Source organism: Vibrio sp. R10-SG3-ISO10 (assembly GCF_059834185.1).
This window is the reverse complement of the sequence record NZ_JCBDHG010000016.1, coordinates 1-57,671: the sequence shown is the minus strand read 5'-3', so window position 1 is coordinate 57,671 and position 57,671 is coordinate 1. Positions and strand designations below refer to the sequence as shown.

At 45.3% G+C, this 57,671-nt stretch carries 49 protein-coding genes, 5 tRNA genes, 1 rRNA gene and 1 pseudogene (1 of these 56 running past the window's edge); 34 read left to right on the top strand and 22 right to left on the bottom strand.

All coding sequences use genetic code 11. From position 1 onward, the window contains the following. Positions 1–743 carry the 3' portion of a ketol-acid reductoisomerase gene (gene ilvC, locus AC6R16_RS07840; RefSeq protein ID WP_004745409.1) on the top strand. It extends 742 nt beyond the left edge of the window, so 743 of the gene's 1,485 nt are visible here — the last part of the coding sequence; the start codon falls outside the window, past its left edge; its stop codon occupies positions 741–743. 498 nt (positions 744–1,241) lie between these two features. On the opposite strand, the gene ubiK is transcribed toward ilvC, so the two are convergent. The 4 genes from ubiK to AC6R16_RS07820 form a co-directional block, all read right to left on the bottom strand. Further along, positions 1,242–1,493 (bottom strand): ubiquinone biosynthesis accessory factor UbiK, encoded by a 252-nt coding sequence (ubiK, locus tag AC6R16_RS07835; protein WP_004745538.1) that lies wholly within the window; start codon positions 1,491–1,493, stop codon positions 1,242–1,244. A gap of 190 nt (positions 1,494–1,683) precedes the next feature. Next, complete coding sequence (locus AC6R16_RS07830) at positions 1,684–4,806, bottom strand: multidrug efflux RND transporter permease subunit (protein ID WP_004745537.1); 3,123 nt, start codon at positions 4,804–4,806, stop codon at positions 1,684–1,686. Positions 4,807–4,817: 11 nt separating this feature from the next. After that, a complete protein-coding gene (locus tag AC6R16_RS07825) occupies positions 4,818–5,924 on the bottom strand; it encodes an efflux RND transporter periplasmic adaptor subunit (protein ID WP_004745536.1) in 1,107 nt (368 codons plus the stop codon). Between the two features lie 18 nt (positions 5,925–5,942). Further along, positions 5,943–6,560, bottom strand: coding sequence for a TetR/AcrR family transcriptional regulator (locus AC6R16_RS07820; RefSeq protein WP_004745535.1), 618 nt, complete (start codon positions 6,558–6,560; stop codon positions 5,943–5,945). A 178-nt stretch (positions 6,561–6,738) separates the two neighbouring features. Between AC6R16_RS07820 and rep the strand changes: the two genes are divergently transcribed. Next, on the top strand, positions 6,739–8,757 hold the full coding sequence (gene rep, locus AC6R16_RS07815) for a DNA helicase Rep (RefSeq protein WP_500639339.1): 2,019 nt from the start codon (positions 6,739–6,741) through the stop codon (positions 8,755–8,757). Positions 8,758–8,822: 65 nt separating this feature from the next. Here rep and AC6R16_RS07810 read toward each other — a convergent pair whose 3' ends face one another. Then, the gene (locus AC6R16_RS07810; RefSeq protein ID WP_004745533.1) at positions 8,823–9,236 is read right to left on the bottom strand and encodes a c-type cytochrome; all 414 of its coding nucleotides are present in this window, start codon (positions 9,234–9,236) and stop codon (positions 8,823–8,825) included. 307 nt (positions 9,237–9,543) lie between these two features. Between AC6R16_RS07810 and AC6R16_RS07805 the strand changes: the two genes are divergently transcribed. The 10 genes and pseudogenes from AC6R16_RS07805 (at position 9,544) to AC6R16_RS07760 (ending at position 17,602) form a co-directional block, all read left to right on the top strand. Further along, positions 9,544–9,620: transfer RNA gene (locus AC6R16_RS07805), tRNA-Arg, on the top strand. 34 nt (positions 9,621–9,654) lie between these two features. Then, positions 9,655–9,730: transfer RNA gene (locus AC6R16_RS07800), tRNA-His, on the top strand. 56 nt (positions 9,731–9,786) lie between these two features. Continuing rightward, a tRNA-Pro gene (locus tag AC6R16_RS07795) sits at positions 9,787–9,863 on the top strand. Between the two features lie 46 nt (positions 9,864–9,909). Next, positions 9,910–9,985, top strand: a tRNA-His gene (locus AC6R16_RS07790). Between the two features lie 54 nt (positions 9,986–10,039). After that, positions 10,040–10,116: transfer RNA gene (locus AC6R16_RS07785), tRNA-Pro, on the top strand. Positions 10,117–10,998: 882 nt separating this feature from the next. Continuing rightward, positions 10,999–12,714 (top strand): dipeptide ABC transporter ATP-binding protein, encoded by a 1,716-nt coding sequence (locus AC6R16_RS07780; RefSeq protein WP_500674046.1) that lies wholly within the window; start codon positions 10,999–11,001, stop codon positions 12,712–12,714. Positions 12,715–12,944: 230 nt separating this feature from the next. Next, positions 12,945–14,423 (top strand): annotated as a pseudogene (locus AC6R16_RS07775) (ABC transporter substrate-binding protein); the annotation flags it as partial. 165 nt (positions 14,424–14,588) lie between these two features. After that, on the top strand, positions 14,589–15,566 hold the full coding sequence (locus tag AC6R16_RS07770; RefSeq protein WP_004745530.1) for an ABC transporter permease: 978 nt from the start codon (positions 14,589–14,591) through the stop codon (positions 15,564–15,566). A 2-nt stretch (positions 15,567–15,568) separates the two neighbouring features. Continuing rightward, complete coding sequence (locus tag AC6R16_RS07765; protein WP_500639342.1) at positions 15,569–16,507, top strand: ABC transporter permease; 939 nt, start codon at positions 15,569–15,571, stop codon at positions 16,505–16,507. 171 nt (positions 16,508–16,678) lie between these two features. Continuing rightward, positions 16,679–17,602, top strand: a complete 924-nt coding sequence (locus tag AC6R16_RS07760) for an SPOR domain-containing protein (RefSeq protein ID WP_500674045.1) — start codon at positions 16,679–16,681, stop codon at positions 17,600–17,602. Between the two features lie 23 nt (positions 17,603–17,625). Here the strand turns inward: AC6R16_RS07760 and AC6R16_RS07755 are convergent, their stop codons facing one another. After that, positions 17,626–18,384 carry a chromosome partitioning protein ParA gene (locus tag AC6R16_RS07755; protein WP_500674044.1) on the bottom strand — a complete coding sequence of 253 codons (759 nt, stop codon included), beginning with the start codon at positions 18,382–18,384 and terminating at the stop codon, positions 17,626–17,628. Positions 18,385–18,488: 104 nt separating this feature from the next. Here AC6R16_RS07755 and AC6R16_RS07750 point away from each other — a divergent pair, with 104 nt between their 5' ends. After that, positions 18,489–19,385 (top strand): response regulator, encoded by an 897-nt coding sequence (locus AC6R16_RS07750; RefSeq protein ID WP_371720530.1) that lies wholly within the window; start codon positions 18,489–18,491, stop codon positions 19,383–19,385. Between the two features lie 34 nt (positions 19,386–19,419). Here AC6R16_RS07750 and AC6R16_RS07745 read toward each other — a convergent pair whose 3' ends face one another. Next, positions 19,420–20,337, bottom strand: coding sequence for a LysR family transcriptional regulator (locus tag AC6R16_RS07745; protein ID WP_500674043.1), 918 nt, complete (start codon positions 20,335–20,337; stop codon positions 19,420–19,422). A 342-nt stretch (positions 20,338–20,679) separates the two neighbouring features. Between AC6R16_RS07745 and AC6R16_RS07740 the strand changes: the two genes are divergently transcribed. From AC6R16_RS07740 to AC6R16_RS07705, 8 genes are read left to right on the top strand one after another with little or no spacing between them, the layout of a single operon-like run. Beyond that, positions 20,680–21,279 (top strand): hypothetical protein, encoded by a 600-nt coding sequence (locus tag AC6R16_RS07740; RefSeq protein WP_500674042.1) that lies wholly within the window; start codon positions 20,680–20,682, stop codon positions 21,277–21,279. Positions 21,280–21,290: 11 nt separating this feature from the next. After that, the gene (locus tag AC6R16_RS07735) at positions 21,291–22,067 is read left to right on the top strand and encodes an AfsA-related hotdog domain-containing protein (protein WP_500674041.1); all 777 of its coding nucleotides are present in this window, start codon (positions 21,291–21,293) and stop codon (positions 22,065–22,067) included. Next, the gene (locus tag AC6R16_RS07730) at positions 22,060–22,893 is read left to right on the top strand and encodes a hypothetical protein (protein WP_284192923.1); all 834 of its coding nucleotides are present in this window, start codon (positions 22,060–22,062) and stop codon (positions 22,891–22,893) included. Before AC6R16_RS07735 ends, AC6R16_RS07730 begins: the two co-directional genes overlap by 8 nt. A 1-nt stretch (position 22,894) precedes the next feature. Beyond that, positions 22,895–23,119 (top strand): 2-hydroxymuconate tautomerase, encoded by a 225-nt coding sequence (gene thmT, locus AC6R16_RS07725; RefSeq protein ID WP_237486522.1) that lies wholly within the window; start codon positions 22,895–22,897, stop codon positions 23,117–23,119. Between the two features lie 2 nt (positions 23,120–23,121). Continuing rightward, entirely contained in the window at positions 23,122–23,772 is a 651-nt protein-coding gene (locus tag AC6R16_RS07720; protein ID WP_500674040.1) for an HAD family hydrolase, read from the top strand. A gap of 18 nt (positions 23,773–23,790) precedes the next feature. After that, positions 23,791–24,996 (top strand): MFS transporter, encoded by a 1,206-nt coding sequence (locus AC6R16_RS07715; RefSeq protein ID WP_500674039.1) that lies wholly within the window; start codon positions 23,791–23,793, stop codon positions 24,994–24,996. Beyond that, positions 24,997–25,410, top strand: coding sequence for a carboxymuconolactone decarboxylase family protein (locus AC6R16_RS07710; protein WP_272281943.1), 414 nt, complete (start codon positions 24,997–24,999; stop codon positions 25,408–25,410). It abuts the gene before it with no gap. After that, the gene (locus tag AC6R16_RS07705) at positions 25,410–26,585 is read left to right on the top strand and encodes an acetyl-CoA C-acetyltransferase (protein WP_500674038.1); all 1,176 of its coding nucleotides are present in this window, start codon (positions 25,410–25,412) and stop codon (positions 26,583–26,585) included. Before AC6R16_RS07710 ends, AC6R16_RS07705 begins: the two co-directional genes overlap by 1 nt. A gap of 32 nt (positions 26,586–26,617) precedes the next feature. Here AC6R16_RS07705 and AC6R16_RS07700 read toward each other — a convergent pair whose 3' ends face one another. From AC6R16_RS07700 to AC6R16_RS07685, 4 genes are all read right to left on the bottom strand, one after another. After that, the gene (locus tag AC6R16_RS07700; RefSeq protein WP_500674037.1) at positions 26,618–27,613 is read right to left on the bottom strand and encodes an aldo/keto reductase; all 996 of its coding nucleotides are present in this window, start codon (positions 27,611–27,613) and stop codon (positions 26,618–26,620) included. Positions 27,614–27,785: 172 nt separating this feature from the next. After that, positions 27,786–29,141, bottom strand: coding sequence for a glutathione-disulfide reductase (gorA, locus tag AC6R16_RS07695; RefSeq protein ID WP_004745525.1), 1,356 nt, complete (start codon positions 29,139–29,141; stop codon positions 27,786–27,788). A 220-nt stretch (positions 29,142–29,361) separates the two neighbouring features. After that, positions 29,362–30,060: a glutathione S-transferase family protein gene (locus AC6R16_RS07690; protein ID WP_004745524.1), complete on the bottom strand. Its 699-nt coding sequence runs from the start codon at positions 30,058–30,060 to the stop codon at positions 29,362–29,364. Between the two features lie 154 nt (positions 30,061–30,214). Then, complete coding sequence (locus AC6R16_RS07685) at positions 30,215–31,054, bottom strand: 23S rRNA (adenine(2030)-N(6))-methyltransferase RlmJ (protein WP_500674036.1); 840 nt, start codon at positions 31,052–31,054, stop codon at positions 30,215–30,217. Positions 31,055–31,271: 217 nt separating this feature from the next. On the opposite strand from AC6R16_RS07685, the gene prlC reads away from it, so the two are divergent. Together prlC and AC6R16_RS07675 are read left to right on the top strand one after the other, a co-directional pair. Continuing rightward, entirely contained in the window at positions 31,272–33,314 is a 2,043-nt protein-coding gene (prlC, locus tag AC6R16_RS07680; protein ID WP_500674035.1) for an oligopeptidase A, read from the top strand. Between the two features lie 95 nt (positions 33,315–33,409). Further along, positions 33,410–33,622 carry a hypothetical protein gene (locus AC6R16_RS07675; RefSeq protein ID WP_171325845.1) on the top strand — a complete coding sequence of 71 codons (213 nt, stop codon included), beginning with the start codon at positions 33,410–33,412 and terminating at the stop codon, positions 33,620–33,622. Here AC6R16_RS07675 and AC6R16_RS07670 read toward each other — a convergent pair. The 4 genes from AC6R16_RS07670 to AC6R16_RS07655 all read right to left on the bottom strand — a co-directional run bounded on the left by AC6R16_RS07670 (position 33,619) and on the right by AC6R16_RS07655 (position 36,045). After that, complete coding sequence (locus tag AC6R16_RS07670) at positions 33,619–34,071, bottom strand: DoxX family protein (RefSeq protein ID WP_500674034.1); 453 nt, start codon at positions 34,069–34,071, stop codon at positions 33,619–33,621. The two genes, AC6R16_RS07675 and AC6R16_RS07670, sit on opposite strands and share 4 nt — an antisense overlap. 4 nt (positions 34,072–34,075) lie before the next feature. Further along, positions 34,076–34,858 carry an HvfC/BufC N-terminal domain-containing protein gene (locus tag AC6R16_RS07665; protein WP_500674033.1) on the bottom strand — a complete coding sequence of 261 codons (783 nt, stop codon included), beginning with the start codon at positions 34,856–34,858 and terminating at the stop codon, positions 34,076–34,078. After that, positions 34,855–35,712 carry an MNIO family bufferin maturase gene (bufB, locus tag AC6R16_RS07660; RefSeq protein ID WP_500674032.1) on the bottom strand — a complete coding sequence of 286 codons (858 nt, stop codon included), beginning with the start codon at positions 35,710–35,712 and terminating at the stop codon, positions 34,855–34,857. The genes AC6R16_RS07665 and bufB overlap by 4 nt, the downstream gene beginning before the upstream one ends. A gap of 72 nt (positions 35,713–35,784) precedes the next feature. Continuing rightward, the gene (locus AC6R16_RS07655) at positions 35,785–36,045 is read right to left on the bottom strand and encodes a BufA1 family periplasmic bufferin-type metallophore (protein ID WP_004745517.1); all 261 of its coding nucleotides are present in this window, start codon (positions 36,043–36,045) and stop codon (positions 35,785–35,787) included. A 326-nt stretch (positions 36,046–36,371) separates the two neighbouring features. On the opposite strand from AC6R16_RS07655, the gene uvrD reads away from it, so the two are divergent. Continuing rightward, positions 36,372–38,543, top strand: coding sequence for a DNA helicase II (gene uvrD / locus AC6R16_RS07650; protein WP_004745516.1), 2,172 nt, complete (start codon positions 36,372–36,374; stop codon positions 38,541–38,543). Positions 38,544–38,617: 74 nt separating this feature from the next. On the opposite strand, the gene tpx is transcribed toward uvrD, so the two are convergent. The 5 genes from tpx to rarD all read right to left on the bottom strand — a co-directional run bounded on the left by tpx (position 38,618) and on the right by rarD (position 44,455). Beyond that, entirely contained in the window at positions 38,618–39,115 is a 498-nt protein-coding gene (tpx, locus tag AC6R16_RS07645; protein ID WP_500674031.1) for a thiol peroxidase, read from the bottom strand. A 957-nt stretch (positions 39,116–40,072) separates the two neighbouring features. After that, positions 40,073–41,821 (bottom strand): gamma-glutamyltransferase, encoded by a 1,749-nt coding sequence (gene ggt / locus AC6R16_RS07640; protein WP_494506078.1) that lies wholly within the window; start codon positions 41,819–41,821, stop codon positions 40,073–40,075. 107 nt (positions 41,822–41,928) lie between these two features. Next, positions 41,929–42,600, bottom strand: a complete 672-nt coding sequence (locus AC6R16_RS07635; protein ID WP_500674030.1) for a LysE family translocator — start codon at positions 42,598–42,600, stop codon at positions 41,929–41,931. 73 nt (positions 42,601–42,673) lie between these two features. Further along, on the bottom strand, positions 42,674–43,468 hold the full coding sequence (locus AC6R16_RS07630) for an AraC family transcriptional regulator (protein ID WP_500639361.1): 795 nt from the start codon (positions 43,466–43,468) through the stop codon (positions 42,674–42,676). Between the two features lie 72 nt (positions 43,469–43,540). Further along, positions 43,541–44,455 carry an EamA family transporter RarD gene (rarD, locus tag AC6R16_RS07625; RefSeq protein ID WP_500674029.1) on the bottom strand — a complete coding sequence of 305 codons (915 nt, stop codon included), beginning with the start codon at positions 44,453–44,455 and terminating at the stop codon, positions 43,541–43,543. Positions 44,456–44,617: 162 nt separating this feature from the next. Between rarD and recQ the strand changes: the two genes are divergently transcribed. The 3 genes from recQ to AC6R16_RS07610 all read left to right on the top strand — a co-directional run bounded on the left by recQ (position 44,618) and on the right by AC6R16_RS07610 (position 47,642). Further along, entirely contained in the window at positions 44,618–46,456 is a 1,839-nt protein-coding gene (gene recQ, locus AC6R16_RS07620; protein WP_500639363.1) for an ATP-dependent DNA helicase RecQ, read from the top strand. Further along, entirely contained in the window at positions 46,449–46,769 is a 321-nt protein-coding gene (locus AC6R16_RS07615; RefSeq protein ID WP_500674028.1) for a DUF3630 family protein, read from the top strand. Before recQ ends, AC6R16_RS07615 begins: the two co-directional genes overlap by 8 nt. A gap of 201 nt (positions 46,770–46,970) precedes the next feature. Further along, positions 46,971–47,642 carry a 7-cyano-7-deazaguanine/7-aminomethyl-7-deazaguanine transporter gene (locus AC6R16_RS07610; RefSeq protein ID WP_004745505.1) on the top strand — a complete coding sequence of 224 codons (672 nt, stop codon included), beginning with the start codon at positions 46,971–46,973 and terminating at the stop codon, positions 47,640–47,642. An 82-nt stretch (positions 47,643–47,724) separates the two neighbouring features. Here AC6R16_RS07610 and gppA read toward each other — a convergent pair whose 3' ends face one another. Together gppA and rhlB are read right to left on the bottom strand one after the other, a co-directional pair. Further along, positions 47,725–49,215 (bottom strand): guanosine-5'-triphosphate,3'-diphosphate diphosphatase, encoded by a 1,491-nt coding sequence (gene gppA, locus AC6R16_RS07605; protein ID WP_500674027.1) that lies wholly within the window; start codon positions 49,213–49,215, stop codon positions 47,725–47,727. Positions 49,216–49,222: 7 nt separating this feature from the next. Beyond that, positions 49,223–50,524: an ATP-dependent RNA helicase RhlB gene (gene rhlB, locus AC6R16_RS07600; protein ID WP_500674026.1), complete on the bottom strand. Its 1,302-nt coding sequence runs from the start codon at positions 50,522–50,524 to the stop codon at positions 49,223–49,225. A 112-nt stretch (positions 50,525–50,636) separates the two neighbouring features. Here rhlB and trxA point away from each other — a divergent pair, with 112 nt between their 5' ends. From trxA to AC6R16_RS07565, 7 genes are all read left to right on the top strand, one after another. Further along, complete coding sequence (gene trxA, locus AC6R16_RS07595) at positions 50,637–50,963, top strand: thioredoxin TrxA (protein ID WP_004745500.1); 327 nt, start codon at positions 50,637–50,639, stop codon at positions 50,961–50,963. Between the two features lie 200 nt (positions 50,964–51,163). After that, complete coding sequence (gene rho / locus AC6R16_RS07590; RefSeq protein WP_004745495.1) at positions 51,164–52,423, top strand: transcription termination factor Rho; 1,260 nt, start codon at positions 51,164–51,166, stop codon at positions 52,421–52,423. A gap of 104 nt (positions 52,424–52,527) precedes the next feature. After that, positions 52,528–53,523, top strand: coding sequence for a hypothetical protein (locus AC6R16_RS07585; RefSeq protein ID WP_500674025.1), 996 nt, complete (start codon positions 52,528–52,530; stop codon positions 53,521–53,523). 92 nt (positions 53,524–53,615) lie between these two features. Next, positions 53,616–55,472: a 4-hydroxy-3-polyprenylbenzoate decarboxylase gene (gene ubiD, locus AC6R16_RS07580; protein ID WP_500674024.1), complete on the top strand. Its 1,857-nt coding sequence runs from the start codon at positions 53,616–53,618 to the stop codon at positions 55,470–55,472. Next, complete coding sequence (locus tag AC6R16_RS07575; protein WP_171383442.1) at positions 55,469–55,738, top strand: 2Fe-2S iron-sulfur cluster-binding protein; 270 nt, start codon at positions 55,469–55,471, stop codon at positions 55,736–55,738. The genes ubiD and AC6R16_RS07575 overlap by 4 nt, the downstream gene beginning before the upstream one ends. Before the next feature lie 13 nt (positions 55,739–55,751). Beyond that, positions 55,752–56,465, top strand: a complete 714-nt coding sequence (gene fre / locus AC6R16_RS07570; RefSeq protein WP_239851278.1) for an NAD(P)H-flavin reductase — start codon at positions 55,752–55,754, stop codon at positions 56,463–56,465. 495 nt (positions 56,466–56,960) lie between these two features. Then, a 16S ribosomal RNA gene (locus tag AC6R16_RS07565) occupies positions 56,961–57,671 on the top strand; the annotation flags it as partial.

Below are 57,671 nucleotides of genomic sequence, written 5' to 3'. Positions count from 1 at the left end.
GCTACGCAGGTAAACTTCTGCAGTACGGTTGGGAAACCATCACGGAAGCACTGAAGTTCGGTGGCATCACTCACATGATGGACCGTCTATCTAACCCAGCGAAAATCAAAGCATTTGAGCTTTCTGAAGAGCTAAAAGAGCTAATGCGCCCGCTTTACAACAAGCACATGGATGACATCATCACGGGTGAGTTCTCAAGCACTATGATGGCTGACTGGGCTAACGATGACGCAAACCTACTAGGCTGGCGTGAAGAGACGGGCGAAACCGCATTTGAAAACTACCCAGCAGGCGATATCGAGATCTCTGAGCAAGAGTACTTCGACAACGGTATTCTACTAGTAGCAATGGTTCGTGCTGGTGTTGAGCTAGCATTCGAAGCGATGACAGCATCAGGCATCATCGATGAGTCGGCGTACTATGAATCTCTACACGAGCTACCACTAATCGCAAACACAGTAGCACGTAAGCGCCTATACGAAATGAACGTAGTAATCTCTGATACAGCTGAATACGGTAACTACCTATTCGCGAACGTAGCAACACCACTACTACGTGAGAAGTTCATGCCATCAGTAGGTACTGACGTAATCGGTAAAGGTCTAGGCGAGACGTCTAACCAAGTAGATAACGCAACGCTAATCGCTGTGAACGATACTATTCGTAACCACCCAGTTGAGTACATCGGTGAAGAGCTACGTGGTTATATGACTGATATGAAGAACATCGCGGTAGGCGGCTAATCTTCTTCGCTAAGGAGCTTAATTTCTTTGTCGGTAATACTCATTTGCTCGCGCAAACTCCGTGTTACCTCCGCGAACTTAAGCTCTTAGCTGTGAATATTAAATTACTGCGAAATTCACTAACCTAGGTTAGTAAAGAACTCCAGGCAGACTGGGGTGATAAATACAAAATAAAACACAACATCTAATTAAAAGGCTTGGTCTCCGTTGACCAAGCCTTTTTGTTTTGCGCTTAGCGTTTGGAACGGACTTCGCCCTGCGAGATGGAAGAACGCTTCGCTCCGAGAACGGACTCCGTCCTTCGAGAGGTTCTTGTGGAGGAACGGTCGAAAATTGTTGGTTACGTTTGTTTGCTAAAAAGCTTGATTGACCATAAAAAGAAGGGTTGACGCAAAACGCCAACCCTACAAAACTTTCTCGCTTCTCGCTTCTCGCTTCTCGCTTCTCGCTTCTCGCTTCTCGCTTCTCGCTTCTCGCTTCTCGCTTCTCGCTTCTCGCTTACTTATCCGCAAGCTTCTCTTCTAAATCCGCGAGCTTCTTTTCCATCTCTGTTAGCTTTTGACGAGTGCGCAGAAGAACTTGAGTCTGAACATCAAACTCTTCGCGGCTTACGACGTCTAGCTTATTTAGTTGGCCTTGGATTACTTGGCGAACTTTTTGGTCAACGTCTGCACCTAGCTCTTTTACTGGCGCAGGCATCGAATCGTGAATTTGTTTAGCGATTTGCTCTAGTTTCTTTGGGTCAAACATGGTGACTAAAACTCCTTTCAATTTGTGCTCATTCTATGTAATTGATACGTGAAAGTCGCTACTTCGATATTAAAAATTCGAAGCTGTTATACCATTTAGAATAAATAGTTGATTAGCTACTAAGCCGGGTAGGCACTCAAGTTACAGGTATAAAAAAAGGCCACCGAAGTGGCCTTAGAGGAGTGACAGGTTACTTGTTCTCTGCTAGTTCACGTTGAGCGGCTTTCGCTTCATCAACACGTGCTAGCTTTTCCAAGTCTTTGTCTTCAACAAACACTGGTAGAGGCTTATGTTTTTCAGCTAGGTAGCTGTAAATCACAGGCAGTACGAATAGCGTAAAGATAGTACCAATCGCTAGACCAGCAACGATTACGATACCGATACTAAAGCGCTGAGCTGCACCTGCACCTGTTGCGTACATTAGCGGGATAAGACCAGCAATCATCGCTGCTGTTGTCATCAGGATAGGGCGTAGACGAACTTTCGCTGCTTCCATTACCGCTTCTGTCTTGCTCAGTTTGTTGTGTAGCTGCTCTTCTTTTGCTACCTCACAGATCAAGATACCGTGCTTGGTGATAAGACCAACCAGAGTAATCAGACCTACCTGAGAGTAGATGTTCATGGTAGCTGCACCCCAAGCTAGAGCAATCAAGGCACCACAGATCGCCAGTGGTACAGAAACCATGATAACCAATGGATCTTTCAGTGATTCAAACTGGATTGCCAGTACTAAGAAGATGATCGCTAGTGCCAAACCGAACGTCGCGTATAGTGCGCTACCTTCCGTTACGTACTGACGAGCTTCACCCATATAGTCATGGTTGTAGCCAGCTGGCAGCTTAGTTGAAGCTATGTCTTCAAACCATGCAATTGCATCACCCATAGCCGCACCAGGAGCAGGAACCGCACCAATAGTGGCTGAGTTGAGCTGGTTGAAGTGAGGCAGTGAACGAGGCTCTGCGACAACATCAATCGTAATCAAGCTACCTAGAGGTACCGCTTTGCCATCAGCCGCTTTAACGTAGAAGTTGTTCATCGACTCTGGGTTTAGGCGCCACTTACGCTCTACCTGAGGGATAACTTCGTACGAACGGCCGTTAAGGTCGATGCGGTTTACATAGCCATCGGACATCATCGCACTTAGCGTAATACCGATATCTTGCATGGTTACGCCGTAAGCACCCGCTTTATCTTTGTCGATGCTGATTTTCATCGTCGCTGAGTCGTAATTCAGGTCGATCTCTGAGTATACGAACAGTGGGTTAGTTTGAACTTCTGCAAGAATATCTGTGGTTACTGCGAATAGGCTTTCAAACGCATTCGGCGTTGTAACAACAAACTGAATCGGTAGGCCTGAACCTGCACCTGGTAGTTCTGGCATCTGGAATGCTGTTACAGCCATTCCAGGTACGTTCGATACCAATCCACCCACTCGGTTTGCCACTTCAGACTGACTGGCTTCACGCTCACTCCAAGGCACCATAGAGGCAATACCAAATGCTTGGTTTGAGTTTGGTACACCAGTAAACACCTGGGCAAACGCAACTTCTGGCTGGTCAGACAGAATCTTGTTGACGTCATTCATGGTGTTTTGCATGAAGTCCAAGTTCGCGTTTGATGGTGCGGTACCCATCAACATCACTACGCCTTTATCTTCCGATGGTGCCAGTTCACTTGGGATGAACTTAAACAGCATTGGTAGACTGGCAAATACGATGATAGCGAAAGCAATCACCACAGGGCGATGCTGCATAACTGCGCCAAGCATTTTCGCATAGCGGTTAGTCATTCCATCAAGCACACTATGTACTTTCTGTTCGAACTTGCTTGGCTCTTCATTAGCCTTAAGCATTTTCGAACACATCATAGGTGAAAGGGTCAGTGCTACAATACCGGATACAAATACCGAACCTGCGAGGGTTAAGGCGAACTCTTTAAATAGAGCACCTGTGATGCCACCCATCAAGGCAATTGGCGCATATACCGCACCCAGAGTAAGGGTCATTGCAATAACAGGAATTGCAATCTCACGAGTACCGATAATCGCCGCGCGGAATGGTGATTCACCCAGCTTGATGTGACGGTCGACGTTTTCCAGTACAACGATCGCATCATCTACTACCAGACCGATGGCGAGTACCATTGCCAGTAGCGTCATCAGGTTCCATGAGAAGCCCATCGCTTGCATTACCATTGCCACACCAATCAGAGACAGTGGGATAGTAACGATAGGGATTATTACCGCACGGAATGAACCTAGGAACAGGGTAATAACCACTAGTACGATCAGTGCTGCTTCAACAATCGTTTTGATTACTTCGTTAATCGACTCGTTGATCGCAATCGTTGAGTCATACATCACGTTCATTTTGATGGTACTTGGCAGGTTACGCTCTAGTTGAGGTAGCAAATCAAGTACATCGGCTGCGATGTTGATTGGGTTGGCACTTGGCGCTGCGTTAATCGCCGCAACGACTGCCTCTTGTCCGTTAGCACTTGCACGGTAAACATCGTGGCTCTTCTCAAGCGATACTTTGGCAATATCACTTAGACGAGTAACGTTACCTTCGTCAGTACTCACAACTAGGTTAGAGAGCTCTTCTACGTTAGATACCTGAGTATCTGCGCTACCGTTGTAAAGTACGAACTCACCAATTGCCTGACCAGTTGCTGACTGGTAGTTGTTGGCATTAAGCACATTCATTACGTCGGTTGCGGTCAAGCCTAGCGCCGCCATCTTGGCAGGATCTAGCCAAATACGCAGTGCGTATTTCATACCACCGTAGAGGTCAACCTTAGACACACCGTTAACAGTGAATAGCTGCGGGTTGATTACACGCTCTAGGTAATCGGTAATTTGACTTGATGATAGCTCGTCACTGGTGAAACCAATGTAGAGTACCGCCGTTGTTGAACCTGTCGACATGGTTACGGTTGGGTCTTCTGCTTCTTTTGGAAGTTGAGAGCGAACCGAGTTAGTCTTCGCCAGAATGTCAGACAGCGCCGCATTCGGGTCGGTATTGAGCTTCATGTTGACGGTAATGGTGGATTTACCCAGTACCGAAGACGAAGTCATATAGTCTATGTTGTCTGCCTGAGCGACCGCTTGCTCCAGTGGCTGAGTAATAAAGCCTTGGATCAAATCGGCACTCGCGCCGTAGTAACTGGTATCTACGGTGACAACTGTGTTTGTCATTTCAGGGTATTCGCGAACCTGCATCTTGAACACCGCTTGGAGACCAAGCAGGGCGATCAAGAAACTGATCGATACCGCTAAAACTGGACGTTTAATAAAAACATCAGTAAAGCGCATGAGGCCTCCAATTACAGCATTGGTGTTTCAGCTGGTGGAGTAGTTGCATCGCTTTCTACTACACGAACTTTCGCGTCGTTACTTAGACGAACCTGACCGGAAGTCACCACAACATCACCCGCTTTCACACCTTCTAGGATGTGGGCGATATCTTTAGTGCGTTCACCTACTTTAACCACTTGTTGCTTAACGCGCTTCTCGCCGTTCTCTTCGCTAATGATGTACACGTTGTCACCGTATAGCGTGAAAGTAATGGCGGTTTGAGGTAGCGTTACTTGGTTTTCTAGTTTAGGCAGAATGATATTTGCACGTGCGAACATACCACTACGTAGCTTACCGTCACTGTTCGGGATATCCGCTTGTACCTGAATCAGACCACTTTGAATGTTTACCGCAGGCTCGATCGCTGAGATAGAACCCTTAAATGGTTTCTCTGGGTAAGCATCAACAAAGATATCGACTTCCTGATCAAGAGAGATGCGTGAGATATCCGTTTGTGGCACTGTGAAGCGTAGGCGCATAACGCTCGTATCTTCTAGACGAACAATATCGGTACCCGATTGCAGGTACTGACCTAAGTAAACGTTACGAATACCAACCACACCCGCAAATGGTGCTTTGATTTCACGGCGATCGATTGATGCTTTTAGGCTTTCAATATCCGCTTTAAGCGAGAAGTAGTTTGCTTCCGCTTCATCATACGCTTCTTTAGAAATAGAGCCTTTCTTGTACAGACCTTGGTAGCGTTTGTATTTAGCTTCGGCTGCCGGTAGCTTAGCTTGCGAGCTCTTAAGGTTGGCTTTCTCTACATCAGAGTCAAGCAAAACCAATGGCTGGCCTTCTTCAACTTGAGTGCCTGATTCAAAAGCAATTTTGTCGATCACACCGCTAGTTTCGTTAGCAATGGTCACACCTTGGTTTGGCTCGATGAAGCCGATCGCTTCAATCACAGGTACCCAGTCAACAGGGTTTACTTCGGTTACCGTGACAGGAAACTCTGGCTCAGGACGATTCGCCATGTATTCAGCGATCTTCTGTTGTTTGAATAGATTGAAACCTATCACACTGCCGAACAGCAGTATCGCGATAAGTAACATAAAGAAAGTCCACTTTTTCATTCTGATTAGAACTCCAAATTAGTGTTTTATAATCGCATCCCAACTTGCTTCGATCGCTGCGTCAATGGCGTCTTGGTCAAGTTGGTAATATCCGAGAGATTGCTTACGTGCCAGAGTGACACTGACTTCTAAACTAAGTGCAGCCAACACTGGGTTTTCTAGGGGCTTAAATACCCCTTGTTCTCGCCCTTCAGTGAAGAGTTGATCCACTTTGCTAAACATCTTGCGTTCGATCTCTTTGGTTTCATGGCTTCGGACGCAGGGCAAAGAGTCGTACTGAGCACGATTCTTTAAGTTGCCGATGTTTGACCCCGAGAGATCGAAAATGTTTAACCACATTTTGCGAAATCGTTCTTTTAACGGCATAAATTCTTCAACACCATCCTGAATGGCTTCAGCATTGCGTTGGATGACCGCTAATCGAACCTGTTGCAGTAAATCTTCTTTATCAGAGAAGTAGCGATATATCGTTCCTGCTGCGACCCCAGCTTCCTTGGCCAACTTATGCATCGAGAGACCTTGAAAGCCTGATTCTGCAATCAGTTTTTCTGCGGCATCTATGATTTGTTGTCTTTTATCTACCATAAAATGAGAACCAGACAGTGACATATAGTGGGTTGATGAATGAACGTTCATTCATTATAGCCTAAGAAGTCATCAAATATGCAACAAACTATCGAATGATTTATGAAAAAAGTTGTTATTCACACTTGTTGAGAAACATTTAGCCGATGTTGTCTTGGCTATAAACATAGCAATCTGTCTGTTGCACTATTATTATATGCGCCACATTTTTCCTACCGCTGAGATGATCATGAAGCTGAACCCCAATCAAGATGAAGCAGTTAAATACGTATCTGGCCCTTGTTTGGTGCTTGCTGGAGCAGGGTCGGGTAAAACGCGTGTTATTACCAACAAAATTGCTTATCTGGTTCAGCAGTGCGGTTATAAAGCGCGCAATATCGCGGCGGTGACTTTTACCAATAAGGCGGCGCGTGAAATGAAAGAGCGCGTTGGCCAGACATTAGGTAAAAATGAATCAAAGGGGTTAATGGTCTCAACCTTCCATACTTTGGGCCTCAATATCATTAAGCGTGAATACAAATCATTAGGTCTAAAATCCGGATTTTCACTGTTTGATGATCAAGACCAAATGGCGCTACTTAAAGAGCTGACAGAAAAACAGCTCGATGGTGATAAAGATCTACTGCGTCAGTTGCTTAGCACGATTTCTAACTGGAAAAACGACATGCTTACGCCTGAGCAAGCCAAGGCGCAGGCGAAGGGCGAGCAGCAACAGTTGTTTGCCTTCTGTTTTGAGATGTACCAGAAGCAGATGAAAGCCTATAACGCTCTCGACTTCGATGATTTGATCTCATTACCTGTTCTTCTACTGCGTACCAATGAGGAAGTTCGTCAGCGTTGGCAAAATCGAATTCGCTACTTGTTGGTCGATGAATACCAAGATACCAATACCAGTCAATACGATCTGGTTAAACTGATTGTCGGCGAACGAGGCCGATTAACCGTAGTAGGGGATGATGATCAGTCAATCTACTCTTGGCGTGGAGCGAAGCCACAAAACTTGGTGTTGCTGGGTGAGGATTACCCAAATCTGCGCTTGATAAAGCTTGAGCAAAACTACCGCTCAACCAGTCGCATCTTGCGCGCTGCCAATATCCTTATCGCGAATAACCCACACGTGTATGAGAAGTCCCTGTTCTCAGAAATTCCTGATGGTGAAAAGCTCAAAGTTCTGCTGGCAAAAAATGAAGAGCATGAAGCTGAGCGAGTTACTGGTGAGCTTATTGCGCACAAATTCCTTAATCGCACGGAATATAAAGATTATGCGGTTTTGTATCGTGGTAACCACCAATCGCGCTTGATTGAAAAGTCTTTAATGCAAAACCGGGTGCCATATAAGTTATCTGGGGGCACCTCGTTCTTTGCTCGCGCTGAGATCAAAGACATCATGGCGTATTTGCGTGTCTTGGTTAACCCAGATGATGACAACGCATTTCTGCGTATTGTTAACACACCAAGACGTGAAATTGGCCCAGTAACATTAGAAAAACTCGGCAGTTACGCCAATATGCGTGGCAAAAGCCTATTTGAAGCCAGTTTTGAGCTAGGCTTGGAGCAGTCATTGAGTGGACGTGGGTTAGAGAATTTGCGTCGCTTCACTGCTTGGCTAGTTAAAATTGCCGACCAAGCAGAGCGTGGTGATACCGTTGAAGCGGTGCGCTCGTTAGTACGAGATATCAATTATGAAGATTGGTTATACGAAACATCATCAAGCCCTAAAGCTGCCGAAATGCGCATGAAGAATGTGTCCGATCTTTACTCTTGGATAGTGGCTGACCTTGAAGGGGATAACTATGACCAAGAAGAGAAGAGTATCAAAGAGGTGGTTCAGCGCCTGACATTACGTGACATGATGGAGCGAGGCGAAGAGGACGAAGATAGCGACGCGGTTCAACTAATGACGCTACATGCCTCTAAAGGTCTAGAGTTCCCCTACGTTTATCTGATAGGAACAGAAGAAGGAATCTTGCCGCATCAAACCAGTATTGATGAAGAGAACGTTGAGGAAGAGCGCCGCTTAATGTACGTAGGAATCACACGTGCGCAGCGAGAACTGACCTTCACTATGTGTAAAGAGCGTCGTCAGTTTGGTGAGTTAATTAAGCCGACACAAAGTCGTTTTCTCGACGAGTTACCATTTGATGATGTGGAATGGGAGCAGGTTAAGAAGCCAGTGACGCAGGAAGAACGTATGGCGAAAGGCCAAGCACATATTGCCAACATAAGATCGATGTTCAATAAGAAATAGTGTTGTGGCAGATACTAAAAAGGCTTGGTGAAAACCAAGCCTTTTCTCTATATATAGAGGGAGCTTTATAGACCAGCAATCATATGTTCGATAGCTGCGACGATTTCATCGTCAGAACAATCCATACATGAGCCTTTCGCTGGCATTGCATTGAAGCCGTTGATAGCGTGATCTTTCAGCACGTCATTACCCTGAGCAATACGCGGTGCCCAGTCGCCAGCATCGCCTGTTTTAGGCGCGCCGCTAACACCAGACGCGTGACACGCAATACAGAAAGTACCGTAAACAGTTGCACCATCGCGAGGGCCAGTTGGCTCAGCTTTAACTGGCTCTGCTCCTGCTAGGTAAACATCACCAACAGGTTTAATACGTTCTGCAATTGCATCATATTCTTCTTGGCTTACATTTGCTGCAAAAGTGGCGCTAGAAAAAGTGATCGCAGCGACCAAAGCGGTTAACATTTTTCGAGACATATCCATTAAACTCACTTTACATTCCTGAAGGTAAGTTCGTGCTTACCCATTATTAGAGTGTGGCTTGATCAACAGTCAGACCTTGCCAGAAAGCATGCTTGGCTGTTAAATCAATGTAAATAATGGGTGATTATATCCTGTTAAGTTGTTGCAATAAACAACAAGTTACCCGCTTTCAGGGGTGTATCTAATGGGAAATAGGGGTTTATCACACTTTAATTGCCGAAAAAGGCACCAAACGATAAAAAAAGTTGAAAAAGTACTAGACGGCATAGTGTGATATACGTATTATTCCACTCCGCCGATAGGGCATGCGCCCGTAGCTCAGTTGGATAGAGCGTTGGCCTCCGGAGCCAAAGGTCGAAGGTTCGAATCCTTTCGGGCGTGCCATTCGCCTAAAGGTATATCGGTAAAAATTTCAGTGGTGGCTATAGCTCAGTTGGTAGAGCCCTGGATTGTGATTCCAGTTGTCGCGGGTTCAAGTCCCGTTAGCCACCCCATTATTTAAGGTAACCTAGGTTTCCTGTTCGGATGAATGTCGGAACGAAACATAAGTCGGTGAATAGCGCAGCTTGGTAGCGCATCTGGTTTGGGACCAGAGGGTCGGGGGTTCGAATCCCTCTTCACCGACCACTATTTAGTTTAACGCGAATAGCGGTAAACAAAGGCAAAGCCAGTGGTGGCTATAGCTCAGTTGGTAGAGCCCTGGATTGTGATTCCAGTTGTCGCGGGTTCAAGTCCCGTTAGCCACCCCATTTATTTAGGTAACTTAGGTTTCCTGTTCTGAGAAGTCAGAACAAAACACAAGTCGGTGAATAGCGCAGCTTGGTAGCGCATCTGGTTTGGGACCAGAGGGTCGGGGGTTCGAATCCCTCTTCACCGACCACTATTAGAAAGCCTCGTCAGAAATGACGAGGCTTTTTACTTTCTGGTGTTTGGAAATTGATTCGAACCCAAAGTAGGGTTCGCCTGATGTTCAAAGAATGGCTCTTCACCGAATCACTATTGAAGCCCTAGTCGAAAGACTAGGGCTTTTTTGCATTTTGGAACGGGCTTCGCCCTATAGAACGCTGCGCTTCTGGAAAACGGGATCGGGCTTCGCCCTGCGAGATACATATTGTCATGAGATCTCCAATCCTTCTTGTTCCTCGCTCTTGAGGATGACAAAATAATTTAATGAACAAGAGTTGTCACTTGGTTCTAATTCTGAAAGCTTTCTCCAGTTCTCCAGTTCTCCAGTTCTCCAGTTCTCCAGTTCTCCAGTTCTTTAGCACCCCTCATACTTAAGCATTAACTAGCCTTAGTAAGGTAATAAAAATCGTAGATAATAGGTTTGATTTATCCTACTTCAACCTTGTTTTAATTTTGATTTAATTTAAAAATCTGGCTTAAAAACCTGATAAATGAAAAATATTCGGATTTATGTTTTAAATTTGTTAATGCTGGTTGGAGTGTTTTTGTTGAATGGTTATTCGTTTGGGTGTTATAACTAAATGCCATTTAAAATAACCAAAAGTTAAGTATTTTCTGCTCTGTGGCCCATTTTTTGCGCAGGTATGACCAATCGAAGATATAGCTCTATTGCATATTTATTTTGCTATGCTGCTTGGTTTTTGTTCGAACTCGACTTTTTATCCTATCTTTGTTGCTTTTCTGTGAATTTTTTGCCAAATTGATGACCTTGTAATTTACCAGAATGATATTCTGGTACGAATGGATTCACTTTTCAGACAGGGCAGAAAGCTGCCGAAGCAGTAGAGGTCTGGTAATGTCACTTTTAGAAGTTAAAAATCTTCGAATAGAGTACCCTTCGCGTCATGGCGTTCATGCCGCAGTTAAATCACTCTCCTTCAATATTGAACGCGGAGAGATCGTCGGCGTTGTTGGCGAATCTGGTGCCGGTAAGTCGACCGTTGGTAATGCGGTCATTGATTTGCTGAGCCCACCTGGTCGTATCGCTAGTGGCGATGTTTACTTAGACGGTGAGCAGATCTCTGGTTTATCCCCAGAACAGATGCGCAGCGTTCGAGGTTCTAAAATTGGATTCATCTTCCAAGATCCAATGACTTCTCTAAACCCACTTTTTACCGTTGAGCAGCAACTGAAAGAAACCATTCATGCCAATATGAAGGTTTCTGATGAGCAGGCGTATCAGCGTGCGCTCTCATTAATGCAGCAAGTTGGTATTCCTCAACCAGAGAACCGCTTAAAGCAGTACCCACACCAGTTTTCTGGTGGTATGCGTCAACGTGTGGTTATCGCGATTGCTTTGGCGGGTGAGCCTGATCTGATTATTGCCGATGAACCGACGACTGCATTGGACGTATCTATCCAAGACCAGATTCTGAGTTTGATCCGCGAGTTGTGTATCAAGAACAATGTTGGTTGTATGTTGGTTACCCATGATATGGGAGTAGTTTCCAACGTAACGGATCGCGTTGCGGTGATGTATCGTGGTGATTTGGTTGAGTTTGGGCCAACGGCGAAAGTACTCGGTGATCCTGATCATTCCTACACACGCAGTCTGATTTCAGCGGTACCCCGCTCTGATATGAAGCTTGATCGCTTCCCGTTGGTTAGCTACATCGAAGAAGCGCACGAGATGGAGCCGCTCGATGTTAAAAGCCACTGGCTAGGTCAAAGCCAAGACCATCGTGATTACACAGGTTCGTTGCTCAATGTTGAGAATGTTAACTTACGCTTTGTGACCAAAGATTCTCTGTTCGAAAGTCGTCGTGAGTATGTTCAAGCTTCTAACAATGTCAGCTTTGAAGTCTTTGAGGGTGAAACTTTCGGTCTTGTGGGTGAGTCGGGCTCTGGTAAGTCGACTATTGCACGAGTGATCGCAGGCTTGTATGCGCCGAACTCGGGCAAGGTAACCTTTGAAGGGATCGACCTAACGTCTTTGAAATCAGAGAAAGAACGTCGCCCACTGCGCCGCCAAATGCAGATGGTGTTCCAAAACCCTTACACTTCAATGAATCCGCGTATGAAGATTTTTGACATCATCGCGGAACCTATCCGATTCCATAAGTTGACCAATAGCGAAACTGAAACACGTCAGATCGTCAACGATCTACTTGATCACGTTGGTCTGGGCAAAATGGCAGGGGTGAAATATCCACATGAGTTTTCAGGTGGTCAGCGCCAGCGTATTTCGATTGCACGTGCACTCGCAACACGTCCGCGTCTGCTGATTTGTGATGAGCCGACCTCAGCATTGGATGTGTCGGTACAAGCGCAAATTCTTAACCTGCTGAAAGATTTACAAGATGAGTTAAATCTAACCATGCTGTTTATTAGTCACGATTTACCCGTTATTCGTCAGATGTGTGACCGAGTGGGAGTGATGCAGATGGGGACGCTACTGGAAGTGGCGCCTACCGAGCAGTTATTTAGATCTCCTCAGCACGAATACAGTAAACAACTGATTTCTTTAATGCCTGAATTTACGGGCTTAAGAGAAGAAGTAAAAACGGCGTAAGTCGTGGTTCTTTCCCGTTTTGACGGGCAATAAACAGAAGCAAACACAAACAACTAGGGATAGACAATCCCGCATAAGGAGTTATGCAGATGAGTATGAAAACCAAGATTGCAATCGCAGTAGCAGTCGTGGCTGTTGGTGGTATATACCTTTCTATGCAATCAAAGAAAGAGACAGAGGTAGCACCTGAAGTCGCTAAGGTTGCACAACCAGTTGAACAAGAAGTAGCGATTACTGTTGCTTATGATGCTGACCCAGTGTCACTTGACCCGCATGAGCAGCTATCTGGCGGTACTCTGCAAATGTCACACATGGTCTTTGACCCGCTAATTCGTTTCAATCAGAAGATGGAGTTTGAGCCTCGTCTAGCGGAATCTTGGGAACGTATTGATGGCGAAACAATGCAATTCAACATTCGCCAAGGTGTCAAGTTCCACTCAGGTAACACGCTTACTGCAGATGATGTGGTTTGGACATTTGACCGTCTAAAGAAATCTCCTGACTTTAAAGGTATCTTTGGCCCAATCGTTTCGATTTCTAAAGTTGGCGAATACAAAGTCGAAGTGAAAACTGACGGCGTTTACCCACTAGTAGAAAACGTCATGACTTATCTATTCCCTATGGATAGCAAGTTCTACTCAGGTAAAACAGCAGACGGTAAAGATAAAGCTGAGCTAGTTAAGCACGGTAACTCTTTCGCATCAACTAACGTGTCTGGTACTGGTCCTTTCACTATCACTCAGCGTGAGCAAGGTGTAAAAGTCACCTTTGAACGTTTTGATGATTACTGGGGTAATAATTCTGGTGGTAACGTTGATAAGCTAACACTAGTGCCAATCAAAGAAGATGCCACTCGTGTCGCAGCACTTCTATCTGGTGATGTAGATATGATTGCGCCAGTAGCACCAAACGACTACAGCCGTATTAAGAAAGCAGACAGTGTCGACCTTTACACTATGCCTGGTACGCGTGTTATTACGTTCCAAATGAACCAAAACAGTAACCCAGCACTGAAGGATGTACGTGTTCGTCAAGCGATTACCTACGCTGTCAACAACGAAGGTATCACTAAGCAAGTTATGAAGGGTGCAGCCACTGCAGCAGGTCAACAGAGCCCAGTTGGTTTCGTTGGTTATAACGAAAGCTTGAAACCACGTTTCGATCTTGAGAAAGCGAAACAGTTGATGAAAGAAGCAGGTTATGAGAACGGTTTCTCATTGACTATGATGGCACCAAACAACCGTTACGTGAACGATGACAAGATCGCTCAGTCAACAGCGGCGATGCTGTCTAAGATTGGTATTAAGGTTGATCTTAAGACAATGCCTAAAGCTCAATACTGGCCTGAATTTGATAAGTGTGCAGCAGACATGTTAATGATCGGCTGGCACCCAGATACAGAAGATTCAGGTAACTTCACTGAGTTCCTTGCAATGACGCGTAACGCTGAAACCGGTAAAGGCCAGTATAACTGTGGTCATTACTCAAACGCTGAAGTTGATAAGTTGATCGAAGAGACCAATAAGATGACTGATCTAGCTAAGCGTAGTGAAGCACTTAAGAAAGTTGAAGAGATTCTATACAACGAAGCGGCATTCGTACCTCTACACTGGCAAGATCCATCATGGGCAGCAAAAGGTAACGTTGAGATTGGTCCAATCATCAACGGTATGAACTTCCCATACTTTGGTGACCTAGTGGTTAAGTAATCATTAGCGAATCAGACCAAGTACTCAATGAAATGGGTGCTTGGTCGACTTTTGGTGCTTAGCTTTGTTTCAGTCGGGTTAAGTACCATTTTTAAGACTGAAAGTTGCAACCAATTTTGCTTGGTTTTGCAGACTGAAATCTATGGAAAGTTAAAGGGGCAAGGAATGTTTTCGTTTCTGGTCAAGCGCCTGTTTCAGGCACTGATAGTGATGTTTGTGATCAGTCTAGTGGCGTTTGCCATTCAGGATAACCTCGGCGACCCATTGCGTGAGCTTGTTGGTCAGTCGGTTTCCGAATCAGAGCGCCAAGCTTTGCGTGACGAACTAGGTTTGAATGATCCCTTCATTACAAAATACACTCGCTTTGTAGGTAATGCGCTACAAGGTGATCTTGGTACTTCTTACTTCTTCAAGCGCCCTGCGGTTGAAGTGATTCTGGATAAATTGGTGGCAACGCTAGAACTGGTATTCGGCGCTACGCTCATCATTGTATTCTGTTCAATCCCTCTTGGTGTCTATTCCGCCATTCACCCAAAAAGTATATTTACCAAAATTGTCATGGCTGGCAGTAGTATCGGCATTTCGATTCCGGTGTTCTTAACCGCAATCATGCTGATGTATGTGTTCTCAATTGAGTTGGGCTGGCTACCATCTTATGGACGTGGTGAAACGGCCAATTTACTTGGTTGGGAATCGGGTTACTTTACTCTCGATGGCCTAGCGCACTTGGTTCTACCTTGTATTGCTCTTGCTTCCATCATGTTACCGCTCTTTATTCGTCTCGTACGTTCTGAAATGCTAGAGGTGCTGAGCTCTGAATACATCAAGTTCGGCAAAGCGAAAGGTCTGGCTCTAAATAAAATTTACTACCAGCACGCATTGAAAAACACCATGCTTCCTGTGCTGACGGTTGGTGGTGTTCAAATTGGTACCATGGTTGCCTATACCATTCTAACCGAAACTGTTTTCCAGTGGCCTGGAACGGGATTCCTTTTCCTTGAAGCAATCAACCGTGTAGATACGCCGTTAATCACCGCTTACGTTATTTTCGTTGGCCTGATTTTCGTTGTCACCAACACCATTGTTGACTTGCTATACGGCATCATCAACCCGACCGTAAATCTAACAGGTAAAGGAGCTTAATCATGAGTCAAACTGCAGCAGCTCCTTCACGTTGGGAGCGATTTAAACAATCGGATTTCTTGTATTACTTCAAGCGCGATAAAGTGGCGATGGCCAGCTTTACCGTATTTATGCTGTTTTTGGTGATGGCTCTGGCCGCACCAATTATTTCACCGACTGACCCATATGATCTTTCGTCGATTGATATTATGGATTCAGAGCTTCCTCCGGCATGGATGGAAGATGGTGATGAGAACTTTCTATTAGGGACCGATGAGCAAGGTCGAGATATCCTGTCGACGATTCTTTACGGTTCACGTTTATCTCTAACCATTGGTTTCTTAGCGGTAGGTCTACAGCTAGTGCTAGGAATCGTGATTGGTCTTTCGGCGGGTTACTTCGGCGGCCGTATTGATAGCTTCTTGATGCGTTTCGCGGATGTTCAGTTATCGTTCTCTACCATGATGGTGGCGATCATTGTCTCGGCAATCTTTAAGGCGAGTTTTGGCAGTGATTTCTACAGTCAATATGCGGTCGTCATGTTGGTTGTGATCATTGGTGTCGCCGAATGGCCGCAGTATGCACGTACAATTCGTGCTTCAGTGTTGGCAGAGAAGAAGAAAGAGTACGTAGAGGCAGCACGTGTGATGGGCTTTAAAGCGCCACGAATTATGTTCCGCCATATCCTACCGAACTGTTTATCGCCAATCTTGGTTATTTCAACGGTACAGGTGGCAAATGCCATCATGTCAGAAGCGGCACTTTCTTTCCTAGGTTTGGGCCTACCGGTAGACCAACCTTCTCTAGGTGCACTGATCAGCATTGGATTTAACTACATTTTCTCCGGTGCGTGGTGGATTACTGCATTCCCGGGTATCGTACTGGTGACTTTGGTTTTGGTTATCAACCTGCTTGGTGACTGGTTACGTGATGTATTTAACCCAAAAATCTACAAAGGGTGATCCAAGCCTAAGATTTGATTATAAAAACCTATCTACACTGAGAGCCGTAATTAATTACGGCTCTTTTTTTGCATTCTCATTTTCAGGGCAGTGAATCGTCAATAAAGTCACTATAGTGATCCACGTAGATGGATAAACTCGAAGTTAAATTTAAAGAGTATGGATATCAATATGGCCTCAAAGCCAAAACAAACTTTTTTAAAGTGTTGGAGTCTTGTTGCAGTACTGGCCTTGCCCGCTTTGTCAGCCCCAACGCTTGCTGAAGAATTTTTATGCGATGCAACGCAGGCATCTACCAATGAATTGCCGTTGCTAGATAAGTCGTGCCCGATTGGTAAAGGGTTATGGGGTAAATCTCAGCCACGTGGCCAAGAGTCAACATTTTGGATTCAGTGTGGTGTGTTTAGTAAGCCACTACCTCTTGTAAAGGCTAAAAAGCTTTACCAGCATATTTCAACGGATGTATGGGCAAAGCCAGAAGCCAAAGCTTATCGTTGTCTGATTGGCCCATATAAAGATTTCGCTCAAGCAAATGCGGAGCTGGCGAAAGTGAAAAGTGAGCCCGGCTACAAGGAAGCGTTTGTCCGAGAAGTGGTGAAAGGGGCTCCTGTAAAGCAAGCGATGGTTAAGTCACAGCCTAAACCTAAGTCAAAGCCGGCTGCAAAGTCGCAGCAATCGACCACTGTGATTCCTGCACCAGTGAAAGCTAAGCCGGAGCCTACTGCCATTAAACCTATGGCTCAAGAGCCCAACAAGCGTCAATCTGACGTGTCAATTCGCTTAACAGCGATGGTATCTGGCATCGAGTACAAAGTGCCATATACCATGTTTAGTGACGACCAGTTCTACATGGAACACGAATTACCATGGAACAGGCTCGATTACGAAGGCGCTTATAAAACCTGTTATCGTTTAGGTATGCGTTTAGCAACCACTAAGGAGTGGCAAGCACTGCTGGATTCTAACGTGATGCAGAAAGACAAATGGCCAATGCACTTACCTTATTGGGGATCAGAGAAGTCAGGACTATTTACCAGTGGTAAAACCAATAAGCTAAAAGGCACCTCACTGTTGAATGTTATGTGTGTGAAATAATCAAAAAAATCAGTAGCCTAGTGCTACTGATTTTTTTTCTCTGCTTCTTGCAACAGCTCCAAATACTTCTTCTCAACAAAGTCTTTTTCTTTAGCCATATGGTGTAATTGCTGCTTAGAGGCTTCGAGCTCAGCTGTTATACCGGCTATGTCGTCTTGTGAGTTAGCTTGCTGTTTGTATTCTTCAAGCTGATCGAGCAGTTGTTGCTTCTCTTGTTTGAACTCTTTGGCTAAGTTGGCTGTTCCACCAGATTCACTGATTTGTATGTACTCTTGCTCAAGTTGTTCAAACTGTTTTTCTAACTGCTCTTTTTCTAACTGTAAGCTTTCGACCGTATCAGTCTGCTTGAGTAAACGGCTTTTGGCGTTTCTTAAGCCTTTAACGCTTTTGTCTAAATCTCCTTTTAGTTTTTTGATTAGGCGATGGGACTTATTGAGTTTTTGATTCAGCTCGTCAATCGACTCTTTTTCTTGCGCGCTGAGTTCTCCTTTCGCTGCTTTAATTTGTGATACCTGACTTTCCAGAGCTTGCTGAATAAGAATTAGGTCATTGAGTGTATCGCCATTTTCAGCAGAGTAGTTGAGTGCCTTATCGACAGACTGTTGACACAGCTCGTAGGTGTTTCTATCCATATCACGGCCACTAACGACCTGGCGGGCAAACTGACGGAACTCGCGCAAAATCAAAAGTAGTATGACAAACCACACCAAAAGTATCAGTAGTCCAAAGTCGACTGCGAGGGCAATTAGGTTTTCTAGGGTTAATCTCGGTAATAAATCCATCTATCAAATACGTAAGTTGGGACATTCATCGACTGTAAGTTTAGTTGTCAGTGGAAAATATGCCTATAATTTAGACAGTTCAGTATCGGAGGTGATGGCGACCTGTGAAAATTTTGATTGTGGATGACAGTAAGGCGACATTGGAGATTGTCAGGCGGGGCTTAGAGAGCTTTGGTTATTGTCGTTTATCGATCGAGAAAACCTGCAGTGCGACACAAGCATTAGAACTGGCAAAAGAATGGCATCCAGATATCGTGCTAACTGACTGGTATATGCCTGATATGACAGGGCTAACACTCACTGAAGAGCTCATGAAGCTCGGAGTTGGGATAAAAGTGGGTATGATTACGACTGTCGACGATAAGAGCCAAATCAAACAAGCTCAAGCTGCCGGTGCTAGCTTTGTGCTTACTAAGCCTTTCGAAGACAGTGAGCTACACCGCTATTTACTACCACTAGTGCAAGGTGTTGAAGAAAGTAAGAAAACGCTCGATTCGATCACTGAAGTGCAAAAAGAGTTAGCTCTGCCTAAGTTGTCGCAACTTGAGAAACTACTGCAAAGGGAGATCGGCGATAGCTTAACGCTCAATAATATTGCCCCACAACTGTTCGATGAGAGCAAGATTCCGTGCCTTTTAGCCGTGTATGAAGACACGGCCACCCAGCGCCCCCGTGCTGTTGCGATGCTTGACCTTCATGCTATTTGTGTGTTTGCTCAGGCTAGTTCGTCTATTTCTCAAGGGGATATTCAGCAAGTGATTCAGAGCAAGCTCGCGAGCAAGGGGGTATTAGATGCTTGCCACCAAGTTCTCGACCGCTCAGCTTTGGCATTTTTGGATAGTCAAACTCGTAAGAGCTTACGTCTAAAAAACATCAGCTTTGTTCCTAGTGCGTTTGATAAGTTGAAAACCTTATACGACAAAGACGCGGATAAGCGGGTTGATTTTACTTGTCAGCTTAATGATTCATTGCAAGGAAAAGTCACCTTAGTGGGTTTCTGATTGAGGCATGGCGGATATCGGGAAAGTACCAGTGCTATAGGGGTGACTTTAGGCTCTCGATAGCCTCGAAGATGTGCGGTCGTCGGTCGTTGTTTTTAATCGCAGCATAGACGTCGATATTTAGATGCTTGCTATGACTGTCAGTCAGCTCTTTATAGCACAAGCCTTCATTGTAAAAAGTACACATGGAGCGAGGCATCAATGCGATAGCGTTGCCTTTGGCAACTTTGGAGAGCATTACAATAGTGTCATCGGGCTCTTTGATTCTTTTGAGAGGGAAGGGGAGCTTTTCAAACAGCTTTTCGCACTTTTCGTAAAAAGCAGGGTTGGCACTCCAAGGAAACCAAAACAAAGGTAATTCAGAGACATCTTCAAGTGATACTTGCTGTTGTGTTGCTGCTTTATGTGAAGAAGGCATCGCGAGTAACAGGGGCTCGCGGTATATCCAATGAAAGGAAATATCTTCTTCTACGCGTGTATTTTGTTCTCCAATGAGAGCGATATCCAATGAACTCTTCTGTAAGCTTTGAATCAGCTGACTTGAATTCATATTGTGAACGTCTGCACTTTCAATTCCAACGAGAGCGTTTAAAGCTCCTGCGATTGGAGAGATATTCTCGAAGTTAAGGGTATTGGTCGCTCCAACTCGAATCTTATCAACATTTCTCGCATTCAGTGCCTTTAGCCCACTAATTAGGCATAAGATTTTCTCTGCTTCAATAAGGAGATCGTTGCCCGATTTAGTTAGGTGCACACCATGAGTGTTACGAGTGAATAATTCATAACCCAGTAAATCTTCTAAGCACCTTATCTGTCTAGTCAGTGGTGGTTGAGTCATATTTATACGCTCAGCCGCCTTGCGGAAGTTAAGTTCTTGTGCCACAGCTAAAAAACACTGAAGTTGTTTTACGGTTGGCAAACTACTGTTGGTTAAAATGGATCTAATACTCATACAGAACTTATGGATAAAAATAACGGTAATAACATTAAAGTAATTTATTTATTCAGGTTGTGAATAAATTGCATTATAAAGGTTGATATTTATAAATAACAAGATAAATGTGGCTGTTTTTTGGATAGTGACTAAATATTACAAAATTTGAACGACCTCTTATTGAGGCTTGTATTTATATGTACATTACTCATTAGCACTAATGATGAAATTGAATTTAGTAGTGATTCATAAATAGTCTATAAAATTGATGTTGATTCAAAAATTAAATTACATAATTAGTAATTCCACAATTATCAATAGCTGCTAGTTTTGTTGCTCCTTAATTAAATGGAGTTAAACATGTCTACAAACTACCTTTTGGTCTCTCGATACCCAGTAAAAAATATTGATAATGAAACTATTGATAGCATTAAATTTAATGATGATGCTAGATATTTTATTAGCGAAGATGGAAGCAATGAGATCTTGGAATTAAAGGCAGTAAATAAAATTGAAGATATTTCAAGTTCAGAAAAACATCTAATAGATGTATTTACTGTTAATAAAGATTACTTATCTGGCGATATAAGGCGTGAACTTCTTCGATTCGTAGAGGCACCTATCGCTAGTGAGTCAGAGTTGCCAAATACGGAGTTTGTGCAACTGCGACATGTCGAAGTGCCTGCAGATCGTTACGATGACTATCTTGAGTGGCGTGATAGAACAATATTTAACGTTGTTCGAGATAATGCCGACAAGATTAATAGCTTTGAAGCCTATCATTCTCTAATTAGTGGACAGCCAGGTGTTATGTTTGTTTCTTCATTCAATGGAAGTGTTGATGAATACATGCAACCATTTAATGATGAAAACTATAAAGAGATTATTAGACAAGCTGGTGATGATTATATTACTGGTGGGGATGAAGGATTATATACGCGTCTGTATAGAGCAATATAAGAGCAAGTGATATGGAAGTTAATAAAATTGTAGTCGTTGGCGATAAATATTCAGAGTATGCCAATGGAAAAAAAGCTTTAACTATTTCTCAATTAGAACTATTAGCAAAGCTACCTGACAATCTATTTCCTGATGAGCATGAGTTGATTGCAGGGCAAGGTGTTTGTAAGCACAAAGCCAAGAAAGTTATTGATGATATTGGCAATAATCAAAGATTGAAGAGCAAGCTCAAAACTTGCTCAGTAGAAAAGCTAGTTTCTGAGCACAAAAATCGACATACCCATAAATGGGACGAGCGAAACATCCTAATTGGACAGGCAGAAAAGGTTGACCATAAGTTGGATATGTACGCACTGCCTCTCGTCATTGATGATAACTGTGAACTGATGGGAGACCATCAGACCGGGCAGCATGTGCAAGGGATGTTGTTGGTAGAGGCTTGCCGCCAAGCTTTTATTGCGGTGACTGAAGAGTTTGTTTACCAAAAGCAAAGTGACAAGTATTACGTCATCAACAGTATGTCGATTGATTTTGCAAATTTCCTATTCCCTCTGCCTGCAATCGTACATTTTGAGTTTGTTGAAAAGGATGTAAATGAGCGCCGTGGAAGATTCAAAGCTCGTATGAGTGTGATGCAGAATCAAACCGTGTGCGCCAGTATGGACGTCTCTTTTGCTGTCTACTCTGCTAAATCAATACTGGCCAAAGAGGGGGAGCTCGCTGAATCCGCTACTGAGGCGGTTGTGAGCTCTAACGACCATTTTAATATGGAGCAAGACTGTGCGTAGAAGTTACCAGCTATCGGCTACGACGCAAGGTCCGCTCTATCCTCCCGCAGAAGTGATGGATGCAGAAGGCAACTTTGTTGTTGTTGGGCAAATCCCAAGTGATAGTGGTGTTTCTTGGTCTGGCGCAATTGTCGCGCCAGAAACTCCTGTGCCTGAATTTGGCGAGATCAAACCGTATCGCATTGTGACTCAAATAGAACAACTTTCTGATCAGCAGATGAAGGATATCACCTTGTTCACACTGCCTCTGCCTTTGCCTTCGAATAACTATCCGATGATTTTTGCTCCAGAGCAGAGGCCGGACGCCAATCGCGAGGTGAGAGCCAGCATTCCTCTTCATCAAGGATACATTGAGGACTATCGCCATGAAGACGGTAAGCGGCATATACCACCGATCAACTTATTCGATTGGTTGCAAGCCAAAGGAGAGTTGGTAGTTAGCTTGAAGAATGACAAGCAGTTGGCTCGTTTTGATTTTCAATTTAGCAACCTAGTTCCGAATAGCCTCTACACCGTGATGAGTCTAAGAGAAAAGGATCTTTGCCCCGAATCTCCGACTCGACCAGGTCCTTTAGGTATTCCGAATGTTTTTGTTACTGACGCTTTAGGCAGTGCTCAGTTTTGGGCTGAGTTGCCTGATCCTTTTCCGGCCCATGAATTAGAAGGCAACCGAGTAATAAATGTTGTCGTCTTATATATGAGCTCTCGGCAAAGTTATGGCGGAGCGATTGGCCTACATGGTCTCGGTGGAGATATTCACGCCCAGCTTAAGCTTAAACAACGATCGTTTGATGAATTTGTGACTACGAATAATAGGGAAGATTAATATGCCTTTTATCCATATTACTACTTGGAAAATGAACAACGAAGAGCAAGTGAAAGGGATGCTCGAAGACATCACACATGCCGTGCATAAGAATACTGGCGCCCCTTTAGATAAGATCTCTGTTGCTGTGACAGAAGTTGCTCCGAACCGCTGGGCCGATGCTGGAGTAGTAGGTAGTGAGCCTGACTTTCCAGTGAAGAGTCGTCGCTTAAACTACGAGGAGTGATTATGACTACAGTCGCGGCATTTTTTGATGTGGATGAAACTCTAATTCACACCAAGAGCATGTTTGATTTCTATGAATTTTGGTGTGAGAAAATCGGACAAGGTGAGCAGTTTAAGAGTTACAACGCAAAGCTCAATGCAGATAGAGCTGCGGGTATTGTAAGAGAACAGTTGAACAGAGAGTACTATCAACAGTTTGAAGGACAACAGTACCAAGAACTTGAGAGTGTTGGTCAAGAGTGGTTTCAAAGTCGTTGCGATGATTCTTTCTTTCTCGAACCTTCCGTCGCTGCATTAAAAGAGCACCAACGAGCGGGCCATCAAGTGGTATTCGTCTCCGGCTCTATGGGTCCGATCTTGGCGCCCATTGCCCAATTTCTCAATGTAGAGCACATCCTATGTACCTCTCTGATCTTAGATCAAAAAGGGACGCTAACCGGTCAAATCGGTAAACCGCAGACTATAGGGATAGGTAAAAAAGTTGCTATGTCTGATTTTTGCCAAAGGCATCATATCGACCTCAATCACTGCTACGCATACGGAGACGATATCTCTGATCTTGATATGCTTGAAGCAACAGGCAATCCGATTTGCGTAGGAGAAAACCCTCACCTTCTTCGTCATGCCAAACAGCATAGATGGAAAACTCTTTAAAAACATATGGAATGAAGAATGAGTATTAGTGAAAGTTCTCAGAAGATGACGCTTCGAATCTGGTTAGCGTTGTTTGTATTAGCTTTGTCGACGTTTAACATCGTCACGACCGAATTGGCTCCGATTGGCTTACTTACACCAATGGCCAATGCCTTAGCAACCTCTGAATCATATGTTGGTATGACCGTATCTTTATATGCTTGGGTTGGTGCTTTGAGTGCACTTGTGGCTTCAGTTTTTCTTGGTGCGGTCGGCAAAAAAAATCTCTTAATTGCTTTGAGCATAGTACTGGCTGTTTCCAATGGTCTTGCTGCTAGTGCTGAAACCTTTGAAAACTTAATGTTAGCCCGAGTGATTGGGGCCGTTGCCCACGGTGCATTTTGGTCAATAATTGGTGTCAGTGCTGCGTCGATTGTTCCGTCTAACTATATCGGTCTAGCTACCTCGATCGTATTTGGTGGAGTATCCGTTGCCAGTGTGTTTGGGGTGCCTATTTCAAATTACATCGGTATGCATATAGGTTGGCGCTCCGCATTTATGGTTATGTCAGGGCTTAGCGTGCTGTCGCTTGTTGGGATTGCTAGCTTAGTCCCACAGATTAGCGAGAAGAGTAGTGTGGGTATTGGGGCGATTAAGGCTGTGTTTAAATCGAGTTCACTGATTAAAGTCTATTTTGCCACCATTTTGACCATATCAGCTCACTTTACCGCCTTTACCTATATAGAGCCTATGCTTAATTCCTTAACTCACATTAGTGAAGAGTTCGTCCCGGTTTTATTGTTGGTTTTTGGTGTCGCAGGTATTGCCGGCAATGTCATCACGGCGTTATTCATTGATAAACACCTTAAGACGATCGCGGTTCTGTCTGTACTATTTGCAGCATCAATGCTGGTTCTTATTGGTGAATTCCACGTGCAATGGTATCAGGCTCATATCGGCACAGCACTCGCTATCTGGGGAGCGACGGCATCTTGTATTTTCGTGGCCCTTCAAACTTGGGTGCTTAGACTGGCTTCAGAGCAAGCGTTTCCAGCTTCTGCTCTTTATGTTGCCTTCTTCAATTTGGCAATTGGTATCGGAGCGTCTCTAGGGGCATGGTTAGTTGCTTCTTACAATGTATCTTTCCTGTACGTTTTTGCTGGTGCCGCGATCGCGCTTTCCTTGGTATTTATCACTATCGTGCCGATGAATTCCGAGAATGTTCAGCGAACGCAGGAGGCATAAATGATGAGCGATAAACAGACTACGATCAAAGGCATGCATGTTATGGATCGTTTGGAAGATGGTTTAGCGGAAAGAGTGAGTCGTCGACTTTCCGAGCTCGATAGTGACTTACCTCGATTGATTACGGATTACGCGTTTGGCTCGGTCGTCGCTCGTCCTGGTTTAGATTTAAAAACCCGCGAAATGCTGACCGTTGCTTCTCTGATCAGCTTAGGTAACGCAACCCCCCAGCTTGAACTGCATATGAAAGCGGCGATAAACGTAGGGGTGTCGCCTGAAGAGTTGCTTGAAGTGGTTATTCAGATGGCTGTTTATGCTGGCGTGCCAGCTTGTATGAATGGCCTAGCAAGTTACCGCAAGATTATGAATGAGAAAGGGCTAGTCCTTCCAGGTCTTAAAGAGGAAGTTGCGTAATGGAAGACATTGTTGTTGTTGCCGCAAAGCGAACACCTACTGGTGCATTTATGGGGGAGCTCTCTGGTTTGTCTGCACCTAAGCTTGGCAGCTTGGTGATCAAAGCCTTATTAGCTGATTCAGGCGTTAAACCAGAGCAAATCGATAGCGTCATTCTTGGGCAAGTTCTAACGGCTGGCTGTGGTCAAAATCCAGCTCGCCAAGCCGCAATTGGAGCCGGGTTAACACATAACGCGCAGTGTTTAACAGTCAACAAGGTTTGTGGTTCAGGCTTAAAGGCGGTTCATTTAGCGATGCAAGCAATCACTTGTGATAACGCTGAATTTGTTATTGCTGGTGGGCAAGAAAGTATGTCAAATGCGCCCCACATTTTACCTAACTCTAGAAAGGGCCAAAGATTGGGAGGAACTGAGCTACACGATAGCTTGGTTCACGATGGTCTTTGGGATGCGTTTAATGATTATCATATGGGAGTGACGGCAGAAAACGTTGCCAATCAGTATGGAGTTGCTCGTTCCGATCAAGATGAGTTCGCGTTTCAATCTCACCAGAAAGCACTTGCGGCGCAAAAAGCCGGTTTGTTTGCGAATGAGATAGTGCCGATTGAAATCAGAGATCGAAAAGGCAATGTGCGTAATTTTAGTCAGGATGAAGGCCCCCGAGAAACAAGCGTAGACAAACTTGCTAGTTTGCAGCCCGTGTTTTCTAAGCAAGGTACAGTGACGGCAGGTAACGCATCATCACTCAATGACGGAGCGTCGGCATTGCTACTCTGTCATCGTGATACTGCAGAAAGATACCAATTGAAGGTGCTTGCTAGCTTAGGGAAATTCAGCAATTCAGGCATTAGCCCTGATGTTATGGGAGTGGCCCCGATTGAAGCTATCTCGAAATGCCTTGACCAATCTGGGTGGGAAGCAAGCGAGGTAGACCAGCTAGAGTGTAACGAAGCGTTTGCATCGCAAGCAATCGCCGTTGCTCGGGCAATAGACATTCCTGATGAGAAAATTAATCCATATGGGGGAGGTATTGCGTTGGGGCACGCGATTGGTTCTTCAGGAAGTAGAATCCTAGTTACTCTTATTCATAGCCTGATAAGAGATAATAAAAATAAAGGTCTCGCTGCTCTTTGTATTGGCGGTGGAGAAGGTGTTGCGATGAGTATCTATCGTTAATGAAAAGCCCAGCTAGCTGGGCTTTTTCCTTTTTAGACATTGACTCCTTTCATACCTTCTTCAGAGTAACGTTGCCCTTTTACTTCAAATTGAAGTGGGATGTTATTCAATGTCGTAAGGTCTTCTCTCTCTAAGATTATTTGAGATGCCTGAACATTTTCTTCGAGATAGTGCCGTTTCTTAGTTCCTGGGATAGGAATGATATGTTCATATTGAGCTAACAGCCATGCCAACGCGATCTGACCAGGTGTCGCTTGATATTTTTGTGCAATCGGCTGAATGATGTCTAGAATACTGCGGTTGTGATTGATGTTCCCATCTAGGAATCGATCATTGGTTTTGCGAAAATCACCATCTGGGAGATCACTATTACGCGTTAACTTGCCCGTGAGGAAGCCTCTTCCTAGAGGAGAGTAGGGCACTAAGCCGATGTTATTGGTTTTCAGTGTTCCAAGAATATCTTCCTCAATGTCTCGAGTCCAAAGTGAGTACTCTGTTTGTAGAGCGGTGACTGGAAAGACTGAGTGTGCTTTAAGCAGTGTTTTCGAGGACACTTCACAAAGCCCGACATGAGCAATTTTGCCTTCTTTGACTAACTGTCCTAGGCAATCCATGCTCTGTTCGATGATCTTACTGTCGACTCGGTGAAGGTAAAACAAATCAATACACTCGACCCCTAAGCGCTGAAGAGATTCTTCGCAGCATTTGCGTATATAGTCTGGTGTGTTATTGATGCTGCGAGCATACGCAGCTTCTGCAGGGCGATCGATACCACATTTGGTGGCAATTTTAATTTGCTGGCGTTGAGAAGGTTGCAGTTTAGATAGGTAATAACCAATCAGCTCTTCATTGTGGCCACGTCCATAAAAGTTTGCGGTATCAATGAAGTCAACACCAAGCTCAAGTAACTGGTCAAGTAGCTTTAGAGATTGTAGGTCATTTGTTTCGCCATAGAATTCACTCAACCCCATCGCACCATAGCCAATTGAGCTGACGGTCAACCCATTTGCAAGTTCACGTTTAAGCATAAAGCCTCCTTATTTAGAGCTTAATTCTTTCATGATCGAATTAGGGGCTGAATTCTCTTTTTGCTTATACCTAAAAGGTATCACCATCAATTGCGAGCTACTGGGTCTCAGTGGTGGAACAAAAAAAGCAGACCTTAGGCCTGCTTTTCTGTATTTAATATCACATCAGCGATTAACGCATGGTAACGAACTCTTCTGAGCCAGTCGGGTGGATGGCAACCACAGAATCGAAGTCTGCTTTAGTTGCGCCCATCTTCATCGCTACACCGAAGCCTTGAATCATCTCATCGACTGTGAAGCCGATGCCATGTAGGCCCACAACGGTTTCTTCTTCACCCGCGCAGACCAATTTCATCTTACATGGCTGACGGTGCTTAGTAACGGCAGTGTACATCGCGGTAAAGCCAGAGGTGTAAACTTTCACGTTGTCTTTGCCGTACTTCTCTTCCGCTTCTTGTGTCGTTAGACCAATGGTACCGATTGGTGGGTGGCTAAATACCACGGTAGGGACTAGGTTGTAGTCCATCTTCGCATTTGGCTTGTTGTTAAACAGGCGCTCAGATAACTGACGACCTGCTTTAACCGCAACAGGTGTGAGTTCGATACCACCTTCCATGATGTCGCCAACACAGTAGATACCTGGAACGTTAGTCGCTTGGAATTCATCGACCTTGATGTAACCGCGGTCGTTGGTTTCTACACCTGTTGAAGCTAGGTTGATTGCATCGGTTGCTGGGTGACGACCAATAGCCCAGATGAGTTGGTCAACGTTTTGCGTGTTGCCGTTCTCTAGGTGAAGAGTCAGGCTACCGTCTGCTTCTTTCACCACTTCTTTTGGAATAGAGTGAGTATGCAGTTTAGGCCCTTCAGCTTCCATTACTTCAACCAACGTTTCGATGATCATTGGATCAAAGCTACGTAGTGGCGACTCTTTACGTACGTAAAGGTGAGTTTCAGTGCCAAGTGCATTCAGTACACCTGCAATTTCTACTGCGATGTAACCAGCACCGATAACCGCGACGCGCTTTGGCTGCTCTTGTAAGTCGAAAAAGCCATTTGAGTCGATGCCGTATTCTGCACCTGGAATGTTAGGAATAGTCGGGCGTCCACCTACTGCAATTAGGATGTGGTCAGCGGTGTAATGTTCGCCATTCACTTCGACCGTTTTCTCGTCAACAAACTTAGCAAAGCCTTTGATGACATTAACCTTGTTGTTGCCCAGTACACGATCGTAAGACTGGTGAATACGACCAATGTAAGCCTGACGACTCTCTACGAGTTTGCTCCAATCAAAGCCTTTAACGTCAATGTCAAAGCCGTAATCTTCGGCGTATAGGTTCATTGCATCTGCAACTTGAGCACCGTGCCACATAACCTTTTTTGGTACGCAGCCTACGTTTACACAGGTGCCACCTAGGTCTTGAGCTTCGATAAGTGCAACTTTAGCGCCGTACATAGCTGCGCGGTTTGCTGATGCGATACCGCCAGAGCCACCGCCGATACAGATGTAATCAAAATGAGTCGCCATTACTTTCTCCAAGATTATTAATTTTTCTGATAACAATTACATTGGGGTGAAAGTGAACGAACTCAATATCACCAAAATGATTTGTTATTTATCCCACCCTCTATCATAAATCGAGTCTAGCCATTTCCTAAATGGGAAAAAGTGACATTTCTTATGACAAATAACGATGAATAGGTAGTAAAGCGGAATAAGGTGCTATTCCGCTTTATGTATGAAAGGCTTAATCGCAGCAGCTAGTAGGGCCACAGCAGCCTTGGGTTTGAATATCTTTTCCTTCACCTAGGTAAGTATTGGTGAGGTAAAAGCTGTGGAATTTATCTTCAAAGTCACTGGAAACGGTCTTTTCTACCAGACCAGTGTCTAATAGGTTACGCTGCCAAGCCTGCATTTTAGGTAAACCGCATAAGAAGTCGTACCCAGAATGCGCTTTTACGATGGCTGCTCGATGTAATAGTGGCAACCACGCCATATCGACATTGCTTAACTGGTTGGACTTAAAGAACTTATTGCCCTCACTGAGCTGATTTTCTGCTTTTCTAAACGCTGTTAGTAGTTTTCCTTCGCGTTGCTCAAAAGTCTCTTGGTCTTTACTACTCATCGTGCCGCATTGCGCAAGATAATGTTTAGAACCTAGGTAACTCCATGCTCGATCCAGCGCACGTTGCTCGTTGGTCACCCCCTGTTCAAGCGGGCCGTACTCATCTTCAATGTATTCAATGATGGCGTCTGATTCGAACAGAGCAGTTCCTGATTCTGTGACCATGACGGGTACCTGCCCATTAGGCGAGATATCTAAGAACCATTGTGGCTTGTTTTTTAGTTCGATGTATTCAATTTCATAAGGGATTTGCTTGGCTTCTAATGCCGCGGTGACACGTTGAACAAATGGACAAATTTTAAAGCTAACAATCTTAAGCATGGTGTTTTCCTTAATTAGTGGAGTATTTACACCTACTAAGACGATGGAGAAAAACAAAAGACGACATTTAATTTTAAAAATATCGAAATATTTTCTTTGCTCAATAAAAAAGGCGTAACCTCAATAGGTTACGCCCTTAAAAATTTAGTCCGATTTACTCTGGCACTATCCATTCGACTTTAAAGTGCCCAGTTGCTGGAGCAATGGCCTCTTTCAAGAAGGGGAGAATCTCGTTCATTTGGCTTTCTAGTTTCCACGGAGGGTTGATAACTATCATGCCTGATGCAGTCATACCACGCTCGTTGGTATCAGGGGTCACGCCTAGTTCTATTTGCAGTATCTTGCGAATGCCAAGACCTTCTAGGCCTTCAATCATATCTTCGATATCGCAGCGATTGACCACTGGGTACCAGATCGCGTAAATACCGGTCGCCCAACGTTTATGGCTTTGGTAAATCGCCTGTACCACGTCGCGATACTCTTTTGCTAGCTCGTAGGGCGGGTCAATCAAGACTAAGCCGCGACGCTCTTTAGGCGGTAAACTCGCTTTCAGACGCTTAAAGCCGTCTTCTTTATAGATGCTTACTTGGCGGTCACGATGAAACTCTTGTTCAAGTAACGGGTGATCGGCTGGGTGCAATTCGGTAAGAACCATGCGGTCTTGCTGGCGCAGGTGAGCACGAGCGACGCGTGGTGAGCCAGGGTAGTAACGCAGTGAGTCACCATTGTTAAGCGTTTTAATCGCCTCTAGATAGCTCTGAATATCTTCTGGAATATCATTTTGTCGCCAAACTCGGGCGATACCTTGCTTGTATTCACTGGTTTTCTCTGACCACTCGTGGGTTAAGTCATAACGACCAACACCTGAGTGAGTATCGTGATAAACAAACGGCTTTTCTTTCTGCTTCAGTGAGTTAAGAATAAGACTCTGAACGATATGTTTAATCACGTCTGCGTGGTTGCCGGCGTGAAAACTGTGGCGATAACTTAACAAAATGACACTCTCGAAATGGTCTTTAAACCATATTGAAGTTAGTACGAACGATTCGCCGATTATATACTCAGTGGCTTTGGGATGCTCGCATTTAGCAACAACTTAGCGAATCCCTTCTATTGAAAAATGACGACGCCACCTATATTTAATCTATAAGACGTTGAATATACTTAATAGACGAACCCGTCAGTTCGCTTGCCAATAAAAGGAATGATTTATGTCTAATCCACTTCTTAGCTTTACCGATTTGCCTCCATTTTCTCAGATCAAACCGGAACACGTTAAGCCAGCTGTTGAACAAGCGATTGCAGATTGCCGCGCTAAAATCGACAGCGTACTAGAGGGTAACAGTCAACCGACTTGGAACAGTGTGGTAGCGCCAATAGAAGAAGTGGATGACCGCTTAAGCCGTATTTGGTCACCAGTGAGCCATATGAACTCGGTGGTGAACAGCGATGAGCTACGCGAAGCCTACGAAAGTTGTCTGCCTCTGTTATCTGAGTATGGTACTTGGGTTGGGCAGCACAAAGGCCTATTTGAAGCCTACAAGGCAATCAAAGCGAGTGAAGAATTTGCCGCTTTGACTCAGGCACAAAAGAAAACCATCACTGATTCACTGCGTGACTTTGAGTTGTCAGGTATTGGTCTGCCTGCCGATGAGCAACATCGCTATGGTGAAATCAGCAAGCGTATGTCGGAGCTAGGCTCTAAGTTCTCTAACAATGTGCTCGATGCCACTATGGGTTGGACTAAGCATGTTGAAGATGAAGCGCAACTAGCAGGTATGCCAGAGTCTGCGTTGGCGGCAGCAAAAGCGGCAGCCGAAGCAAAAGAGCTTGATGGATACCTGCTGACTTTAGATATCCCTTCTTACCTGCCAGTAATGACCTACTGTGACAATCAAGAACTGCGCAAAGAGCTATACGAAGCGTATGTGACTCGTGCCTCGGATCGAGGTCCTAAAGCGGGCGAGTGGGACAACAGTGAGATCATCAATGAGCAATTAAAACTACGTCATGAAATCGCACGTATGTTGGGTTTCAATACCTACAGTGAAAAATCGCTTGCGACTAAGATGGCGGAAAACCCTTCTCAGGTTCTTAGCTTTTTAAATGATTTAGCGAGTAAGGCTAAGCCTCAAGGTGAGCGTGAAGTGGAAGAGTTGCGTCAATTTGCTAAGAGTGAGTTTGGCGTTGAAGCACTTAACCTTTGGGATATTGCTTACTACAGCGAGAAGCAAAAACAACATCTGTTCCAGATTTCTGATGAAGAGTTACGCCCTTACTTCCCTGAAGCAAAAGCGGTCAGTGGTCTATTTGAAGTGCTAAATCGTGTCTTCGGTATGACGGTCACTGAACGTGAAGGTGTTGATACTTGGCATGAATCGGTACGCTTCTTTGATATCTTTGATGCGGATAACAACCTACGCGGTAGCTTCTATCTTGATTTGTATGCTCGTGAACACAAGCGCGGTGGTGCTTGGATGGATGAGTGCCGCGTGCGCCGTAACAATGAAAATGGCGAGCTGCAAACACCAGTGGCGTACCTAACCTGTAACTTCAACCGTCCTGTCGGAGATAAACCGGCGCTGTTTACTCATGATGAGGTCGTGACTCTGTTCCACGAGTTTGGTCATGGTATTCACCATATGCTGACTCAAGTAGAAACGGGTGCAGTATCAGGTATCAATGGCGTGCCTTGGGATGCGGTAGAGCTGCCAAGTCAGTTCCTTGAGAACTGGTGTTGGGAAGAAGATGCGTTGGCGTTTATCTCTGGTCACTTTGAAACAGGCGAGCCATTGCCGAAAGAAATGTTAGAGAAGATGCTAGCAGCGAAAAACTTCCAGTCTGCGATGTTCATTCTTCGTCAGCTCGAGTTTGGTCTATTTGACTTTACTCTGCACACTGAGTTTGACCCAGAAGTTGGTCCACGTGTCTTAGATACACTGGCAGAGGTGAAGTCAAAAGTCGCGGTATTGCCAAGCTTAGAGTGGAACCGTTTCTCGCACAGCTTTAGTCACATCTTTGCTGGTGGTTACAGTGCAGGTTACTACAGCTACTTATGGGCAGAAGTGCTCTCTTCTGATGCATTCTCACGTTTTGAGGAAGAAGGCATTTTCAATACCGAAACCGGTCAAAGCTTCTTGAACAACATTCTTGAAATGGGTGGAAGTGAAGAACCGATGGAGCTGTTTAAACGCTTCCGTGGTCGTGAGCCGCAGATTGATGCGTTACTGCGTCATTCAGGCATTGCTGCCTAACTTGAAAGTAAGAATTTAATCAATTCAAAACCGCCCCTCTGATACAGAGTGGCGGTTTTTGTTATTATGCCTCCCATTAATTGCATGGAGGTTTTATGTTGTTGAACAAAGTTTTGTTAGGTGCTGGTTTAGCAGTGGTTATGTCAGGGTGTGCTGAACTAAAAGAGGCGGGAACGGCCATCGGTCACGCGACTCGTGACACCACAACAGCGATAGGTCATGCAACCCGTGACACAACCAAGGCGATCGGCCACGCATCACGAGATGCGGTTAACTCTGTCAAAGAAGACTTATCTTCAGAAGATTAGACAAGCTTACTACGCAGTACTTTATCGGCTGAGATAACACCAGGTCCCCAGACCACGACATTTAAGATCATTAAGCCCCATAACTGGTGATCATAAAAGCCTTTGTCCCAAAGTACGGGATAAGACACCACAGCGATAATGTTAAACACAAATAGGATCGCTGCCATTGGGCGTGAAAATAGTCCTAAAGCAAGAAAAACAGGCAAGATCAGTTCAGCGGCCGTTCCCATATAGGCGGCCATTTCCCAAGGTAAAATCGGAACCTGATACTCGTACTCAAATAGGAATAGGGTACTGTCCCATGAGGCTATCTTGGTTAGCCCAGAATTAAAGAATACCCAAGCTACCCAAAGTCGACAAAACAGTAGCAGTAGCGGGACAAAGCCAACTTGAAATTTGGCGACCCATTTATCATAGCTCTCGAGCATATTCTTAATGGCGCTGAACATATTATTATCCTTCTAATGTGGCGAGCGAAAAACCTGCCAGTAGGTCATGTTGATTGAGGAAGTCCAAATGGGCCAGTAGTGCTGGTGGGACTTCAGTGAGCATGCAGCCAGACAACAAATAATTAAGCAGTTCATAAGGCTCAGCGGTGAGAGCCAAAGTCCACACTCCGGTTTCTGCTGAGTAGGCAATAATCCCTTGTTCTGCTTGCTCTAAACTTAAACCATCAAAGTTGTTACTGTTGATGGCTTGATGGAGTGAGAACAGCGCGTAAGATGACTGAAACGCAATCACTCCGGGTTTCAGGTGCAATTGAATCTGGGGTTGCTGATCTTCTGCCACATGAGCAAGGTGAGCCAATGGCAGTAAATCGTCAGCGAGACTTATCTGATTCCCCAGCTGCTGAGCAAGGTCGATATGCCATTCGAAACGAGCCACTTCTAAGCTATAAGGCGCCGCTTCAATCACCGCCGGAAAGCGTTCGATAGTCTGTTCGAAATGTTCCCCATAGTGGCTGACATCCCCGGCTTGCAACGGGTAGTTAAGTACGTGTTGGCGGGCAACTTGCTCAAAGCACTCTTCCCCCCACAGGGCGTGTAGCATAGGGTAGGTTGCTTGCAGGACTTCACTCAGGCTGATGATGAAGTTATTGCGATAAATCTGCATTCTCTCATCGGCACTGAAAACATCGCTGCAAATATTGCAATCTTCACCAGAGGCTTGGTAGTGCAGCGCTTTGGCAAAGGTGCTTTGTAATTCACTTAGGGAAGGTGAAGCATTTGATGTCATGACACTTTCCTCTTCGCGGCTTGCCACTGATTGAGTTGCTCGCTAGCTTTGGCTGCTTCCGCGAGCAAGACTTCTGGCTGTGGAATATCGAGATCCCACTCAATCAAGGTATGTCTTTCGCCATAGTGTTCTAACCAGAATTGATACAGTTGCCACACTTCATCACTGACAGGGCGACTATGGGTGTCGATCCACACTTCACCCTTTTCGAGCTGCTTGACAGTAAAACCTGCCAAATGAATTTCATCCACTGCCTCGGCTGGAATTGAAGCTAAATAATGGTGGCTATCAAAGCCATGGTTAAATGCGGAGACATGAATATTGTTTAGGTCCAACAGTAGCCGACAATCAGTGCGCTTTTGGACTTCGGTTAAAAAATCCCACTCACTAATCGTCGAGTGATTGAACTTCACATAGCTGGACGGGTTTTCAATCAGCATTGGTCGTTGCAGCGTATCTTGAACCTCAAGCACGTTGCGGCAAAAGATCGCTAAGGCTTCTTCAGTGTAAGGCAATGGCAGCAAATCATTGAAGTAATGGCCACCATTTTCACTCCAGCTTAAATGATCAGAAACCAGAAAAGGGTTTATCTCACTGATTAGAGCTTGCAGCTGTTTGAGGTGACGACGGTTAACGCGTTCAACACTGCCTAATGATAGCCCGATACCGTGACAGCTAATTTGATAGTCGTTAGCAAGCTTACGTAGAGTTTGACGTGGTGCCGAATAGGGCTGGAAGTAGTTTTCACTATGGATTTCGAGCCATGACAGTGATGGTTTCTCTTGGCTGAAATAATCTAGGTGCGGTGAACGTAATCCCACCCCGACTTTATTATGAAAATGATCTGCATTCACTGGGCGTTCCTTGAAAGTAGAAGCGGCAGAAGTAAGGCGGCCGATTGAGCCTCAGGCCGCCTAAAATTTTTATTATGAAGATTGAGTGCTGCCGCCTGTTAGCTTGCCACATAGACCTTTTGGTACGACTACGAAAGCATCCGTTTGGTTATCTTCTTTTGATGTACCTGCACATGAGCTGGTTTTAGTTGCACAGTCATTTTTACCTGCTTTTGCAACGCCGTAGCATTTTTCTTTCTCTGCTGCGACCGCTGGAGCAGCCGTTAACATTGTGCCACCAAGAGCAATTAAACCAGTAACAGCGGCAGTAACAGCAAGATTAGACTTTTTCATAGTAATTTCCTCAGACTTTATTCCTTTACTTTATGTGGGCAAGCGAATCATGAAGTAATTCATCAACTTGCTTAATTAAAAGGATAGAAAAGCTGCTTAAAAACTTTCAAAAAAATTATATGAAATGGCGATTTAATTACTTTTGATTATGTAACTGTTTGATTTAACTAATTTTTAACAAGGCATTTTTTTCTTATTTTTTATATGAATGCTGCTTATTGGATGGGAAATGCGTATTTTCACTGCCTAATATCTGCACCTAGCATCTTGAGGTCACTCGGGTATAATGCCATTTCATGTATAGATAACCAGTAGCTGAGCACACAATGGATCCTTCCTTACTTCTCGATGGTCTGAATGACAAGCAGCGTGAAGCCGTTGCTGCACCACTAGAAAACTTACTTGTATTGGCTGGCGCAGGCAGTGGTAAAACACGTGTGCTAGTGCATCGTATTGCGTGGTTGATGTCTGTTGAGCAAGCTTCGCCGTTCTCCATTATGTCGGTGACCTTCACCAATAAAGCGGCGGCGGAAATGCGCGGGCGTATTGAAGAGCTAATGATGGGTAGCGCTTCGGGCATGTGGAACGGTACATTCCATGGTATCTGTCATCGAATTCTTCGTGCTCACTATCTGGATGCCAAATTACCTGAAGATTTTCAGATCATAGATACAGACGATCAGCAGCGCTTATTGCGTCGTTTGATTAAAGCGCAAAACCTTGATGAAAAACAGTGGCCAGCGCGTCAGGTTAGTTGGTGGATCAATGGCAAAAAAGATGAAGGTCTACGCCCGAATCATATAGATGCTTATCATGATCCCGTTACTAAAACTTACTTGCAGCTTTATACGGCTTATCAAGAAGCTTGTGATCGAGCTGGTCTGGTCGATTTTGCTGAAATCCTGCTTCGTGCTCATGAGTTATTGCGTGATAACAAGTTTGTTCGAGAGCACTATCAAGCGCGCTTCAAACATATCTTGGTCGACGAATTCCAAGACACCAACAATATTCAGTACGCTTGGTTACGCATGATGGCGGGACCTGACTCTCATGTCATGATTGTGGGTGATGACGATCAGTCCATCTATGGTTGGCGCGGAGCAAAAATCGAGAACATTGAGAAATTCACCCGAGAGTTTCCAAGCGTTAACACCATTCGTCTTGAGCAAAATTATCGCTCAACAAAAACCATCCTAGAGGCGTCGAACACCCTGATTGCCAATAATACTGAGAGAATGGGTAAAGAGCTGTGGACGGACGGCGCGGAAGGTGAGCCAATTTCTGTTTACTCTGCCTATAACGAGTTGGATGAAGCTCGCTTTGCCGTGAATAAGATAAAAGAATGGCAAGATAAAGGCGGAGCGCTGAATGATGCCGCTATGCTGTATCGAAATAACGCCCAGTCACGTGTACTAGAGGAAGCGTTGATTCAGGCAGGCTTACCTTATCGTATCTATGGTGGTATGCGATTCTTCGAACGCCAAGAAATCAAAGATGCACTTAGCTATTTGCGCTTAATGGCTAATCGTAACGATGACGCGGCTTTTGAGCGAGTGGTGAACACGCCAACTCGTGGCTTAGGGGATAAAACGCTAGAGACGATTCGTTTTGCTGCGCGCGATCGCGGTTGCACCATGTGGGAAGCTAGCGTTGCGCTCCTTGATGAAAAAGTCTTAGCTGGTCGTGCTGCTGGAGCTTTAAGCCGCTTCGTTGAATTGGTTAACGCGTTAGAAGATGACACATGTGAGTTGTCATTGCATGAGCAAACCGACCACGTCATCAAGTACTCAGGCTTGTTCGCTATGTACGAGCAAGAAAAAGGCGAGAAGTCTAAAGCTCGCATTGAGAACTTGGAAGAGCTGGTAACGGCAACCCGCCAGTTTGAAAAGCCAGAAGAAGCGGAAGAAATGACCCTACTGACGGCTTTCTTGACTCATGCCGCGTTGGAAGCGGGTGAAGGTCAGGCTGACGAGTTTGAAGATGCCGTTCAGCTTATGACACTGCACAGCGCAAAAGGTCTAGAGTTCCCGCTTGTGTTTATGGTCGGTGTGGAAGAAGGCATGTTCCCAAGCCAGATGTCTGCGGAAGAAGCAGGGCGTTTGGAAGAGGAGCGCCGCCTTTGTTATGTGGGCATGACGCGAGCAATGGAAAAACTCTACATCACCTATGCAGAGATGCGCCGTTTATACGGTCAGGATAAGTACCATAAGCCATCCCGTTTTATTCGTGAATTGCCAGAGACCTGTCTTGATGAAGTGCGTATGAAAGCGCAGGTGAGTCGTCCGGCAAGCTCAGGTCGCTTTAGCCAGACTGTGGTTAAAGAGAGTTTCAATGAAACTGGCTTTAGTTTGGGCTCACGAGTTATGCACCCTAAGTTTGGTGAGGGTACCATTATCAACTTTGAAGGCAGTGGTCCACAAAGTCGCGTACAAGTCGCCTTTAACGGTGAAGGTATCAAATGGTTAGTCACTGCTTATGCGAAGCTAGAAACGCTGTAAGTACATTACTTCCTACATGTTCAATTTCATACAAAAAGAGCTGCCACAGGGCAGCTCTTCTTTTTGAACACAATTTATAGTGATGCTAGTGCGGCATCATAGTTTGGTTCTTCAGTGATTTCTGCTACGAGCTCACTGTGAGTAATCAGGCCTTCTTCATTTACACACACTACGGCACGGGCTGTTAAGCCTGCAAGTGCACCTTCTGAGATGGCGACACCATAAGCTTGAGCAAATTCTGGAGAGCGAAATGTTGAAGCGTGTTGCACGCCTTCAATGCCTTCCAATTCACAGAAGCGAGCTGCGGCAAACGGCAGGTCAGCTGAGATACACAGTACAACCGTATTGTCTCTGCTTGCCGCTTTCTCATTAAACGCGCGTACGCTTTGCGCGCATACTGGGGTATCAATGCTAGGAAAGATATTCAGAATGACTTGTTTGCCTTTCAGTGAACCAAGAGTCAGTTCAGAAAGATCGCCTGCGGTGAGAGAAAATGCACTGGCTTGAGATCCCTTCGCAGGAAAAGAGCCAGAAACAGGTACAGCAGCGCCTTGAAAAGTAACTTGTGACATGAAAATAGTCCTTATTTTACGTGTGGTTATGAAACTAGGTGAATTTCATGCTAAACACATTACGTACAAGTGGCGAAAAAGTGAACTGTCAAAGTGTGAATTTTTATGTAACTAGGGGATTGGTTCAATTCAGGTTGGATTAGGTAAAGAAAAACCCCGAGGGCGTGAGCCCATCGGGGTTATAGTCTTACTCGCAGCAATCCGGCTACTATAGGTGCTCCATGCATCTAATCCTTGATAGTATGCTGACGTCCTTCAGCTTAGTCCATTCATCGCCATCCTAGCGGTGTCCTTGACCCTATCCTGGTCTGCTAACAATCCTCGTTAGCTCACTTCGCTTGTTCCTTGAGCGGTGTCCTTTTCATCGTCCTGATGATAAGTCCTTTCCTCGTCCAGAGGTGTCCATTTCCCATCCTTAGTAGCAACCATCCTAGTTACTATTGCGTCCGTTCAATGTCCAATTCGCTTTCCATGCCGATTACTCATCCTAAGCAACCGTATCTTCTTCCTGAAGATTACCTAATCCGTGGCAATTTCCTGTTCCGTGTCAGCATCCTTCCGACACCATTCATATTACTCGTCTAACGAATTTGAGCAATATAAGGCAAACGTTTTTCTACATAAAAATTCGTTTATGTTTTATACATATTATTATAAAACAATTGCTTAGGTTTCTTTGTTTACATTTTTCTCAGCCAAAAAGCTATTTTTACTCACTTGCTTGTGAGAGATCTCGCACAAGCAAGTGAGTCGATCTACGCTTATAAATCTCAGCTCGGGATAAGAAAGTCGACGCTATATATGCGAGTCACTTACTTTTTGGGTGAGTCAGTGCGGTTATTTCAGATGCATAACAAGGCAAAATCATAAGTCCATAGCTTGTCTATGGCGGTGATTTTAACGCGGTTAGGCGCTGAAAGAGCGGTACTGACTGGCTTAGATTATCCCGAGCTGAGGTTACTTACCGATTGCTGTACCTTCTCGTCGTGGATCAGCGGCGCCTTGCAATTGGTTATCTTGCAGTAAAATCGCGTGTAATCCTGAGTTCAGATCGCGAACATTGACCTTAAAGCCCATTTCCTCTAGTTGAGGTTTGAATTTTTCCGCGCTAGTACCTTGCTCTACGTCTAAAGTGCCGAAACGGTTCAACAGATGAGGTTGGTTGGTTGCTTGCTGAATATCCATTCCCCATTGAGTGTGGGCAATAATAGCTTGTGCGACATAACCAATAATACGACTGCCGCCCGGTGAGCCAATAGCCATATATGGTTTGTCATCTTGCATGATGATGGTTGGTGCCATTGATGAACGTGGACGTTTTCCTGGTTCTAAACGGTTCGCAATCGGCTTACCTTCTTTATGAGAGCGGAAAGAGAAATCGGTCAGCTCATTGTTGAGTAGGAAGCCATTGGTCATCAAGCGTGAGCCAAATGCATTCTCAATCGTTGTGGTGATGGAAACCACATTGCCTTGTTTATCGACCACATTGAAGTGGCTGGTTGAAGGTAGCTCGATGGATTCATCCATGCTTTGACGCTGTGCATAGCTCCAAGGTGGGCTACCTGCACTCACTGACTCTAGTGCTTTACCCGGTTGAATGAGTTGTGCGCGCTGCTTTAGATACTCTTTATCGAGTAGACCTTGGGTTGGCATTGGCACAAAGTCTTCATCTGCCATGTACATACCGCGATCGGCAAAGGCTAAGCGAGATGCGTCTGCAATCACTTGCCATGATTTTGCATTATCGGGCCCCCAAGACTTGAGGTCGAAACTCTCGGTAATAGATAAGATCTGGCCAACAGTCAGAGCACCTGAACTTGGCGGCCCCATTCCACAGACATCAAAGCTTTGGTAAGCCGAGCACACCGCGTCTCTTTGCTTAATTGAGTACGCATCAAAGTCTTTCTGGGCGAGTACCCCTGGGTTACCGGCGGCACTCTGCACTGTTTCGATAATATCTTCAGCGATTTCACCTTGATAAAAAGCTTGCGCGCCACCTTTAGCAATCGCAGTGAGTGTTGCCGCATACTCTGGGTTTTTAAGTAAGGTACCCGCCGTTTTAGGTGAGCCATCTGGATTGAAGAAGTAAGCTTTCGTGGTGGCAAAGCGGCTTAGACGCTCGGCATCTTTCTCTATTAGTGTCGCTAGGCGTGGACTGATCTCAAAGCCTTGTTTGGCAACGTTGACAACTGGCTGGATAAGATCTGCCCAAGCAAGTTTGCCGTATTTTTGGTGTGTATCCCACATCAACTTGACGGTACCCGGCGTACCTACTGATCGTCCGCCTACCACTGCGTCGTAAAACTTCAGTGGTTCGCCATTGACGTCTTGGAATAGACGAGGTGTCGCATCGAGTGGAGCTGTTTCTCGGCCGTCATACGTGGTGAGTTGCTGATTTTTGGCGTCCCAATAGACAAGGAACGCGCCACCACCAATACCTGAAGATTGTGGTTCAACCAAACCTAGCATTAGCTGGGTGGTGACCATAGCATCAATCGCGTTACCCCCTTTGGCAAGAATATCTGCGCCCGCTTGGGTAGCGATTGGGTTCGCTGCAGTCACCATCCACTCTTTGGCGGTGACCAATTGTTTGTTCTCTAGGCCACTACTGTGCTCGGGCGCTACAGAATCGGCTGCTTGGTTGGCCCAAGTTGTTGCTGACGTTGCAAGCAAACATGTGGTTAGAAATTTGAGTTTCCACTGCATCTTGTTCTCCTTTTTTTATGCAGATCAAGAGTGACAGTGGAAGAGGTTTAGGTCTAAGGGTTTGTTATCAAATTGTAATCTTGAATCAAATTTTAGACACCAATGGATTAAAACAGAGCAGTGATCGCCGTGGTAGATTGCCAAAGAATGCCAAGTCCAAGCACGGTAAACAGGATGCCGCATAACCCATCAACGTAGTGGGCTGTCGCTTTTATCTTGCGTTGCATACGTTGCGTGGAGAGAGCCCAGGCGAGAAAGGAAAACCACAGTAATGAGATACTCCATAAGATCATCAGTGCCACCCCCTTTCCGGTTAGTGACATGCTGGCTGGTACAAGGCTCGACATAAGGCTGACAAAAAACACCAGTGCTTTGGGGTTAAGGATGTTGGTTGCAAAGCCGCGCGAAAAAGCTTGGCGTTTGTTGCCGAGGAGCAGGCTTGGCTGCTCTGCAGAAGCGCTTTCTTTTACTTTCGCGTTACGCAAACTCGCCCAGCTCGCTTTAAGCGCACCAAAGCCTAAGTAGAAAAGGTAGCTACCGCCAGCGAGCTGAAGCAAAGCAAACAGAGTTGGCTGTTGGTGAACCAGATAGCTGATGCCAGTTAGGCTAAGAATGGAGTGTAGTAAGATGCCACACGAAAGACCCAAAGCAATATACAACCCAGTTTGACGACCATAGCGTGTCGCATTCTGTACCACTAAGGCAAAATCAGGGCCTGGACTCATAAGAGCAACAAAGTGAACCACGGCTAAGGTGGTGAGGATAGTTATTTCGTTCATCGGACTCGATTGATGATTTTAGATAGCTTTAGTGTGCTATGGATTGCCTGTGAAAGATTGTAAAAAATTGACACTAGCTAATTTGCGAAGGATTAACGCCGTAAGTGGACTTAAACGCTTTGCTAAAATGGGCCTGATCATAGAAACCTACTTGATATGCCACTTCAGTTCCGCTCACTCCGGATCTAAGCAGTTTCATTCCTTGCTCCATGCGCAGACGGCTCAGCCATGCGTAGGGGGTTAAGCCGACTTTGGCTTTAAAATGGCGTTGAAACTGGGTTGGGCTCAGCTCACACAGCTGTGACAGTTGCTCTAATCGTACTGGCTGATCGAGATTGTCTAACAGATACTCTTTTAAGGTAGCCATAGATTGGTTACCTAAAGGGACTGCGCGCTTTTGCTCTAAACTGCCGTAGTGGCTAAACAGGCGTTCAAATCCTTCGTAAGGTAAGCAATCTTTTGCCAGTTGGCTGATGTTATTGTCTGTTAGCAATTGGTGCAATTGAGAAAGGGGCTGAAACACTTTCTGATCAGAAATAATCAGTTGCTTGAAATGAAGTAAGTCACTCGGTTGCTTTAGCTGAGCAAGGTCGCTAAACCACTCAGGGTCAAGTGCAAACACTCGGGTTTGATAACCGGACTCCAACATGGATTTTCCATCATGCAGTTCATCAGGGGGCATGATGACTAATTGCCCTTCACCAACATGATGGCTAGCACCTTTATAGTGGAACTTTTGTTGTCCACCCGTGATAAGACCAATATGAAAATCAAGATGATAGTGGCGTGAAAAAGCGAACGACTGATAGTTCGCTTCAATCAGGCTGATCTCTTTGTTCTCAGTACTGTGGTAATTGACCTTATCCATAAAACTAAAAAAGCTTGATGAGTTTTTCATCAAGCTTATATGTGGGTAAGCGATTTGTCTTGTAAAAAACGATCAGTGTGCTTTTGTCGCTTTCTTCGATTGTCTGTTATTGGTTAGGCCGTCAAAACTGAAGATAACTAAAGCGCCCCAAATAAAGGCGAAGGTAATCGCTTTATCGAGAGTGAAAGCTTCGCCATATACAAGTACGGCGAGCAAAAACATCAAGCTAGGGCCTATGTACTGGAAGAAGCCTAAAGTCGATAGCTTTAAGCGTGTTGCTGCGCCAGTAAAACAAAGGAGCGGCAAGGTCGTGACGATACCTGCTGAAATGAGTAGTAAATTCAGGTCGAGCGGATTCTCGGTCAAGTGTGACGTTGGGCTGTCAGCAATCCACAGCAAGTAGATAGCTGCGGCTGGAAGTAGCACCAAAGTTTCTATAAACAGGCCAGTTTGAGCTTCAAGGCTGACTTTTTTACGTAATAGGCCGTAGAAACCAAAAGTCAGCGCCAAAGTGATCGCAACAATCGGGATTGAGCCAAACACAAACAGTTGGACCAACACTCCACAAGCGGCGAGTGCGACGGCAAACCACTGTAGTTTACGTAACCTTTCTCCCAAAAAGAGCATCCCCAACAGCACGTTAATCAACGGGTTGATGTAGTAACCCAGACTGGCGTCGAGCATATGATCGGAGTTCACCGCCCAGATGAATATCAGCCAGTTAGCGCCAACTAAAACCGCAGTGGTCACTAAATAAAGCAGCTTCTGTTTCGACTTGATCACGTCGCGAACATTACGCCAACGACGACCAAAGTGAAGCAGGGCAGCGAGTAAGAAGAAAGACCACACAACGCGGTGACTTAAAATCTCTAATGGGGAGACTTCGGCCAAAGCCTTGAAGTAGATTGGTGCGATGCCCCACATGGTGTATGCCCCAATGGCAAGAAAGACACCCTGTTTCGCTCGCTGTTGTTCTTCTGGAGTCATTTATCTTTACTCGATCATAATTTTTACAAATTGAAACAAGCAGTATAAGGAGCATAATCCGATTCACCTAACAATTTGCGGTTTTATTCACCTTTAAACCCCACTACAATGTGCCTCTTGCGTTCGACGCGCACTCATCCTGCAACTCTATTGAGATAGTTCATGACCTCGACACTTTTAGCCCAGTCACCTTCAGCCGATTTGCCGACGCCGCAAAGCATCTTAGAGGATGTTTTTGGTTATCAGAGCTTTCGTGATGGTCAGCAAGAAGTGATTGAGTCGGCGGTTGCTGGACAAGATAGCTTAGTGATCATGCCAACGGGTGGCGGTAAATCTTTGTGTTATCAGATCCCTGCCTTAGCACGTGAAGGGCTAACTTTAGTTATCTCACCGTTGATCTCATTGATGAAAGATCAAGTAGACCAACTGAAAGCGAATGGTGTGGCCGCTGAGTGTGTCAACTCCACCATGCCAAGAGAAGAGCTGATCTCCGTTTATAATCGCATGCATTCTGGCGCGTTAAAGTTGGTTTATGTTTCTCCAGAGCGTGTACTGATGCGCGATTTTATTGAGCGTCTGGAAAACATCTCATTGTCGATGATAGCAGTTGATGAAGCGCACTGTATTTCTCAGTGGGGGCATGATTTCAGACCTGAATATGCTTCGTTAGGCCAGCTCAAACAGCACTTTCCTCATATCCCAGTCATGGCGCTGACGGCAACCGCAGATGACGCCACGCGCAAAGACATTATGCAGCGCCTGCAACTTGACGAGCCGCATACTTATCTTGGCAGTTTTGATCGCCCTAACATTCGTTACACCCTAGTCGAGAAACATAAGCCAGTTTCTCAGGTAGTTCGTTTTCTTGAGGGACAACGTGGCAGCTGCGGCATTATCTATTGTGGTAGCCGCAAGAAAGTAGAGATGGTAACCGAAAAGCTGTGTAACAACGGCTTACGTGCTGCAAGCTACCACGCAGGTCTTGAAGCGGATGAGCGTGCTTACGTTCAAGAGGCGTTTCAACGTGATGATATTCAGATCGTTGTTGCGACTGTGGCGTTTGGCATGGGGATTAACAAACCCAACGTTCGCTTTGTGGTGCACTTTGATATTCCGCGCAATATCGAATCCTATTATCAGGAGACAGGCCGAGCCGGGCGAGATGGATTGCCTGCCGAAGCGATGATGCTTTACGACCCTGCCGATATCAGTTGGCTGCGCCGCATGCTGGATGAAAAAGATGATGGTCCGCAGAAGCAAGTTGAAGCGCACAAGCTAAACGCAATGAGTGCTTTTGCTGAAGCACAAACCTGTCGTCGCCAAGTACTGCTTAACTATTTTGGTGAGTATCGCGAGAAGCCATGTGGTAACTGCGATATCTGCCTCGATCCACCTAAGCACTTTGATGCCACGGAGCAAGCTCAAAAAGCGCTCTCTTGCGTGTATCGGGTTAATCAAAGCTTTGGTATGGGTTATGTGGTTGAAGTTTTACGTGGGATGCAGAATATCCGCATTCGTGAAAATGGCCATGACAAACTGTCGACTTATGGGCTAGGGCGTGAAAATAGCCATGATTATTGGGTCAGTGTTTTTCGTCAGTTGATCCATAAAGGTTTGTTATTCCAAAACATCACTCGTAATTCCACTTTGCAATTGACGGAAGAGGCAAGGCCGCTGTTACGTGGTGATATGTCGTTAGAGCTTGCTGTACCACGCCTTGATACTGCTGCTCGCGCTGCTAAATCAGATAAGCTGTCGAGCAAAAACTACGATAAGAAGCTATTTGCTAAGTTGCGTAAGCTTCGCAAATCCATTGCGGATGAAGATGGACTACCACCATATGTAGTGTTCAGTGACGCGACATTAATTGATATGGCAGAAATACTACCGACCTCTTACGGTGAGATGCTTGCCGTCAACGGAGTGGGGCAGCGCAAGTTAGAAAAATACGCCGACCCATTCTTAGATCTTATTCAGGAGCACTTAACAAATCATGGCTGATGTCACACCACAAACGGAATTTGGCCTGCTTGATTATCAGGTAGAAGAGGGGCGCATCATCATTCGTGCTCCGCGGTTTGATTTTGATAGCTTTCCTCAGTTAGCTGACAAACTGGTCAAACTGCTATCGGCTTCAGTAGTCGAAAAGCAGTGGGATGCAGATATCCACTCTTGGTTGATTGATTTTGAAGGTTGTCAGCTATTCTTAAAATCAGAGCATTACAGTGAGAGTATTTGGTTTGAGGCATTGGCTATTGAAGAATCTAAACCAGAGCTCGATTTTCTGGCTGCACTGTTTAACAAAGGTTTCTAAGCCGATTTTTATACGCTAACGATTGCGTAGTCTTAGCCAGTTGCAGCTCAAATTGGTTAATGTATAATCGCCCGCCGCGATAGTTATCACAAATATATCGCGGCTAATTTCTTTTAACATTGTTGGTAAGAGTCGTTCCTTGGCTTGGAATGGATTCGATTTGGGTTCCCTCACCCCCAAACCAAACTAAAAAGGTATCGCATGAGTAACTTTACCCCTGCGCAGCAGCGCAAAGCCCTTTTTCTATTAGTTCTGTTCCACCTGATCATTATTGCATCGAGCAATTACTTAGTTCAGCTGCCCTTTACCGTTTTCGGTTTCCATACCACTTGGGGCGCATTTACTTTCCCATTTATTTTCTTAGCGACTGACTTAACCGTTCGTATTTTTGGCGCGCAGCTTGCTCGTCGCATTATCTTTTTAGTGATGTTGCCAGCACTGGCGGTTTCATACGGCTTATCTGTTCTGTTCTATGAAGGTTCATTCCAAGGTTTGAATCAGCTTGGGGAATTTAACCTGTTTGTTGCGCGCATAGCGATCGCAAGCTTTATGGCTTATTTACTGGGCCAGATTCTGGATGTGCATGTCTTTAACCGTCTGCGTCAGCTAAAACAGTGGTGGGTTGCCCCAACTTGTTCAACGCTATTTGGCAATGCGTTAGATACCATTGCTTTCTTTGCGATTGCCTTCTATCAAAGCCCAGATCCGTTTATGGCCGAGCATTGGACAGAGATTGCGCTGGTGGACTACGGCTTCAAATTAGTCATCAGCTTGGGTCTGTTTGTTCCTATGTATGGCGTATTGCTGAATTACTTAGTCAAGAAACTCACCGCAGTGAACCCTGACTTTAAAGTGGTTGGCGCTAAGTCGTAATTGAAATGACTAACAAGAAAAAGCCCGAGGAATACTATTCCTCGGGCTTTTTTGTATCTTTCGCATTTTTACTCAGTAGAGATTAGTACTCAACAATCGAGAGTGGCCAACCAATATCACTTTGACGGTTTGCTTCTATTTCGAGCTCAGCAGCAGTCAAAGGGTTGTCTTTAAGCCACTGGGCTTTTAGCGTTAGGGTCAGCTTATCATCGTTAGAGCTTAGGGTAATGTTAGGTTCAAGCTCAGGGTTACGACGATGAGTTAATAACACCGCTAAACGCAGCAGGCGCAACACACGTTTTGCACTGTTGCTAGATAAGGCATGTTGCTCCGGGAGTGATGTTAGCTGTTCACGATAGCGGCGCGTGAGCTCACCTAAGAGATGCTTTTGCGCTCGCGTGTAACCAGGTAAATCCAAGTTTTGCAGCAGGTAAGCACTATGCTCGCCGCCTTTTTTGAAATCGATAGTCAAACCGATCTCATGTAGCTTGGCTGCGGTTTCAAGCAAAACACTACCGTGAGACTCTGCAATCCAATCAGACTGACATTCAGCGAGCAGTTTAGCTGCCATGTTGGCAACTTGCTGACCGTAAGCGACGTCAATTTGGTAGCGGCTCTGAACGCTACAGATAGTGCGAGCACGAATATCGTCTTGCTTTAGCTCATCAACCATTTCATACACTAGGCCTTCACGTAGTGCGCCACCCGCAAGCGTCATTGAATCAATCTCAAGTAGCTCAAAAATCGCGATGAGAATAGAAAGGCCGCTAGGGAAGACTAATGCACGCTCTAGGGTCAGTCCTTCTATCTCAAGCTCTTCAAGGTGATCGGCTAACATTGCTTGTTTTTGCAGGCGTTTCAGTTTGGCGTGAGTAATAACCTCATCCATCCCTTGCGCGAGCATGATTTCTTGCAATGCCTGAACAGTACCCGAAGCGCCGACACATACATCCCAACCGATTTGAGTGTATTGCTTCAAGATAGGTTGCAGTGTCTCTTTGGCTGCTTGAATCGCATTGTTGAAGTTGGTGACGGTCAACTGACGATCTTTAAAGTGGCGTTCAAGCCAAGTGACACATCCCATTTTCAGGCTAGTCAGTGCCTTAGCTTCAAAACCTTCACCAATAATAAGCTCGGTACTTGCACCACCAATATCAACCACTAAACGTCGACCACTACCACCAGAGGTATGTGCGACCCCTTTATAGATAGTCGCTGCTTCCTCTTCGCCGCAGATCACTTCAATCTTATGACCAAGTATCTGATTGGCTTTTTCCAGAAACAGGTCCACGTTAGTTGCGGTACGCAGCGTAGCGGTACCCACGATGCGAATGTTCTCTTTAGGAATATCTTGCAGTCGTTCTGCAAATAGACTCAAGCAGTCCCAGCCGCGTTGCATGGCTTCTAGGCTTAGCGCGTTGTTTTCGTCTAAGCCCGCTGCAAGGCGAACTTTGCGTTTGATTTTAGCCATCGTTTGTACGCTGCCATCAATGTGACGCACAACGAGCATATGAAAACTGTTCGACCCGAGGTCGATGGCTGCGTAAAGCGGAGATGAAACTGCTTGGCTCATAGACGACTTAAGAATCCTTTTGTTGACGTTGACGAGAGCGATTGTTGTTACGACGGTTGCCTGAACGAGAACCACCTGTATTGGTGCGACGTTGCTGCGGACGGTTTGAACGCATACGTAGCGGTGCAGGTAAATCTTCAATCAATGCACTTGGGTCATAGTCTGACACGGGAATTGCGTGCTCGATGTACTCTTCAATCGGAGGTAGGTTAATCGCGTAGTCTTCACAAGCAAAGCTAATAGAATGACCGCTCGCACCTGCACGACCTGTACGACCAATGCGGTGTACGTAATCTTCGCAGTCATCTGGTAGGTCAAAGTTAAACACGTGCGTTACTTGAGGAATATGTAGACCACGCGCTGCAACGTCTGTTGCCACTAATAGGTCAACTTCACCTTTTGTAAACTGCTCTAAGATACGCTCGCGCTTCTTCTGTGGTACATCGCCTGTTAACAAACCAACACGATGACCGTCAGCAGCCAAGTGGCCCCAAACCGATTCACACTTATGTTTAGTGTTAGCAAAGATGATCGCGCGCTCAGGCCACTCTTCTTCAATTAAGGTTTGTAGCAGAGCCATCTTATGTTCATTAGAAGGGTAGAACAGCTCTTCTTGGATGCGATGACCCGTTTTAACTTCTGGCTCAACCACAACATGCTCTGGATTATGCATGTGCTCGAATGCCAACTCTTGAACGCGGTAAGAAAGCGTCGCTGAGAACAGCATGTTCAAACGCTCTTTTGGTTCAGGCATACGACGGAACAAGAAACGAATGTCTTTAATAAAGCCAAGATCGAACATGCGATCAGCTTCATCAAGAACAACCGCTTGAATGTTGTTAAGGTTAAATACGCGTTGCTTGTAGAAATCGATAATACGACCAGTCGTACCGATCAGAATATCCACACCATCTTCAAGCTTAGACAGCTGCTTGTCGTAGCTCTCGCCACCGTAAGCAAGCGCAGCTTTAATACCAGTACTTGCAATAAGCGGCTCGGCATCGTTGTAAATCTGAATTGCCAACTCGCGTGTTGGTGCCATGATGATGGCACGTGGCTGAGTTGGCTTACGACCTTCATGTTCTGAAGTCGTCAGTAAGTGGTTAAAAGTAGCAGTCAGGAAAGCGAGTGTCTTACCTGTGCCCGTTTGGGCTTGGCCTGCGATGTCTTGGCCGGTGAGCAGTACCGGCAACGCCAAAGCTTGGATAGGGGTACAAAATTCAAACCCTTTCTTCTCCAAACCTTCAGTAATTTGAGGGTGTAAACCCAAATTGGCGAACTTTTGCTCTGTGATATGCGTCTTTTTCATTGCTATAGAATATCAGCTAAAGCTTGCAATACGAAAGTAAATACATTCCAATAGGGCATCTATTTACTGGTTATCATCCAACCAGTTTCAAAAAAACACATTGGAGTGGAAGATGAGTGATAAGATTTTGCAGCTTACGGATGACGGTTTTGAAAACGACGTAATCAATGCTGCAGGCCCTGTACTAGTGGATTTTTGGGCAGAATGGTGTGGTCCTTGTAAGATGATTGCTCCTATCCTGGACGAAATCGCAGATGAGTACGAAGGCAAGCTCACTATCGGTAAACTAAATATCGACCATAACGCAGGTACTCCACCTAAGTTTGGTATCCGCGGTATTCCAACATTACTTCTATTTAAAGATGGTAATGTCGCAGCAACCAAAGTTGGTGCGCTGTCTAAGACTCAACTTAAAGAGTTCCTAGACGCAAATCTTTAAGCGTTGTTCTGATAAGACCGTGCATTTTAACCAATGCACGGTTTTGTTTTTGAACACCAACAAAATCTAGACTAGGCTAGTATTTAGTGCTAATTTATCGCACGTTAAATAAACAAGTTTCTCTTCTTGGTCGATCCTGTGACCAAATCCATCTTAACTAAATAACAGATCCTATTTTGACTAAAAAAGTATCCACCACCATGAATCTAACAGAACTGAAGAACAGACCTGTGTCTGATCTTGTCAAACTTGGCGAAAGCTTGGGCCTTGAAAACCTAGCTCGTCTAAGAAAGCAAGACATTATCTTCGCCATCCTAAAAGCTCACGCGAAAAGCGGCGAAGACATTTTTGGCGACGGGGTTCTGGAAATACTTCAAGACGGTTTTGGCTTCTTGCGCAGTGCAGACAGCTCTTACTTGGCAGGCCCAGATGACATCTATGTATCTCCAAGTCAGATCCGCCGCTTCAACCTTCGTACAGGTGACTCGATTGCCGGTAAGATTCGTCCACCAAAAGACGGTGAGCGATACTTTGCTCTACTAAAAGTCAATACAGTTAACGATGACAAACCAGACAACGCGCGTAACAAGATTCTATTTGAAAACTTGACGCCACTGCACGCGAACGAGCGTATGGTGATGGAGCGTGGTAACGGTTCGACAGAAGATATCACAGCACGTGTTCTAGACTTAGCTTCACCAATTGGTAAAGGTCAGCGTGGTCTAATCGTTGCTCCACCTAAAGCGGGTAAAACAATGCTGCTGCAAAACATTGCACAGAGTATTGCTTACAACCACCCAGAGTGTGAGCTAATGGTACTTCTTATCGATGAACGTCCAGAAGAAGTAACCGAGATGCAACGCCTAGTTAAAGGTGAAGTGGTTGCATCTACATTTGATGAGCCTGCATCTCGCCACGTACAAGTTGCTGAGATGGTTATCGAGAAAGCAAAACGTCTTGTTGAGCACAAGAAAGACGTGGTAATCCTGCTTGACTCTATCACTCGTCTAGCTCGTGCATACAACACTGTTGTTCCATCATCAGGTAAAGTTCTGACTGGTGGTGTTGATGCTAACGCCCTACATCGTCCTAAGCGCTTCTTCGGTGCTGCACGTAATGTAGAAGAAGGTGGTAGCCTGACAATTCTAGCAACAGCACTAGTAGATACTGGTTCTAAGATGGATGAAGTTATCTACGAAGAGTTTAAAGGTACAGGTAACATGGAAATTCACCTGAACCGTAAGATCGCCGAGAAGCGTGTCTTCCCTGCAATCGACTTCAACCGCTCGGGTACTCGTCGTGAAGAGCTTCTAACTAAGAATGAAGAGCTACAGAAGATGTGGATTCTACGTAAGATTGTTCATCCAATGGGTGAAATCGACGCGATGGAGTTCTTAATCGACAAGCTAGCAATGACTAAGACTAACGATGAGTTCTTTGACGCGATGCGTCGTCAATAGTCGATAGATTGAATTATCAAGCGCCACCATATTTGGTGGCGTTTTTGTTTGCATTATCTATTGATAGCGCGCACAATGGTGCAATATGTTACAAGGAGGTTAACATGCAACAAGGAATGTTGTCGTCGGTACTCCTGTCTATCGCACTTCTTACCGGAGTACCTGCCGTCGCTGCAACTGAGATGGAACCTCAGCGTGTTGAGCAATGGTTACAAGAATCTCAAGTTCACGATAAAGTCGCTGAACTCCTTCAGTATGTAGTTGAAGATGATACTGATGGCCTTAATTTTGCGTTGCAAAGGCTCTCTCTTCCCGTCCAAGAAGTTTCCCGCTATCTACTGCTAAAGAAAATTGAAGACCAAAACCTGATTTTGACACCTAAAATGGCGCTGTTTGTTGAGCAGCAACAGTCAATGGTGCCGACCTACCAAGTGTTAGAAAGAGGGGATGGCTATGAGTTTTCAGTCCCTGCTTTTAACTACCCAGCGATTGCCAACCGTTTACTCAAACAGTGGCGTCAAGATCAGTCGACACTCGCCTTTGTTTTAGATGCTGAGCGTGGTGAGCTGGATTTAAAAGATTGGCTGACCGGCAGCGATTACCAAGTACAGACTCGTGAAGCTCTGCTGATCCGCGAACTCGATAGTCTCTCACCTGAAGCAGTGAATAACCTCGCTGAACAGTTGACCAAAGCTCCGGTAGTCAGTTGGTTACCTTCATCTCAAGTCATGGTGCGATTAGCTCAAGTCAGTGAAAATCCAGATGTTTATAAACTGCTGTGGCTGATGAAAGCGGACTTTAACAGTGAGTCCGAACTGGTGCGACTGGCTAAAGTGGCAGATAGTTTTTCTTTAGAGCAAGTGATGCAAGCCTCGAATAACCCAAGCCTCAAAGAGCGAGCGATTACCGAACTGACCAAAGTTAGGCCAATGTCGAGCGATGTAAAAGAGTTTCTTATCGCGCGAATGGCGGCATCCGATGATGCAAGGTTCATTGCAGGTGAACTCGCACGCCAAGGTTACTCATCGTGGCTCGAAGAATTAGCCAGTAGCAATCAAAAAGTAAATAGCCGCGCGATCCTCAGTGTGATCGGACAGTAAGGCTAAGACATATAACCACACGAAAAAGAGGGATCGAATGATTCCTCTTTTTGTTATACTGCGTGCAGATTAACCAGCCCACAAATAGGTCTATGAGTTTTAAGGATTTACGCGACTTTGTCGCTCATCTAGAAAAAGAAGGGAAGCTAAAACGCATCTCTCATCCCGTTGATCCCGACTATGAAATGACGGAAATCAGTGACCGTACCTTAAGGGCTGGCGGACCAGCTCTGCTGTTTGAAAACCCAATCGGTTACGACATGCCTGTACTGACCAACCTGTTTGGTACTCCGGAGCGTGTTGCGATAGGTATGGGGCGACAAGATGTCAAAGAATTACGTGAAGTCGGCAAGTTACTCGCTTATCTAAAAGAGCCTGAGCCCCCAAAAGGTTTTAAAGACGCATTAGATAAGTTGCCAGTGTTCAAGCAAGTATTGAACATGCCTGCTAAGCGTCTACGCAAAGCCCCTTGCCAAGAGGTTATCTGGCAAGGTGAAGAAGTTGATTTGGACAAAGTACCAGTCATGAGTTGCTGGCAAGGTGATGTTGCACCGTTATTGACTTGGGGATTGACCGTTACCAAAGGGCCGAATAAGAAGCGACAGAACCTAGGTATTTACCGCCAGCAAAAAATCGCTAAGAACAAAATCATCATGCGTTGGCTAGCTCACCGTGGCGGTGCATTAGATCTCCGTGACTGGATGGAAACCAACCCAGGTAAACCCTTTCCTGTTTCCGTCGCTTTTGGTGCAGACCCTGCAACCATTCTCGGCGCAGTAACACCAGTGCCAGATACATTATCTGAGTACGCATTTGCGGGTTTGCTGCGCGGCAAAAAAACCGAAGTCGTCAAATCGGTTAGCAATGACTTAGAAGTTCCCGCTAGCGCTGAAATCGTTATGGAAGGTTATATTGATCCTAATGAGTTCGCTGACGAAGGACCTTACGGTGATCACACCGGGTACTACAACGAAAAAGAAAAGCACCACGTCTTTACTATTACCCACATCACAATGCGTAACGAGCCGATTTATCACAGTACCTATACTGGTCGTCCACCTGATGAACCAGCAGTACTGGGCGTAGCGCTCAATGAAGTATTTGTGCCGATTCTGCAAAAGCAGTTTCCTGAAATAGAGGACTTCTATCTACCACCAGAGGGTTGTTCATACCGCATGGCGGTAGTGACAATGAAGAAACAATATCCGGGCCATGCCAAACGAGTCATGATGGGAGTCTGGTCCTTCTTACGTCAGTTCATGTACACCAAGTTTGTTATTGTGTGCGATGAAAAGGTCAATGCACGCGATTGGGATCAAGTGGTAGCAGCGATGACCGAACATATGGATCCGGTCAGAGATACATTGTTTATTGAGAATACCCCAATTGATTCATTGGACTTCGCTTCTCCGGTCGTTGGCCTCGGCTCGAAAATGGGGCTAGACGCAACAGTCAAATGGGATGCTGAGTTGGTTGGCTCGGAGCAATCCGTAAAACAACATACCCAATTGAGTGAAGCTGCGCTTAAGAGCTTTATTGAGCATAACCCAGAAGTTATCGATATCTATATCCCATCGACAGCTAAGAATAACAGCTTTGCTATTGTCACTATGGATAAGCAGCACGCTGGTCAATCTAAGCAGCTGGCGCAAAAGGTAGAGCAATTCTTGCTCGAGCATGGCGCACCTAAATTCATCGTTGTCTGTGATAGTGATGTGAATGCAAAAGATTGGAACGACATTATCTGGGCTGTGACTACTCGTATGGACCCAGCACGAGATACCAAGCAGGAAGCGGGCACTAATCTGTCTTGCTCTCGCCTTGTATTGGATGCCACTAATAAAGTGGAAGGAGAGGAGGTAGTCAGAGAATGGGGCACACCTATCAAGAAAGATCCTCAACTTGTGGCAAAAATTGATGCGATGTGGGATAAGTTGGGTATTCTATGAATCATTCCGTCATCTTGTTGCCAGATAGCATAGAATTCGAAGTACAAGATGGACAAACGGTGTTGGAAGCGGCGCTCAACAATAATATCCGCTTTCCTCACCGATGCCAGGTTGGTGCATGCGCTGCCTGTTTGTGTCGTAAACTAGAAGGAACAGTCTCTTATCACCTTGAACCTATGCTCACAGAGAAAGAGCAACAACAAGGATGGATATTTGCTTGCCAAGCCTTCGCAGAAAGTAAATTAGTGCTTACTTTTGAAGAGTAAGTAAGAGGAAACCATGACTATTCAATGTAAAGTAAAGTCAATCCAGCCGTTGGCTTGCAATACTTACCAAATTCTATTGCACCCAGAAAGCCCAGTCAGTTTTAAAGCTGGCCAGTACCTAATGGTTGTTATGGGTGAAAAAGATAAAAGACCATTTTCTATTGCGAGCAGCCCATGTCGCCACGAAGGTGAACTGGAACTGCATATCGGTGCTGCAGAACACAATGCTTACGCTCACGAAGTAGTAGAAGCGATGAAAACTGCACTAGAGCAAGACGGTGAGATTACTATCGACGCGCCACACGGCGATGCTTGGATCCAAGAAGAGAGTGAGCGTCCTATTTTGTTGATCGCAGGTGGTACTGGTTTTAGTTATGTGCGTTCTATCCTCGATCATTGCATCGCGCAAAACAAAACTAACCCTATCTACTTATACTGGGGTGGGCGTGATGAATGCCAGCTATACGCGAAACCAGAACTTGAAGAGATTGCGGCGAATAATCGTAATGTTCAGTTTGTACCTGTAATAGAAGAAGCTCCAGCTGAATGGCAAGGAAAAGTAGGTAATGTTCTTCAAGCTGTAGAGCAAGATTTCGATTCGCTAGCAGAGTATGACATCTATATCGCTGGACGCTTTGAAATGGCAGGCGCTGCACGTGAGAAATTTACCCTAAATAAACAAGCTCAAGCAGAAAGAATGTATGCCGATGCTTATGCTTTTATATAAAGCTTAAGGATTCAGGTTAAAAAGGGAGCGTTTTGCTCCCTTTTTTTATGCTTTTGCATACAAATTCAACGAACGGTCATTTTTTTCAATTTTGTTTGAAAAAGGGCTTGCGCTTAAATCTCAACTCCCTATAATGCGCTTCCACTGACACGGCAGACGCCACAAGGCTTCAGCGGAAAGTCAGTAAAGCCAACTAGCTAAGTTTCAACTCAAATCGAGTGAAACAAAAAATTCAAAAAAGTGTTTGACACTTCAAATTGAAACGCTAGAATGGCTGCCTCTTCCGAAGTGATGTGAGTCACAAAGAAGAAAGCTCTTTAACAATATAAACCTATCAATCTGTGTGGGCACTCGTTGATGATAATCCAAATAGATACTTCGGTATCAATTTAGGTTTCAATGATACGAAGTGACCATTGAATCTTCGGATTCAGCACAGTCAATTCAAACATTACTTTATGTAATGTTCAGTATTCATTGAGCCGACAAAATCTTAAATTGAAGAGTTTGATCATGGCTCAGATTGAACGCTGGCGGCAGGCCTAACACATGCAAGTCGAGCGGAAACGAGTTAACTGAACCTTCGGGGAACGTTAACGGCGTCGAGCGGCGGACGGGTGAGTAATGCCTGGGAAATTGCCCTGATGTGGGGGATAACCATTGGAAACGATGGCTAATACCGCATAATAGCTTCGGCTCAAAGAGGGGGACCTTCGGGCCTCTCGCGTCAGGATATGCCCAGGTGGGATTAGCTAGTTGGTGAGGTAAGGGCTCACCAAGGCGACGATCCCTAGCTGGTCTGAGAGGATGATCAGCCACACTGGAACTGAGACACGGTCCAGACTCCTACGGGAGGCAGCAGTGGGGAATATTGCACAATGGGCGCAAGCCTGATGCAGCCATGCCGCGTGTATGAAGAAGGCCTTCGGGTTGTAAAGTACTTTCAGCAGTGAGGAAGGTTCATGCGTTAATAGCGTATGGATTTGACGTTAGCTGCAGAAGAAGCACCGGCTAACTCCGTGCCAGCAGCCGCGGTAATACGGAGGGTGCGAGCGTTAATCGGAATTACTGGGCGTAAAGCGCATGCAGGTGGTTTGTTAAGTCAGATGTGAAAGCCCGGGGCTCAACCTCGGAATTGCATTTGAAACTGGCAGACTAGAGTACTGTAGAGGGGGGTAGAATTTCAGGTGTAGCGGTGAAATGCGT

What these genes read in the sequence shown, in the direction of transcription:
- AC6R16_RS07715 (WP_500674039.1), top strand. Translation starts at nt 23,791, where the DNA reads ATGAGTATTAGTGAAAGTTCTCAGAAGATGACGCTTCGAATCTGGTTA.
- AC6R16_RS07810 (WP_004745533.1), bottom strand. Translation starts at nt 9,236, where the DNA reads ATGGATATGTCTCGAAAAATGTTAACCGCTTTGGTCGCTGCGATCACT.
- AC6R16_RS07665 (WP_500674033.1), bottom strand. Translation starts at nt 34,858, where the DNA reads ATGACATCAAATGCTTCACCTTCCCTAAGTGAATTACAAAGCACCTTT.
- gppA (WP_500674027.1), bottom strand. Translation starts at nt 49,215, where the DNA reads ATGAGCCAAGCAGTTTCATCTCCGCTTTACGCAGCCATCGACCTCGGG.
- AC6R16_RS07655 (WP_004745517.1), bottom strand. Translation starts at nt 36,045, where the DNA reads ATGAAAAAGTCTAATCTTGCTGTTACTGCCGCTGTTACTGGTTTAATT.
- AC6R16_RS07830 (WP_004745537.1), bottom strand. Translation starts at nt 4,806, where the DNA reads ATGCGCTTTACTGATGTTTTTATTAAACGTCCAGTTTTAGCGGTATCG.
- uvrD (WP_004745516.1), top strand. Translation starts at nt 36,372, where the DNA reads ATGGATCCTTCCTTACTTCTCGATGGTCTGAATGACAAGCAGCGTGAA.
- gorA (WP_004745525.1), bottom strand. Translation starts at nt 29,141, where the DNA reads ATGGCGACTCATTTTGATTACATCTGTATCGGCGGTGGCTCTGGCGGT.
- AC6R16_RS07820 (WP_004745535.1), bottom strand. Translation starts at nt 6,560, where the DNA reads ATGAACGTTCATTCATCAACCCACTATATGTCACTGTCTGGTTCTCAT.
- prlC (WP_500674035.1), top strand. Translation starts at nt 31,272, where the DNA reads ATGTCTAATCCACTTCTTAGCTTTACCGATTTGCCTCCATTTTCTCAG.
- AC6R16_RS07735 (WP_500674041.1), top strand. Translation starts at nt 21,291, where the DNA reads ATGGAAGTTAATAAAATTGTAGTCGTTGGCGATAAATATTCAGAGTAT.
- rho (WP_004745495.1), top strand. Translation starts at nt 51,164, where the DNA reads ATGAATCTAACAGAACTGAAGAACAGACCTGTGTCTGATCTTGTCAAA.
- thmT (WP_237486522.1), top strand. Translation starts at nt 22,895, where the DNA reads ATGCCTTTTATCCATATTACTACTTGGAAAATGAACAACGAAGAGCAA.
- AC6R16_RS07825 (WP_004745536.1), bottom strand. Translation starts at nt 5,924, where the DNA reads ATGAAAAAGTGGACTTTCTTTATGTTACTTATCGCGATACTGCTGTTC.
- AC6R16_RS07630 (WP_500639361.1), bottom strand. Translation starts at nt 43,468, where the DNA reads ATGGATAAGGTCAATTACCACAGTACTGAGAACAAAGAGATCAGCCTG.
- AC6R16_RS07770 (WP_004745530.1), top strand. Translation starts at nt 14,589, where the DNA reads ATGTTTTCGTTTCTGGTCAAGCGCCTGTTTCAGGCACTGATAGTGATG.
- AC6R16_RS07740 (WP_500674042.1), top strand. Translation starts at nt 20,680, where the DNA reads ATGTCTACAAACTACCTTTTGGTCTCTCGATACCCAGTAAAAAATATT.
- AC6R16_RS07755 (WP_500674044.1), bottom strand. Translation starts at nt 18,384, where the DNA reads ATGGATTTATTACCGAGATTAACCCTAGAAAACCTAATTGCCCTCGCA.
- AC6R16_RS07710 (WP_272281943.1), top strand. Translation starts at nt 24,997, where the DNA reads ATGATGAGCGATAAACAGACTACGATCAAAGGCATGCATGTTATGGAT.
- ubiD (WP_500674024.1), top strand. Translation starts at nt 53,616, where the DNA reads ATGAGTTTTAAGGATTTACGCGACTTTGTCGCTCATCTAGAAAAAGAA.
- AC6R16_RS07760 (WP_500674045.1), top strand. Translation starts at nt 16,679, where the DNA reads ATGGCCTCAAAGCCAAAACAAACTTTTTTAAAGTGTTGGAGTCTTGTT.
- AC6R16_RS07720 (WP_500674040.1), top strand. Translation starts at nt 23,122, where the DNA reads ATGACTACAGTCGCGGCATTTTTTGATGTGGATGAAACTCTAATTCAC.
- AC6R16_RS07745 (WP_500674043.1), bottom strand. Translation starts at nt 20,337, where the DNA reads ATGAGTATTAGATCCATTTTAACCAACAGTAGTTTGCCAACCGTAAAA.
- recQ (WP_500639363.1), top strand. Translation starts at nt 44,618, where the DNA reads ATGACCTCGACACTTTTAGCCCAGTCACCTTCAGCCGATTTGCCGACG.
- AC6R16_RS07675 (WP_171325845.1), top strand. Translation starts at nt 33,410, where the DNA reads ATGTTGTTGAACAAAGTTTTGTTAGGTGCTGGTTTAGCAGTGGTTATG.
- AC6R16_RS07635 (WP_500674030.1), bottom strand. Translation starts at nt 42,600, where the DNA reads ATGAACGAAATAACTATCCTCACCACCTTAGCCGTGGTTCACTTTGTT.
- AC6R16_RS07670 (WP_500674034.1), bottom strand. Translation starts at nt 34,071, where the DNA reads ATGTTCAGCGCCATTAAGAATATGCTCGAGAGCTATGATAAATGGGTC.
- ubiK (WP_004745538.1), bottom strand. Translation starts at nt 1,493, where the DNA reads ATGTTTGACCCAAAGAAACTAGAGCAAATCGCTAAACAAATTCACGAT.
- ggt (WP_494506078.1), bottom strand. Translation starts at nt 41,821, where the DNA reads ATGCAGTGGAAACTCAAATTTCTAACCACATGTTTGCTTGCAACGTCA.
- rarD (WP_500674029.1), bottom strand. Translation starts at nt 44,455, where the DNA reads ATGACTCCAGAAGAACAACAGCGAGCGAAACAGGGTGTCTTTCTTGCC.
- tpx (WP_500674031.1), bottom strand. Translation starts at nt 39,115, where the DNA reads ATGTCACAAGTTACTTTTCAAGGCGCTGCTGTACCTGTTTCTGGCTCT.
- AC6R16_RS07585 (WP_500674025.1), top strand. Translation starts at nt 52,528, where the DNA reads ATGCAACAAGGAATGTTGTCGTCGGTACTCCTGTCTATCGCACTTCTT.
- AC6R16_RS07700 (WP_500674037.1), bottom strand. Translation starts at nt 27,613, where the DNA reads ATGCTTAAACGTGAACTTGCAAATGGGTTGACCGTCAGCTCAATTGGC.
- rhlB (WP_500674026.1), bottom strand. Translation starts at nt 50,524, where the DNA reads ATGAAAAAGACGCATATCACAGAGCAAAAGTTCGCCAATTTGGGTTTA.
- AC6R16_RS07610 (WP_004745505.1), top strand. Translation starts at nt 46,971, where the DNA reads ATGAGTAACTTTACCCCTGCGCAGCAGCGCAAAGCCCTTTTTCTATTA.
- AC6R16_RS07780 (WP_500674046.1), top strand. Translation starts at nt 10,999, where the DNA reads ATGTCACTTTTAGAAGTTAAAAATCTTCGAATAGAGTACCCTTCGCGT.
- trxA (WP_004745500.1), top strand. Translation starts at nt 50,637, where the DNA reads ATGAGTGATAAGATTTTGCAGCTTACGGATGACGGTTTTGAAAACGAC.
- fre (WP_239851278.1), top strand. Translation starts at nt 55,752, where the DNA reads ATGACTATTCAATGTAAAGTAAAGTCAATCCAGCCGTTGGCTTGCAAT.
- AC6R16_RS07575 (WP_171383442.1), top strand. Translation starts at nt 55,469, where the DNA reads ATGAATCATTCCGTCATCTTGTTGCCAGATAGCATAGAATTCGAAGTA.
- AC6R16_RS07705 (WP_500674038.1), top strand. Translation starts at nt 25,410, where the DNA reads ATGGAAGACATTGTTGTTGTTGCCGCAAAGCGAACACCTACTGGTGCA.
- AC6R16_RS07690 (WP_004745524.1), bottom strand. Translation starts at nt 30,060, where the DNA reads ATGCTTAAGATTGTTAGCTTTAAAATTTGTCCATTTGTTCAACGTGTC.
- AC6R16_RS07765 (WP_500639342.1), top strand. Translation starts at nt 15,569, where the DNA reads ATGAGTCAAACTGCAGCAGCTCCTTCACGTTGGGAGCGATTTAAACAA.
- AC6R16_RS07615 (WP_500674028.1), top strand. Translation starts at nt 46,449, where the DNA reads ATGGCTGATGTCACACCACAAACGGAATTTGGCCTGCTTGATTATCAG.
- rep (WP_500639339.1), top strand. Translation starts at nt 6,739, where the DNA reads ATGAAGCTGAACCCCAATCAAGATGAAGCAGTTAAATACGTATCTGGC.